This is a genomic window from Haloarchaeobius iranensis (assembly GCF_900103505.1).
GTDB classification, from domain to species: domain Archaea; phylum Halobacteriota; class Halobacteria; order Halobacteriales; family Natrialbaceae; genus Haloarchaeobius; species Haloarchaeobius iranensis.
On record NZ_FNIA01000023.1, the window covers coordinates 1 to 49,849 of the forward strand.

At 67.1% G+C, this 49,849-nt stretch carries 49 protein-coding genes and 2 pseudogenes; 24 read left to right on the forward strand and 27 right to left on the reverse strand.

The window, feature by feature from the left end; translation table 11 throughout:
• Together BLT27_RS15620 and BLT27_RS19305 are read right to left on the reverse strand one after the other, a co-directional pair.
• Positions 1-296: pseudogene (locus BLT27_RS15620) on the reverse strand (ISH3 family transposase); the annotation flags it as partial.
• 464 nt (positions 297-760) lie between these two features.
• Positions 761-1,426, reverse strand: a complete 666-nt coding sequence (locus tag BLT27_RS19305) for a hypothetical protein (protein WP_139172363.1) — start codon at positions 1,424-1,426, stop codon at positions 761-763.
• A 334-nt stretch (positions 1,427-1,760) separates the two neighbouring features.
• Here BLT27_RS19305 and BLT27_RS15625 point away from each other — a divergent pair, with 334 nt between their 5' ends.
• Both BLT27_RS15625 and BLT27_RS15630 read left to right on the forward strand, forming a co-directional pair.
• On the forward strand, positions 1,761-2,366 hold the full coding sequence (locus BLT27_RS15625; protein WP_089735561.1) for a site-specific integrase: 606 nt from the start codon (positions 1,761-1,763) through the stop codon (positions 2,364-2,366).
• Between the two features lie 130 nt (positions 2,367-2,496).
• Positions 2,497-3,510, forward strand: coding sequence for a DNA-methyltransferase (locus tag BLT27_RS15630; RefSeq protein ID WP_089735563.1), 1,014 nt, complete (start codon positions 2,497-2,499; stop codon positions 3,508-3,510).
• On the opposite strand, the gene BLT27_RS15635 is transcribed toward BLT27_RS15630, so the two are convergent.
• Positions 3,507-5,021, reverse strand: a complete 1,515-nt coding sequence (locus BLT27_RS15635; RefSeq protein ID WP_089735565.1) for a restriction endonuclease — start codon at positions 5,019-5,021, stop codon at positions 3,507-3,509. The two genes, BLT27_RS15630 and BLT27_RS15635, sit on opposite strands and share 4 nt — an antisense overlap.
• A gap of 366 nt (positions 5,022-5,387) precedes the next feature.
• Entirely contained in the window at positions 5,388-5,702 is a 315-nt protein-coding gene (locus BLT27_RS15645) for a winged helix-turn-helix domain-containing protein (RefSeq protein WP_089735569.1), read from the reverse strand.
• Positions 5,703-6,414: 712 nt separating this feature from the next.
• Here BLT27_RS15645 and BLT27_RS15650 point away from each other — a divergent pair.
• A complete protein-coding gene (locus BLT27_RS15650; protein WP_089735571.1) occupies positions 6,415-7,500 on the forward strand; it encodes a tyrosine-type recombinase/integrase in 1,086 nt (361 codons plus the stop codon).
• A gap of 172 nt (positions 7,501-7,672) precedes the next feature.
• Here the strand turns inward: BLT27_RS15650 and BLT27_RS15655 are convergent, their stop codons facing one another.
• A complete protein-coding gene (locus BLT27_RS15655; protein ID WP_089735573.1) occupies positions 7,673-8,776 on the reverse strand; it encodes a hypothetical protein in 1,104 nt (367 codons plus the stop codon).
• 213 nt (positions 8,777-8,989) lie between these two features.
• On the opposite strand from BLT27_RS15655, the gene BLT27_RS15660 reads away from it, so the two are divergent.
• The 3 genes from BLT27_RS15660 to BLT27_RS15670 all read left to right on the forward strand — a co-directional run bounded on the left by BLT27_RS15660 (position 8,990) and on the right by BLT27_RS15670 (position 11,979).
• A complete protein-coding gene (locus BLT27_RS15660; protein WP_089735575.1) occupies positions 8,990-9,385 on the forward strand; it encodes a type II toxin-antitoxin system VapC family toxin in 396 nt (131 codons plus the stop codon).
• Between the two features lie 57 nt (positions 9,386-9,442).
• On the forward strand, positions 9,443-11,293 hold the full coding sequence (locus BLT27_RS15665) for a DUF4013 domain-containing protein (protein ID WP_089735577.1): 1,851 nt from the start codon (positions 9,443-9,445) through the stop codon (positions 11,291-11,293).
• Between the two features lie 95 nt (positions 11,294-11,388).
• A complete protein-coding gene (locus BLT27_RS15670; RefSeq protein WP_089735580.1) occupies positions 11,389-11,979 on the forward strand; it encodes a P-loop nucleotide/nucleoside kinase family protein in 591 nt (196 codons plus the stop codon).
• Between the two features lies 1 nt (position 11,980).
• Here the strand turns inward: BLT27_RS15670 and BLT27_RS15675 are convergent, their stop codons facing one another.
• Positions 11,981-12,583 (reverse strand): alpha/beta hydrolase, encoded by a 603-nt coding sequence (locus BLT27_RS15675; RefSeq protein ID WP_089735582.1) that lies wholly within the window; start codon positions 12,581-12,583, stop codon positions 11,981-11,983.
• 54 nt (positions 12,584-12,637) lie between these two features.
• Here BLT27_RS15675 and BLT27_RS15680 point away from each other — a divergent pair, with 54 nt between their 5' ends.
• The 3 genes from BLT27_RS15680 to BLT27_RS15690 all read left to right on the forward strand — a co-directional run bounded on the left by BLT27_RS15680 (position 12,638) and on the right by BLT27_RS15690 (position 15,465).
• Positions 12,638-13,516 (forward strand): PspA/IM30 family protein, encoded by an 879-nt coding sequence (locus BLT27_RS15680; RefSeq protein ID WP_089735584.1) that lies wholly within the window; start codon positions 12,638-12,640, stop codon positions 13,514-13,516.
• A 123-nt stretch (positions 13,517-13,639) separates the two neighbouring features.
• Complete coding sequence (locus tag BLT27_RS15685) at positions 13,640-14,668, forward strand: DUF7972 family membrane protein (RefSeq protein WP_089735586.1); 1,029 nt, start codon at positions 13,640-13,642, stop codon at positions 14,666-14,668.
• Positions 14,669-14,748: 80 nt separating this feature from the next.
• Positions 14,749-15,465, forward strand: coding sequence for a transcriptional regulator TbsP domain-containing protein (locus BLT27_RS15690; RefSeq protein ID WP_089735588.1), 717 nt, complete (start codon positions 14,749-14,751; stop codon positions 15,463-15,465).
• A gap of 60 nt (positions 15,466-15,525) precedes the next feature.
• Here the strand turns inward: BLT27_RS15690 and katG are convergent, their stop codons facing one another.
• The 4 genes from katG to BLT27_RS15710 form a co-directional block, all read right to left on the reverse strand.
• Positions 15,526-17,670 (reverse strand): catalase/peroxidase HPI, encoded by a 2,145-nt coding sequence (gene katG, locus BLT27_RS15695; RefSeq protein ID WP_089735590.1) that lies wholly within the window; start codon positions 17,668-17,670, stop codon positions 15,526-15,528.
• A gap of 155 nt (positions 17,671-17,825) precedes the next feature.
• Positions 17,826-18,416: a DUF7411 family protein gene (locus BLT27_RS15700; protein WP_089735592.1), complete on the reverse strand. Its 591-nt coding sequence runs from the start codon at positions 18,414-18,416 to the stop codon at positions 17,826-17,828.
• Positions 18,416-18,766, reverse strand: coding sequence for a DNA-binding protein (locus tag BLT27_RS15705; protein WP_089735594.1), 351 nt, complete (start codon positions 18,764-18,766; stop codon positions 18,416-18,418). Before BLT27_RS15705 ends, BLT27_RS15700 begins: the two co-directional genes overlap by 1 nt.
• A gap of 51 nt (positions 18,767-18,817) precedes the next feature.
• The gene (locus BLT27_RS15710; RefSeq protein ID WP_089735596.1) at positions 18,818-19,273 is read right to left on the reverse strand and encodes a 30S ribosomal protein S19e; all 456 of its coding nucleotides are present in this window, start codon (positions 19,271-19,273) and stop codon (positions 18,818-18,820) included.
• A 192-nt stretch (positions 19,274-19,465) separates the two neighbouring features.
• Here BLT27_RS15710 and BLT27_RS15715 point away from each other — a divergent pair, with 192 nt between their 5' ends.
• The 3 genes from BLT27_RS15715 to BLT27_RS15725 all read left to right on the forward strand — a co-directional run bounded on the left by BLT27_RS15715 (position 19,466) and on the right by BLT27_RS15725 (position 22,152).
• Positions 19,466-20,782 carry a tRNA pseudouridine(54/55) synthase Pus10 gene (locus BLT27_RS15715; RefSeq protein WP_089735598.1) on the forward strand — a complete coding sequence of 439 codons (1,317 nt, stop codon included), beginning with the start codon at positions 19,466-19,468 and terminating at the stop codon, positions 20,780-20,782.
• A 266-nt stretch (positions 20,783-21,048) separates the two neighbouring features.
• Positions 21,049-21,690 (forward strand): ribonuclease HII, encoded by a 642-nt coding sequence (rnhB, locus tag BLT27_RS15720; RefSeq protein WP_089735600.1) that lies wholly within the window; start codon positions 21,049-21,051, stop codon positions 21,688-21,690.
• A gap of 36 nt (positions 21,691-21,726) precedes the next feature.
• Positions 21,727-22,152 (forward strand): universal stress protein, encoded by a 426-nt coding sequence (locus BLT27_RS15725; protein WP_089735602.1) that lies wholly within the window; start codon positions 21,727-21,729, stop codon positions 22,150-22,152.
• Between the two features lie 12 nt (positions 22,153-22,164).
• Here the strand turns inward: BLT27_RS15725 and BLT27_RS15730 are convergent, their stop codons facing one another.
• Positions 22,165-23,730 (reverse strand): preprotein translocase subunit SecD, encoded by a 1,566-nt coding sequence (locus BLT27_RS15730; RefSeq protein WP_089735604.1) that lies wholly within the window; start codon positions 23,728-23,730, stop codon positions 22,165-22,167.
• Positions 23,727-24,632, reverse strand: coding sequence for a protein translocase subunit SecF (gene secF, locus BLT27_RS15735; protein WP_089735606.1), 906 nt, complete (start codon positions 24,630-24,632; stop codon positions 23,727-23,729). The genes BLT27_RS15730 and secF overlap by 4 nt, the downstream gene beginning before the upstream one ends.
• Before the next feature lie 171 nt (positions 24,633-24,803).
• On the opposite strand from secF, the gene BLT27_RS15740 reads away from it, so the two are divergent.
• The gene (locus BLT27_RS15740) at positions 24,804-25,121 is read left to right on the forward strand and encodes a DUF7968 family protein (RefSeq protein WP_089735608.1); all 318 of its coding nucleotides are present in this window, start codon (positions 24,804-24,806) and stop codon (positions 25,119-25,121) included.
• Positions 25,122-25,142: 21 nt separating this feature from the next.
• On the opposite strand, the gene BLT27_RS15745 is transcribed toward BLT27_RS15740, so the two are convergent.
• The 3 genes from BLT27_RS15745 to BLT27_RS15755 all read right to left on the reverse strand — a co-directional run bounded on the left by BLT27_RS15745 (position 25,143) and on the right by BLT27_RS15755 (position 27,161).
• Positions 25,143-25,616, reverse strand: a complete 474-nt coding sequence (locus BLT27_RS15745; RefSeq protein WP_089735610.1) for a DUF5812 family protein — start codon at positions 25,614-25,616, stop codon at positions 25,143-25,145.
• Between the two features lie 45 nt (positions 25,617-25,661).
• Positions 25,662-26,180: a DUF8056 family protein gene (locus BLT27_RS15750; RefSeq protein ID WP_089735611.1), complete on the reverse strand. Its 519-nt coding sequence runs from the start codon at positions 26,178-26,180 to the stop codon at positions 25,662-25,664.
• A gap of 723 nt (positions 26,181-26,903) precedes the next feature.
• On the reverse strand, positions 26,904-27,161 hold the full coding sequence (locus tag BLT27_RS15755; protein WP_175526487.1) for a hypothetical protein: 258 nt from the start codon (positions 27,159-27,161) through the stop codon (positions 26,904-26,906).
• A 103-nt stretch (positions 27,162-27,264) separates the two neighbouring features.
• Here BLT27_RS15755 and BLT27_RS15760 point away from each other — a divergent pair, with 103 nt between their 5' ends.
• A complete protein-coding gene (locus tag BLT27_RS15760) occupies positions 27,265-28,515 on the forward strand; it encodes a DNA double-strand break repair nuclease NurA (protein ID WP_089735615.1) in 1,251 nt (416 codons plus the stop codon).
• Positions 28,516-28,533: 18 nt separating this feature from the next.
• On the opposite strand, the gene BLT27_RS15765 is transcribed toward BLT27_RS15760, so the two are convergent.
• Positions 28,534-28,869, reverse strand: coding sequence for a DUF7113 family protein (locus BLT27_RS15765; protein ID WP_089735617.1), 336 nt, complete (start codon positions 28,867-28,869; stop codon positions 28,534-28,536).
• 58 nt (positions 28,870-28,927) lie between these two features.
• Positions 28,928-29,131, reverse strand: a complete 204-nt coding sequence (locus BLT27_RS15770; protein WP_089735618.1) for a hypothetical protein — start codon at positions 29,129-29,131, stop codon at positions 28,928-28,930.
• Positions 29,132-29,247: 116 nt separating this feature from the next.
• Here BLT27_RS15770 and BLT27_RS15775 point away from each other — a divergent pair, with 116 nt between their 5' ends.
• Both BLT27_RS15775 and BLT27_RS15780 read left to right on the forward strand, forming a co-directional pair.
• Positions 29,248-31,080 (forward strand): ATP-binding protein, encoded by a 1,833-nt coding sequence (locus BLT27_RS15775; RefSeq protein ID WP_089735620.1) that lies wholly within the window; start codon positions 29,248-29,250, stop codon positions 31,078-31,080.
• 42 nt (positions 31,081-31,122) lie between these two features.
• Positions 31,123-31,551, forward strand: a complete 429-nt coding sequence (locus tag BLT27_RS15780; RefSeq protein ID WP_089735623.1) for a universal stress protein — start codon at positions 31,123-31,125, stop codon at positions 31,549-31,551.
• A 1-nt stretch (position 31,552) separates the two neighbouring features.
• Here BLT27_RS15780 and BLT27_RS15785 read toward each other — a convergent pair whose 3' ends face one another.
• The gene (locus tag BLT27_RS15785; protein ID WP_089735625.1) at positions 31,553-32,854 is read right to left on the reverse strand and encodes a KaiC domain-containing protein; all 1,302 of its coding nucleotides are present in this window, start codon (positions 32,852-32,854) and stop codon (positions 31,553-31,555) included.
• Positions 32,855-33,072: 218 nt separating this feature from the next.
• On the opposite strand from BLT27_RS15785, the gene BLT27_RS15790 reads away from it, so the two are divergent.
• Together BLT27_RS15790 and mptA are read left to right on the forward strand one after the other, a co-directional pair.
• Positions 33,073-33,897, forward strand: coding sequence for an NAD(+)/NADH kinase (locus tag BLT27_RS15790; protein ID WP_089735627.1), 825 nt, complete (start codon positions 33,073-33,075; stop codon positions 33,895-33,897).
• 67 nt (positions 33,898-33,964) lie between these two features.
• Positions 33,965-34,897 carry a GTP cyclohydrolase MptA gene (gene mptA, locus BLT27_RS15795; RefSeq protein ID WP_089735629.1) on the forward strand — a complete coding sequence of 311 codons (933 nt, stop codon included), beginning with the start codon at positions 33,965-33,967 and terminating at the stop codon, positions 34,895-34,897.
• Positions 34,898-34,903: 6 nt separating this feature from the next.
• Here the strand turns inward: mptA and BLT27_RS15800 are convergent, their stop codons facing one another.
• From BLT27_RS15800 to BLT27_RS15810, 3 genes are read right to left on the reverse strand one after another with little or no spacing between them, the layout of a single operon-like run.
• Entirely contained in the window at positions 34,904-35,638 is a 735-nt protein-coding gene (locus BLT27_RS15800; protein WP_089735630.1) for an ABC transporter permease, read from the reverse strand.
• Positions 35,635-36,369 (reverse strand): hypothetical protein, encoded by a 735-nt coding sequence (locus BLT27_RS15805; protein WP_089735633.1) that lies wholly within the window; start codon positions 36,367-36,369, stop codon positions 35,635-35,637. The genes BLT27_RS15800 and BLT27_RS15805 overlap by 4 nt, the downstream gene beginning before the upstream one ends.
• Positions 36,366-37,088 carry an ABC transporter ATP-binding protein gene (locus BLT27_RS15810; protein ID WP_089735635.1) on the reverse strand — a complete coding sequence of 241 codons (723 nt, stop codon included), beginning with the start codon at positions 37,086-37,088 and terminating at the stop codon, positions 36,366-36,368. Before BLT27_RS15810 ends, BLT27_RS15805 begins: the two co-directional genes overlap by 4 nt.
• A gap of 55 nt (positions 37,089-37,143) precedes the next feature.
• On the opposite strand from BLT27_RS15810, the gene BLT27_RS15815 reads away from it, so the two are divergent.
• The 3 genes from BLT27_RS15815 to hmgA all read left to right on the forward strand — a co-directional run bounded on the left by BLT27_RS15815 (position 37,144) and on the right by hmgA (position 41,920).
• Positions 37,144-37,662, forward strand: coding sequence for a GbsR/MarR family transcriptional regulator (locus tag BLT27_RS15815; RefSeq protein ID WP_089735637.1), 519 nt, complete (start codon positions 37,144-37,146; stop codon positions 37,660-37,662).
• A gap of 139 nt (positions 37,663-37,801) precedes the next feature.
• Positions 37,802-40,669, forward strand: coding sequence for a vWA domain-containing protein (locus tag BLT27_RS15820; protein ID WP_089735639.1), 2,868 nt, complete (start codon positions 37,802-37,804; stop codon positions 40,667-40,669).
• Between the two features lie 39 nt (positions 40,670-40,708).
• Entirely contained in the window at positions 40,709-41,920 is a 1,212-nt protein-coding gene (gene hmgA / locus BLT27_RS15825; protein ID WP_089735641.1) for a hydroxymethylglutaryl-CoA reductase (NADPH), read from the forward strand.
• A 133-nt stretch (positions 41,921-42,053) separates the two neighbouring features.
• Here the strand turns inward: hmgA and BLT27_RS15830 are convergent, their stop codons facing one another.
• Positions 42,054-42,398 (reverse strand): hypothetical protein, encoded by a 345-nt coding sequence (locus BLT27_RS15830; protein WP_089735643.1) that lies wholly within the window; start codon positions 42,396-42,398, stop codon positions 42,054-42,056.
• Positions 42,395-42,916 (reverse strand): DUF5817 family protein, encoded by a 522-nt coding sequence (locus BLT27_RS15835; protein WP_089735645.1) that lies wholly within the window; start codon positions 42,914-42,916, stop codon positions 42,395-42,397. Before BLT27_RS15835 ends, BLT27_RS15830 begins: the two co-directional genes overlap by 4 nt.
• 81 nt (positions 42,917-42,997) lie before the next feature.
• Here BLT27_RS15835 and BLT27_RS15840 point away from each other — a divergent pair, with 81 nt between their 5' ends.
• Positions 42,998-44,413, forward strand: a complete 1,416-nt coding sequence (locus BLT27_RS15840; RefSeq protein WP_089735647.1) for a receiver/sensor box histidine kinase — start codon at positions 42,998-43,000, stop codon at positions 44,411-44,413.
• Positions 44,414-44,422: 9 nt separating this feature from the next.
• On the opposite strand, the gene BLT27_RS15845 is transcribed toward BLT27_RS15840, so the two are convergent.
• The 3 genes from BLT27_RS15845 to BLT27_RS15855 form a co-directional block, all read right to left on the reverse strand.
• Complete coding sequence (locus BLT27_RS15845; protein ID WP_139172365.1) at positions 44,423-44,794, reverse strand: hypothetical protein; 372 nt, start codon at positions 44,792-44,794, stop codon at positions 44,423-44,425.
• 269 nt (positions 44,795-45,063) lie between these two features.
• The gene (gene icd, locus BLT27_RS15850) at positions 45,064-46,338 is read right to left on the reverse strand and encodes an isocitrate dehydrogenase (NADP(+)) (RefSeq protein ID WP_089735651.1); all 1,275 of its coding nucleotides are present in this window, start codon (positions 46,336-46,338) and stop codon (positions 45,064-45,066) included.
• Positions 46,339-46,431: 93 nt separating this feature from the next.
• On the reverse strand, positions 46,432-47,130 hold the full coding sequence (locus BLT27_RS15855; protein ID WP_089735653.1) for a hypothetical protein: 699 nt from the start codon (positions 47,128-47,130) through the stop codon (positions 46,432-46,434).
• A gap of 189 nt (positions 47,131-47,319) precedes the next feature.
• Between BLT27_RS15855 and BLT27_RS15860 the strand changes: the two genes are divergently transcribed.
• The gene (locus tag BLT27_RS15860; RefSeq protein ID WP_089735655.1) at positions 47,320-48,225 is read left to right on the forward strand and encodes an isoaspartyl peptidase/L-asparaginase; all 906 of its coding nucleotides are present in this window, start codon (positions 47,320-47,322) and stop codon (positions 48,223-48,225) included.
• Here BLT27_RS15860 and BLT27_RS15865 read toward each other — a convergent pair whose 3' ends face one another.
• Positions 48,226-49,461, reverse strand: coding sequence for an outer membrane protein assembly factor BamB family protein (locus BLT27_RS15865; protein WP_089735657.1), 1,236 nt, complete (start codon positions 49,459-49,461; stop codon positions 48,226-48,228).
• A gap of 91 nt (positions 49,462-49,552) precedes the next feature.
• On the opposite strand from BLT27_RS15865, the pseudogene BLT27_RS15870 reads away from it, so the two are divergent.
• Positions 49,553-49,849, forward strand: a pseudogene (locus BLT27_RS15870) (IS5/IS1182 family transposase); the annotation flags it as partial.

Here is a 49,849-nt window from a genome sequence, read left to right on the forward strand (position 1 = left end):
ATGTCTCGGCGAAGAAGCGTGTTAGCGACTTGTTCGAGCCGTTCGGGCTCGAACTTCGTCCGGAGGTGGTAGAGAACCGTGTTTGCCGATGGCGAGTCTTCGCTGGAGTTGCACAGCGTCGAGATTGAGGTCCCGTCGGCGGTTGCGCCGACGAGGACCTCGTAAATGTCCTTAGCATCGGTTTCAGCGTTGTTGGCAAGGTTCAGAGAGACTTCCTCGTCAAGTCGATTGACGAGGAAGTTAAGGAGCTGGTCTTCGTGGATTTCACTGTCTGCTTGCTGCTGTTTGCTAGGCACATTCGCAGCAAGCAGACGTTCTAACTAACCGGCTTTGTGAGGTACTGAGATTTGATATGAGTTCATCATGCGGGCATGTACTGGTGAGAGCCAAAGGCCGAGTCGACGAGTAATGGAGTATCTGTTTCCAACCATCAACGAGGCCCCGATAAGATCAATCCCTAACCCAATAGCACCGGGATTCTCAAGAATCCAACTACAGATGCACATGTCATGCTAGTCTGAAGACATCTACACAGTAGCTTCGGTTTCTCTGGTTTATTCCGTGCCGCACCCACACATCGACTGACCAGGCAGCTCACGACGGCAATCTCCTGAATCAAAGGTCGCCTCTCTCGCTTCATGCTTATTCAATTCCATGCGACAGTCCTGATCTTCGCCCTCAGTAACGTCGAACCGCTATGTAATCTTCTGTGGCTGTCACTCCAAATCTATCTCACACGGCGAGAAAGAAGTTTTAGTAACTACAGACCGAGAGCATCCCGGAATTCAATCGGGTCAGCTATATCAGGGGCCTCATCTTCGAATGAATAATCAACGATATCACCCATTCTCTGTTCAGCGTCATCGAATGCCTCCCGATTTCCGTTTCTGCGGGCCTCGATCGCATCAAGACCATTCCGCGCCCAAGGAATCCAAATCTCTTCCACGTAATTCGATGCCTCAACTCCTATGCTTTGGGCCTCGCTATGTTGCGACCGCTCTGCTAGTCGGGCAGCTTCTTCGAAGTAATCTATAGCATCTTGTGATTCTTCGATAACATTGTCGAGGCGTCTTTCCGCATCGGCCCACTCCTGTTCGTTCAAAGCTCTAGTTGCTGAGTCACCGATAGAATCAATTTCTTGTTCAGTATCGTACCCAGCTCTGTATTCCCTTACTGCATCATCTTCGAGTTCTGTGTTTTCGGTCGTTGGTTCCTCAGTCGTTGTCGGTTCCTCTGTCGATGTTTGTTCCTCAGTCGGACTCTGGTCCTCAGTCGTTGGCGGTTCCTCTGTCGGTGTCTGTTCCCCTACCTCCGACGTCGGGCTCGCTTCCGGTGTACTATTTTCGTCTCCGGTACTGCTACAACCGGCTAACAAAGCGATTCCGGATGCTGAAAAACAAGTAACGAGAAGCCCCCTTCTCTTCATACCTCGAATGGTTAGGTCATCATCATATAGTTACTGGCTGACGTAGGACTGGTTCACCCACTAAGGTCAAAACCAATAACTCAGTGCTCTCTTTTTACGAATTGCTTGTAATGAGGTTCATAGATGTATTCAATCGGTATAGATCTCAACCGGGCTAACCGGTCTGATTCGGAGCTCAAAGATAGAGAGTTCGAATACCAGCTTTCATGCTTTTGTAGAAGGGTGCAACGCTATCCTTCGGGTGGGGCTGATTCGACCGAAATCCGGCTTCTCACAAGAACCCCCGGTCAACAGGGGAACACTCTAGGTGCATGAAATTCTAGAGAGGTGTGCAATGCGGAGTGAGAGAAACAAGGATGGGTCGTTCACTGTGTGGATGACCCGCGACGAGTATCACGAGTTGCCCCGCGCTGCAGATACCTTCCAGCGAGAGATCGCCATTCGACTGATGGGCGACTGTGGCCTTCGAGTCGCAGAGGTGCTCGATGTGAAGCCCGAGCACATCTCGCGGAAGTCCGACGGCACCCACTATGACCTCGAAATCGTCTCCGGCAAGGACACCACAGGCGAGTACGATGGCGGGAAGCACCGCGAGACATGGCTTCCGCGCGAGCTGGAGGCACTGGTGAACCGGTACTGCCAGCAGCACGACGTCGACGATGACCAAGTGCTCATCGACCGAGGCAAGCGCACGCTACAGTACTGGGTCGAGCAGGCCGCCGAGGGCGCGGTCAAGGAGACCGGCGACGAGGATTACCGGCGCGTGTCGACGCACGATCTTCGACGTTGCTGGGCGAATAACCTGCTCGTTGAGGAGAACGTGAGTCCACGCATCGTCATGGCCCTCGGTGGGTGGAGCAGCTACGACGCGATAGAACCGTATCTGGCCGCTCCGACCGAGGAAAACGTGATTCAAACTATGAGCAAAATCCAGTTATGAGTAGCGAAGACCCTGAAGTTCAAACGGCAGAGCGGGGCCACAGTAGCCTGAGGCACGAACAATGGACCCCAACCTACGAAGTACAAGTCTTAAGTCAGTGTTGGACCCTGAATACACCAGCCAACGACGCATGAAGGAGGAACCCAAAGTCGCGGGGCTGATGGATTCAGAGCCCTACTACACGACATCTGATGGTGCTGCGTACCACGGCGACAGCCGTGAGTTACTCGAAGAACTCCCTGACGAGAGTGTCGATCTCGTCGTTACCTCTCCCCCCTTCGCTCTGAAAAGGAAGAAGGAATACGGAAACAAGGACATCGACAGCTACAATGACTGGTTCGTCGAGGGCTTCGCCGAGCGAGTCAAACGTGTTCTCAAGCCCCACGGCAGTTTCGTTATCGACATCGGTGGTGGCTGGGAGAAGGGGAAGCCTGTTCGTTCAACGTACCACTTCGAGCTTCTGACGGAGCTCGCAGGCTCGGACGGACCGTTCAATCTCGCACAGGACTTCTACTGGTACAACCCTGCGAAGCTCCCGACCCCCGCTCAGTGGGTCACTATTGAGCGGATTCGCGTGACTGACGCGGTCAACCACGTCTGGTGGCTCTCGAAGACGGAGCGACCTGAGGCAGACAATACCCGTGTTCTCCGTGAGTATAGCGACTCTCAAAAGAAGCTCATGGAGGACGGTTACAAGGACAAAGAACGTCCATCGGGCCACGATATCAGCGACAAGTTCGATGACCCGAAGGAGAACGGATCGATTCCCCCGAACCTCATTGAAGCTGCGAATACGGCCTCAAACACGCACTATCTGAAAGCCTGCAGAAAGCTCGACATCGACCCCCACCCGGCTCGCTTCCCGCGAGACATCCCTGAATTCTTCATCCAGTTCCTCACTCCGAATCCGCCCTACGACGAAGATGAAGAGGAGCCGGTCGTTCTCGACATCTTCGGCGGCTCGAACATGACCGGTGAAATTGCGGAGCGATTCGGTCGTAACTGGCTAGCATTCGAGCAGCAAGAAAAGTATATCCAGACATCCGAACTCCGCTTCCTCTCGATGGAGGAGATCGACAAGGCGCTCGATGAAGACCAGAGTGGCCTCGAAGATTTTGCGGAGATTGAGCCGACCGACGACTAACCGTCGGTATCGAACTCAGTTAGCGTCGTGTCTGTGGGTTCACTTCTCGCTTCTTCGATCTCGTCACTGAACTTTTCCAACGCTTCATCTTCTCGCTCTTGGAGCGTCGTTTCCTCATCTTCCTCGACACCCTCCCGGCCCCCGAGACGCTTGATACGCCTGATTCGGGCCGATTCGCTTTCCAGGGCGTCAATCAAGTGACTCGGGTCTTGGTCCAGTCGCTCAATATCTTTCCCTTCAATAAACACGATTGCCAGATTCTCATGCTGCATGACCCGGTTAGCAAACTGCCGGGCATCATTGCTGAGGCCCTCACGGGCGATCATAAGAATCGTGTTCGTCTGGAGCATCCGCGAGATTCCGACTTCCCTGGCGACGTGTTTCGAACTCAGTTGCTTTTGTACGTTCTTACACTGAATCTGAACCCGGTTGTAGAGCGGACCGAGATCGTCGAAAATCACGTCTACCTCAGAACCGCCCGTTTTTCTCCCACGGACGCGCCAGCCGACGAACTCCAGCCCAAGCGTCCGCCCGAGTTTCACGGCCAGCGTTTCGAGCGCAACACCCTTGTCGTAGGTGTTGTCGCTATCCATCTCGTCGAGTAGTTCTGTGTAGGACTTCCTGAGAACACTCCGAGGCGCACCGGTCCGTTCTGCAAGGTCATCCAAGATGGGTTTCAGAACTTCAGCCTCGAACTTGTCGGTCGGTTCAATCAGGTTCGGTTTCCCGGAGACGTGTTCCCACTCGATATAGCCCGCTTCTTCGAGTGGTTCGAGCATACTGTTCTTGATGCCGCTTTGAGTAATTTCGACCCCGTAGGCTTCCTCAGCGATTTCCCGTATGTAGACGTTCTTGATCGGCTTGTTCGGGTCTACGATGGCAAGGGCACGAAGGAATGCCTGTTGTTCGTCTTCTAGGTCATCGAGTTCAAGAATAGTCTCTGAATCGGCCCCGGTAAGCTCGTTGATTCGACCGTGGTCAATCTCGTAGTGGTGGGTTCCTGTGTTGACAACACCGGCTTTCGACAACCAGCCCCGCATCTGCGACCAGTGGTTCGACGTTCGGTCAATGTGGAACCCGTACTGGTCACGAAACTCTTGCTTGAGATTCTTGTTCACCGGACTCTTACCCTGCGCACGGAGATCTTCGACGATCTCGATTCCCTTCTGCCCGTGAAGGTTTCGAAGGATGTGGCGTGCAAATCGGTCATAGAGCTTCTGAGGCTCATCTCGAAGTTTGTAGAGTTCCTCGCCGAGATCTGTGAACTTGAAATCCTCGTCGGTGATACCGTAGCCACTAGGCTTTACACCGAGACGTACGTTTTTCGCTCGTGTTCCATCATCGTCCGGAAAGAACGTTTCAATAATCGCCTCGTCGAACCCGTCTTCATCACCCTCGTATTTCTCAATCAGTTCGAGAACGACAGCAAGTTCCTCCCTCTCGTCACCTGTCTCGAGCTGGTTCGGTCCGAAGGCATCTCCGAAGGGTAGGTCAGTATCTTCCCGTGCCATCTAGCGCGCTAGCGCTCTAGTCTGGCAGTATAAATATGTCTAGCAGAGAAATATTTGGCCGGCTCAGGCACTTACTACGTTATCCTTTCAGGGCGCTATCCGGAGTTGGAGATGGCTGGTGTGCAGCATCAATCTCGCCCTCAAGATACAGCTGACCCCAAGTTGTGACTTCGTAGAGATCCTTGTGAGTCGGTGCGATGAATCCGGCATACGTCAGCAACTTACAGCGTTCTCTGATTCGATTTTCGCTGGCATCGAAATTCATCTCCTTTTCCATCAAGCTGGGATTCGCTAGTCGCTCAGCGTCGAGGTATTCGATAATCCGTTCATCCAGAGGGACCATCCAGTGGGCGGGGAGGCGTTGACTCATCCGTTAGTTTTCTCTTGACCGCTAGCCGTCGGACCATTCTGCTCACCTGCGTTCATATACGCTCCTGCTTCTGCATCGTACTCTTCATCGAGGTACGCTATTCCTTCGTCAGTGATGACGTAGACCCCGTTTCCGAGGGGAGTCAGAAGCCCATGTTCTGCGAGCTTCTGGCATCGTCGGGAAACCGTCGGCTGGGAAACACGGACCCCCTCGGAGTCGCTGATTTCCCCAACCGCTGCTCCTTCCTTCTCACGAATGTACTCCAATATTCGGTCGTCCCACACGGTCATCCAGGTCCCCGAGTGACGCATTAATAGGCTATACACTCTTGCATAAGTAATGGGTTCGTGTATATTCATTTGTTCATCTTTGAGTTGTTAGAGAATCAGCGATACATTTTTGAATAGCGCATACATTGTTCGAGTCGCGGGACCATCGCAGGACGTTGATGACTCTATTGGACGTGTGAAGACCGGGCCGCGTTGCAGCGCGGCCCGAAGATGGTTCCAGAGCGACCATGCAAGCTGGAACCCTTACGGGGCCTAGACCCCGCACGAGCGACGATGTACCGGCCGCCGAAAACAGTACCGACAACCGACTAGCTGACGCTCTCGTCGGGGGTGACGAGCAAACCGGCGAGTCGTGTTACTTCTGCGGCGCACCGGCTGAAGGCCACGCCGCGCTCTACAGCCCCAATGCGGTCCGCAGGTACATCGACAATGCTGGTCACCCACCAGCCCAGAGCGAACCAGTCTGTCGTGACTGTGGTGAGCGACTAAACGCGCACCGACGAGGTGAAGGTATTCTATCCACCATCCAGTCCGGCAATGGTTGGAGAAATACAGAGGTTGCTCCGGCGGAAGTCCACGCTGACCCGGACGCTCAGAGAGGGCCGACGTTCATCTGCACGGGCTGTGACGAACTCCAACCGATTACAACGGCGACGTTCCAACGGGTGAACGCACACGGAGCCTGTCTCCCGTTCTGTCCCGACTGCGTGTCGACAGGCGAAGGTGAGGAAAAGTGAGTCGGAGAGACCGACCCGACCCGTCGGAACTCCCAGCGCGGGAAGCCGCCGAGCGGTACCTTCGTCGTCGACGCCCCGACTCGACGGACAAGAGCATCAAGGGCTGGCGGTACCGCCTGAAGCTCTTCGTCGAGTGGTGCGAGAGCGTCGGCATCACCGAAGTCGGTCAACTCAGGGGGTACGACATCGACGAGTACTACGAGCTACGCAGCTCGGAGATCGCCCCGGCCACCCTGGAAGGCGAGATGCACACGCTTCGGAAGTTCGTCGAGTTCCTCGAGAACATCGAGGCGGTCGATGAGGACCTTCACGAGAAGGTCCGTGTGCCGAACCTCGACCCCGAGGACCGCACGAACGATACGAAGCTGGCGACCGACGACGCGCTCGCGCTGCTGGAGTACTACCGGAACAGCGAGAAGGACTACGGCACCCGCGCCCACGCCTACCTAGAACTCGCCTGGACCACGGGCGCGCGACAGGGCGGACTCCGCGCGCTCGACATCCGCGACGTGTACCTCGACGATGACCCGTGGATTCACTTCCTCCACCGACCCGAGTCGGGGACCCCGCTGAAGAACAAGCGCGCGGGCCAGCGTCCGGTCGTCATCCCGCGCGAGACGGCCGAGGTGCTCCAGACGTACATCGACGACTACCGGTACGACGTACACGACGAGAGCGGCCGCCAGCCCCTCCTGGCGAGCGCGGCGGGCCGTCCGACGACGAACACCATCCGGGTCTGGAGCTACATGGCGACCCAACCGTGCCTACACACGGTTTGCCCGCACGGAAAGGAGCGGCCCACCTGCGGATGGGTGGAGCGCAACCACGCGAGCAAGTGCCCGTCGAGCCGGTCACCGCACCAGATACGGACGGGAGCCATCACGCACATGCTGAACCTCGGTTGGCCGCCCGAGGACGTGGCCGAGCGGGTCAACGCGGCGGTGAAGACGATAGAACAGCACTACGACCATGCCGACCCCCGAGAGCGACAGCGGCGACTCCGTGACCGCATGGAGAAGCGTCGTCGCCCGCTCGTCGAGGACCTCAACCCCACCGATGAAATCGAAGAGAGAGACTACTGAGATGATTCGCCCGATAGACACCCACGAGACCCCGCAAATCCGGCGAGAATCCACGTCGCGCCGGCCCACTTTTCCCGCATTCTCCGCCACAGAGCGACGCGTTTCGCGCTGGTGCCACGGCAGTGAGAGCGAGCGCACGCCAAACAACGACCGATGGACGTGACGGCGTGCCTCAGCAGTCAAGCCCGTCACAGCGAGTCTCGTACACCATCTCGAACGGCCCGACGGCGTTCACCCGTTCGTAACGGTACAGGAAGCTCGGCACTGCTTCGCCACGGAGAACGGGGAATGAGTCCGCGTTGTCCGGCGGTGTGGCCGCGAGCGTCACGCTGTCGTCGGTGTCGGCATAGAGGTACGCGGTCTGTCCGGGATCGAGCCGCTCCATCGACTGCCAGTCGACCTGGAAGCCCCACGCTGGCGGGTTCTCCAACCCCAGCTCCATCGCGTTCAGGATGCCGTACGGCCGCTCCCCGTCGACCGGAGAGCCGCCGGTGTTCGTCACCGCGAGCACCCGGTCGTCGTTTCGCCAGTCCACGTCGAACGTGGGGTACTCCTGGACGACGGCCGGGCGGCCGGACCGCTCCGGCGGGGGTTCAGTCCCCCGTTCGAGGCTGAACTCGTAGACCCTGTGGACGCTACCACCATCGTGGTAGTCGGCGTCGATCCGTCTGATGACGCCGTCGGTGTCGATGGCGAGTTCGAGGTGGCCGACGCTGGAGACGTTCGGGGCCAGTCGCTCCCCGACGTCCTCCAGCCGGAAGACCGCCACCTCCGGCCCCCGGTCGGTCTGTACCTCGACGTTCGCCTCACCCCACGGCAGGTCGAGTACCTCGTAGAACGGGATTCCCACGGTGTCGCCGAGGTGGTCCGTGACCAGACTTTCCCGGCCGCCGACGGCCAGTCGAGACTGTTCATCTGTCCCCTCGTCCGTGCCAGCGAAGAACAGGTCGTCCTCCATGTAGAACGTCGAGTACAGCGTTTGCGGCAGGTCGAGTTCCCACCGCTGGAACTGGTCGGTGCCGCCACCGTACATCACGCCCTCGTTGATGCCGATCTGTTCGCGGAACTCCGACGTATAGGTGGTCCCCGCCAGTGCGACGACGTGCCCTTCGAACACGTCATTCGGTGCGGTGACGCCGTCGGCGTCGATGCCGTCCGGGAACTCGAAGTTCACTGATGCCTGCGCCCCGTTCAGTCCCGCCTGAATCGTCGCACAGCCGGCGGTCGCACCGAGCGGGGTGAGCCCAAGGGTGGCGAGGTAGGTCCGTCGATTCACGGTCGATAACGTTGACGTGGGTGATTCAACCTTGTGCCCAGCGTGCGTCGATACCTGGAGCCGAACGTTTTACTCCCTCCGCCCGCCCACGGCGTGCATGGACGATTCAGCCGACGACGACGCCACGCCAGCCGAGCGACTCGGGGACAGCCTGTTCGGCCGTTTCAGTGACGCCGACATCGACGCGGTCGAGGCGGTCGGGGAGGAGCGACGATGACAGTCGTCGTCGACACGGACGTGTTCCTCGCCGCGCTCGTCGCCGACGGCGAACACGGTGAGGTGGCCCGCGAGTTCCTGAACCGGGACGAGGAGTTCGCCACGTCGACGCTGACGATGCTGGAACTGCAGGCCATCCTCGTCGACGAGGCGGGAATGGACGCGGCGGCCGTGCGTGACGCCTGCGAGGACATCGTGGACGGCGCGGACGTGTACGAGGCAGACATGGACGACTTCGGGCTGGCGAAGGCGATGCGGGACGGCACGGACCGTGGCGAGGAGCTGTCGAACAACGACTGGACGCTGCTCGCGATGGCGGCGGACCTCGGGGCAGACCTGGTGACGTTCGACGAGCGGAAGCAGGCCCAGGGTGCGGTCGCGCCCCATGCCTGAGGACCGAACGGCCAGTACGCCCAAGTGACCGCTTCGCGCAGTGGCAATCAGTTGCGAATGTCACCGAGCGAGAACAACGGGGAGCGTCGGACGGACGGGGGGCGTCGCGAATGTACGAACTGTGGTGCGAGTCTCGACCCGTCCACGGACGTCTGTCCCCGCTGTGGGGTCGAACAGGCGGCCGGCGGGCGCGGACGGACGAGCGACAGACCGTCGGGGACGACCGGCCGCGAGCGTGGCGGCGACGGGCGGGACGGGACGACACGGTCGACCCGTCGGCAGGCGGGCGACGGGCGCTCGCAGGACGCCGGCGGAGGCCAGCGCGACTGCCGCAACTGCGGCGTGAGCCTCGACCCGTCGACGGACATCTGTCCACGCTGTGGGGTCGACCAGACCGGGAAGACGTCGCCGGACTCGAAACGCAGCCGGCGAGAACGGGATGACGGTCGGTCGTCGGCCGCCACGGACCGGCGGCGGGCAGGTCGGGACGGGTCGTCGCGGCGGCGCGGCACCGACGACGGGTCGGACCAGTCGGAGCGACGGTCACGGAGTCGACCCGCTGACGGTCGGGACGGGCCGGGGAACGAGCGGTCGGACTCTCGCGGCCGCGGGGCCGACGCACGGTCCGAGCGAGGCGGGACGGCTGACCGGGGCCGCCGCGGCGACGACCGGGGACGACAGCCCGACGGGCGACCCGAGGGCGAGCGGCGCGACGACCGGTACGCTCCCCACGACGGCGGTTCCCCTGACGACGGCCCCAGTGGTCGGCAGCGGGGAGACGACCGCAGTCGTGACGACCGCCGCCGCGACGACGACCGTCGAGGGCGAGACCGCGGTGCCGACGGCCACCCGCGCGAGGACGACGCCCGGTCGGGCCGCCGCGACCCGGAGCCGGCCCCGAGCCAGGGTGAGCGGGACCCACGCGACGAGCCGCCTCGCCGCGACGAGCGGCGTGACCAGCGCTCCGACAGGCGGCCGGCATCGACCGGTGGTGGCCACCCGGAGACCGACCGCCGAGGCCAACGCGGGCCACCACCCGGTGAGGAGACGAGCGCTGGCGGGACGACGACGCGAGCGGAGCCCGCGGTCGACGACCGGGGGCCAGCGCGCGAACACGGTACCGCGACGGGCGCGGGACCGCGTAACGGCGACCCGTCACGTCCGGACCGCGGCGGCGGGTCGAACGTCCGGGCGGCGACCGGCGGTGTGGAGGACTCGGGGGGCCACCACCCAGACACGCGGGGGCCGGACAGCCTCGGCACCGACATGAAGTATCCGATGAACGAGGAGGGGTGGTGGAAGACCATCGCGGTCGGGACGGTGCTGGAGTACCTGACGTTCCTCGTCGTCCCGGGCTGGCTGCTGACGGGGTACTACGTCCGCGTGATGCGGCAACGACTCGAGGGCGACCCCGAGCCTCCGTCGTTCGCGGACCCCGGCGACCTCCTGGTCGACGGCATCAAGGGCTCCGTCATCGGCACCGTCTACGGCATCATCCCCATCATCGCCTTCGTCGTGTTCGTGCTGGGCAGCATCTCAGCGATCCTGAACGGGAACTTCCAGGAGGGGCTCGGGAGCCTGCTCACCGGGCTCGTCATCTGGTTCGCGCTGACCGCGCTGTTCGGCTACGCGGGCTCGGCGGGGCTGGCGCGATTCGCCGAGACCGGGTCGATGCTGTCCGGGTTCTCCCCGAAGCTGGCGCGCGTGCTCGTCAGTGGCACGTGGTTCGTCGCCTGGGTGAAGGTGACCATCGTCGGGGGAATCGCCTTCGCCATCTCGGTGGTCATCGCGCTCATCCCGGTCGTCCAGCTCATCACCGTCGTCGTCACGCCGGTGAAGATCAAGTACCTCGGCACGGTGTTCTCGAAGCAGTTCGCGGACGCCTACGCCAGTATCTACAGCGCCTGAACGCCCCCTCCCGCGACGGATTCCACAGTTTCATGTGCGCTCGGTGTCGTCTGTCTCCCAATGACGGCCGGGCACGGGGCGACCGCCGGACACGGATGGGCCGACCGACGAACCGACGTACGCTCGCGGGCGACCACCGCGGCCACACGACGGAACGGTGGCCGATGTTGTTAGTCGTCTGTGGCCTGCCCGGTGCGGGCAAGACGACCATCGCCGAGGCGGTGGCCGACCGCGTCGATGGCCGGCTCGTCCGGACCGACGTGGTGCGCAAGGACCTCTTCCCCGACCCCGACTACACCGAAGCCGAGAAGCTCGCGGTGTACGGCGAACTGCTCGGCCGCGGCCGCGAGGTCGTCGAAGCCGGCGGGACAGCGGTGCTCGACGGGACGTTCAAGGAGGCACGCTTCCGCGGGGACGTCGTCGACCTCGCGGCGGAGCTCGGCGTCGACTTCCGGCTCGTGAAGGTCGAGTGCGACGAGGCCGTCGCCCGCCGGCGCATCCGCGAGCGCACCGACGACGAGAGCGACGCCGACCCGGACCTGCACTCGCGGTTCCGCGAGCTGTTCGACCCCATCGAGTGCGAGCACGCCGTGGTCGACAACTCGGGCGACCTCGACGCGACCCTCGCACGTGTCGACGAGCTGTTCCCCGTCGCGGACCCGTCGAGCGTCCCGGCGGGCGAGTGACTCAGACCGTCCGCAGCAGGAACGCCGACACCGCGTCGCCGACCTTCTCGTGCTGCCCGACGAAGAAGTGGTCCGCGCCGAAACGGACCGTCTCGACGCCCAGTTCCTCGGCACGCTCGACGATTCGCTCCCAGTTCACGACGTCGTCCCGCTCGCCGTAACAGATCTGGGCAGGGGAGTCGAGGTCCTCCAGGGCTGCGACCGCGTCGAGGTCGTCGGCGAGCCGGTCGGCGGGTGCGAGCGCGCTGACCGCGGTGACGGGCGCGTCGACGCTCGCGGCGGCGAGGATGGCGAGACAGCCGCCGAAGCTGAAGCCGAAGAGGCCGACGCGGTCGTATCGCTCGGCCGCCCAGCGCACCGCGTTGCGCACGTCCTCGCGCTCGCCGTAGCCCTCGTCCCAGTCGCCGTAGTCGATGCGCAGGCAGTCGACGCCGCCCGCTGTCAGTGCGTCGGCGACGGTGACGAGGCGCTTGTCGCCGCGGTGGCCGCGATGCTGTGGGTGTGGCGGACACGCGACGACGCAGGCGTCGGCGTCCCGTTGCGATTCGTCGAGACTCGCGCGGACGTCCCTGACCCCCGGTACGAGAACTGTATCGGCTGTCACACGTACACCTTCGGAGAGTGACGTTTTTAAGTTCACGGAGTGAAATAATGCAACATGGGAATACTATCGCGGACGTCGTACGTCCTCAAGTCGAAGATCAACTCGTTGTTGAACCGGGCCGAGGACCCGACGGAGACGCTCGATTACTCCTACGAGCAGATGCGCGACCAGCTCCAGAAGGTCAAGCGCGGCATCGCCGACCTGACGACACAGAAGAAGCGTCTGGAGATGCAGAAGCGCCGGCTCGAGGAGGACGTCGAGAAGCACAACCGGCAGGCCCGCGAGGCCGTCCGGCAGGACCGCGAGGACCTCGCGCGCCGTGCGCTCGAGAAGAAGAAGACGAAGATGCGCCAGATGGAGGAGCTCGACGCACAGATCGAGCGCCTCCAGGGCACCCAGGACCAGCTGGTCGACAAGAAGGAGACCCTCCAGCAGCGCATCGAGGAGTTCCGCACGAAGAAGGAGTCGATGAAGGCACGCTACGAGGCCGCCGAGGCGAGCAACCGCGTCTCCGAGGCCATGACCGGCGTCGGCGACGAGATGGACGACGTCGGGATGGCCATCGAGCGCGCCGAGGAGCGCACGCAGGACATGGAGGCCCGCGCGGCCGCCATGGACGAGCTCTACGACGATGGCGCGTTCGACGACGTGCTCTCGGACAAGGACTCCATCGACCGAGAGCTCGAGGAGCTCGGCGCGTCCAGCGGCGTCGAAGCCGAACTCGACACCCTCAAGACCGACATGGGCAAGGGCGGCGGCTCCGCCGAGGCCGAGTCCGCCGAGGAGACGAGCAGTAACGAGGAGGTGTCCGCGGACTTAGAGGAGCTCGAGGCCGAGATGGACGCCGCCGAGGCCGGCGGCTCCGGCGACGAGGCCGTCGAGGCCGACCTGGAGGAGCTCGAGGAGGAAGAGGGGAAGAACTCGGACGCGTAACGGCCCACCGACAGTTCCCATTCTGCGGCCGCGTTCCCGGACCCACAGCCCTGCCAGCCCGGGACAGGGCAGCCTACGGGGTTCGGCCACACGTTTTTCACCGTCTTCACCGTCGCTCGCGGTATGGACGAAGCCGACGGCGCGAGCGACGACACCATGCGCAGCCGCGCCCAGGAGTCGAGCTGGAAGCTGCGACTCCTGCTCGACGCGAACCGGTGGCTCGTCGCGGCGGGCATCCTGACGTTCGTGTTCCTGGGCACGCTCGCCGCCGGCCTCGCCGTCGACGGGGTGGCACGCCTCACCGCGGGTGACCCCGTCGAGACGCTGTTCCAGGCGCACGTCACCGCCATCGTCACCGGCGTCACGCTCGTGCTGACGCTCAACCAGCTCGTGCTCTCACAGGAGCTGGGCCCGGCGGGCGACCAGCGCGAGCGCATGGCGGGCGCGACGACGTTCCGGGAGGACGTCGCCGACGTGGTCGGCGTCCCCGTCGCACCGGCGGACCCCGCCGCGTTCCTGAAGGCGATGCTCGACGCCGCCGACGAGCGTGCGGCCGACCTCGCCGAGAGCGCAGCGGCGGACGGCGAGGCGGTTGGTCACATCGAGTCACTGACGGACGCGGTGCAGACGAACGCCGCCGTGAGCGACGAGCTGTCGGGCACCGAGTTCGGTGACTTCGACGTCGTCGCTGCCGCGCTCGACTTCAACTACTCCTGGAAGCTCTACGCGGCGAAGCGCCTCCGTGCGGAGCACGGTGAGGAGCTGTCGGACGACGCGGCGGCGACACTCGACGAGCTCGTCGACCTCCTCTCGCTGTTCGGCCCCGCCCGGGAGCACGTCAAGACGCTGTACTTCCAGTGGGAGCTCGTCGACCTCTCGCGGGCCATCAGCTACACCGCGGTGCCAGCCCTGCTCGTCGCCATCGCGATGCTCTCCTTCTTCGACCCCACCTCGCCCGCGTTCGCCGGGTCGACCTTCGGCGTCGCCCACGTCCTGCTCGTCTACGCCCTCGCCAGCACCCTCTCCGTCGCGCCCTTCGCCATCCTGCTCGCCTACGTGCTGCGCGTCGCGACCGTCGCGAAGCGCACCCTCTCCATCGGCCCGTTCATCCTCCGCGACACCGACCGCTCGTTCGACTACGACGACGACTGACCCGGCGACGGGACGGCCGGGCATCACCGGTGGCCACGGCCACAAGCGTATAGTCCCAGTAGCGCGACCGGATAGCCGTGATGTGGGTGCCGGTCGTCGCTGCGGGACTGTGTGGCCTGCTCGCCGTCGGCCTCGTCCAGCTCTGGCGCGGCCGACTCACCGCGACGGGCGGCCACGACCAGCTGGTCACCGACGCTCGGTTCCGGACCCCGGGCGGGCCGCTCGACCGTGACACCGCCGCCAACCTCGCCATCGTCGCGCTCGAACTCCTCGCGCTCGTGCTGGCCGCGGTGCTGACCGGCTACCTCGTCGTCGAGACCGCGCTCGCCCCCTCCCTGAAGGCCCTCTTCGCCGGCACCTACGGCGTCGCCGCGGTGCTCATCGCCCGCGCCGCCTACGTCCGCCTCGGGCTGCCGGTCCCCGGACGCACCGCCGTCGACGACCCGGAGACGCTGGCCGACCTGACCGACTCGCTCGTGGCGTGCCTCGGCGAGCCGACCGCCGCGGAGTTCGAATCCCTCTACGACGCGATGACGACCGTCCGCGGCGACGGCCCCGGCCCCGACGTGGTCACGGTCGCGCTCGTCGCCGCCGCCCGCGCCGACATGGACGTCGCCACCGTCGAGTACTGGGCGGCGACCAACGGCATCGCCAGCCCCGCGACGGTCGCGAACCGCCGCGACGAACTCGCCGCCGCCGGCGTGCTGAAGGCCGACTGCTTCGAGCTCGCCCGGCCCGAGTTCGCCGACGCGCCCGCGCCCGACGTGGCGTCGATGACGACGACGCTGCTGAGCTGAGCACGCTCGCGGCTGTCGTCGGTCGAGAAGAAGGAACCGGGTCTGAGAGCTACCGACCGATCACTCGAGGTCGAAGCGGTCGAGCCGCATGACCTTGCTCCACGCGTCGACGAAGTCCTCGACGAACTGCTCCTCGCCGTCGTCGGCACCGTAGAACTCCGAGAGCGCGCGGAGCCGGGCGTTCGAGCCGAAGACGAGGTCGACGCGGCTCGCCGTCCACTCCAGCTCGCCGGTCTCGCGGTCGTAGCCCTCGAACGCCAGCCGTTCATCGGAGACGGGCTCCCAGTCGACGTCCTCGCCCAGCAGGGTGGCGAAGAAGTCGTTGGTCAGCGTCTCCGTCTGGTCGGTGAACACGCCGTGGTCGGTGTCCTGGTAGGTCGCCCCGAGCGTGCGCAGGCCGCCGACGAGCACCGTCATCTCGGGCGCCGTCAGGTTCAGCAGGTCCGCCCTGTCGACCAGGATGTCCTCCGGGTCGCGCTCGGCCTCGTCGCCGTAGTAGTTGCGGAACCCGTCGGCCTTCGGCTTGAGCGCCTGGAACGACTCGACGTCGGTCTGCTCGGGCCGGGCGTCCGTCCGGCCGGGGTCGAACGGGACCTCGACGTCGTAGCCGGCGTCGGCCGCGGCCTGCTCGACCGCCGCGTTGCCGCCGAGCACGATGAGGTCGGCCAGGGAGACACGCGTACCGTCCGAGCGCGAGTCGTTGAACTCGGCCTGTATCCCCTCGAGGGTCTCCAGCACGGTCTCGAGCGCCTCGGGCTCGTTGACCGCCCAGCTCCTCTGGGGTTCGAGGCGGATGCGCGCGCCGTTCGCGCCGCCGCGCTTGTCGCTGTCGCGGTACGTCGACGCCGACGCCCACGCGGTCTTGACCAGCTGCGAGACGGAGAGGTCGGAGTCGAGTAGCTCCGTCTTGAGCTGGGCGGCCTCCTCGTCGCCGATCGGCTCGTGGTCGGCCTCGGGGAGGGGGTCCTGCCAGAGCATCTCCTCGTCCGGCACCTCCGGGCCGAGCAGTCGCTGCGGCGGGCCCATGTCGCGGTGGATGAGCTTGTACCAGGCCTTCGCGAAGGCCTCCTGGAACTCCTGGGGGTTCTCGTGGAACCGCTCGATTATCTCCAGGTAGTCCGGGTCCCGCTTGAGGGCGACGTCCGTCGTCAGCATCATCGGCGTGTCCGTCTCGGACGGGTCGTGGGCGGCCGGGACGGTGTCCTCGAGCTCCTCGTCGACCGGCTTCCACTGCCAGGCACCGCCGGGGCCCTTGTGGGGCTCCCACTCGTAGTTCAGCAGGTTGTCGAGGTAGCCCATGTCCCAGGAGATTGGGTTCTGCGTCCAGGGACCCTCGATACCGCTGGTGATCATCTCGCTCCCCTTGACGGGGCCGTCGGCACCCTCGACCTGCCAGCCGAGCCCCTGCTGCTCGATGGGCGCGTCGGCGGGCGGCGAGCCGTGCTCGTCCTCGGGGTCGTCGGCCCCGTGGACCTTCCCGAAGGTGTGGCCGCCGGCGATGAGGGCGGCGGTCTCCTCGTCGTTCATCGCCATCCGGCTGAACGTCTGGCGGATGCGGTCGGCGGACCACTCGGGGTCGGGCTCACCCTCGGGGCCCTCGGGGTTGACGTAGATGAGGCCCATGACCGAGGCACCGAGTGGCTCCTGCAGGAAGTCGTCCTCGTCGAAGCGGTCCCAGGTCTCCATCTCCTCCTCGGGCCCCCAGTCGATGGCCTCGTCCGCCTTCCAGGCGTCCTCGCGGCCGCCGCCGAAGCCGAACGTCTCGAAGCCCATCGACTCCAGGGAGACGTTGCCCGCCAGCACGAGCAGGTCAGCCCACGAGAGCTTCCGGCCGTACTTCTGCTTCACCGGCCAGAGCAGCCTGCGGGCCTTGTCGAGGTTCGCGTTGTCCGGCCAACTGTCCAGCGGTGGGAACCGCTGTCGGCCGCCGGCCGCGCCGCCGCGGCCGTCGACGGTTCGGTACGTGCCGGCGCTGTGCCAGGCCATCCGGATCATCAGCGGCCCGTAGTGTCCGTAGTCGGCGGGCCACCAGTCCTTGGAGTCCGTCAGTACGGCCTCGATGTCGGCTTTCACCTCGTCGAAGTCCAGCGATTCGAACGCCTCCGCGTAGTCGAACTCCTCGGCGGGCCCGAGCTCACGGGCGTTGTCGTCGAGGATGTCCACGTCGAGCAGGGTCGGCCACCAGTCCTGGTTTGTCTTACTCATCGATGAGAAATTGTTGCTTTTGCCAGTTAAGGGTACCTAATTCGGAAACGAAGCCTTTGCAGTCACAAAATTATCTACAGGAATGCTGAACTCTGACAGGACGCCACGGACCGCGTTCGCACCGGCCGACGGGCGTCGCCGCACCACGAACTGGTTCAGTCCGTCCCGGTGACGTACGTCTGGTCGTGGTCGGGGAACACCTCGCCGACGGCGTCCGGCCCGGCGACGTCGGCGAGCAACGGCCGCAGTTCGGCCTCGTAGTCGGCGCGGCGGATCTCTTCGCTCGGCCCCACCGTCACGGCGAGCTTGGACTCGACGATCCTGTCGACGGCGGTGCGGCCGAAGCCCGAGAGTGGCGCGACGTAGTCCACGTCGTGGCGGTCCTCCAGGCTCTGGGCCTGCGCGCGGGAGATGGTCGGGACGCGGTCGTCACGGCGGGTGCCGTCGGCGATGGCGTCGAAGCCCTGGGCTGCGAGGCGCTCGAGCGCGTGCTCGTGGACCTGCTGGATGCCGTTGCGGGGGAAGCCGTCGGCGCGCATCCGGGTGACGGCGTCTTCCGCGGCCGCGCGGTCGAGCTCGAGCCGCTCGAAGGGAAAGCCAACCGCCTCGGCGGCGTCGCGGGCGTGTTTCCAGTCGTCGGTCACGCCGAAGTGGCCGGTCACGAGGGTGACGTCGTAGAACTCGTCACAGAGCAGCGCGGCGAGCGTGGAGTCCTTGCCACCGCTGTAGAGCAGCCCCAGTTGCATCAGCGCCGACGGATATCGAAGCTCTGGGAGTCCGGCTTGAGTTCGCGGAGCAGGTCCTTCATCTTCTCCTCGTCGATCTGACCCTGGATACGGCCCGACCGTGCGAGGGCGACGACCTGCTGTTCGACCTGCTCGGCGAAGTCGGGTTTGGACATCCGGACGGAGTTGAGTCGCTTGCGGGCGCCGTCGGTGAGGTACTGCCGGAGGAGGGCCTGCTTCTGTGCCTCGGCCTGCTCCCGTCTGGCGTCCTGGGCTTCGGCGTCGGCACCGCCGCCCTGCTGTTCGCGCAGCTGCTCCATCTTCTTCTCTCGAAGCTTCTCGAGTTCGTCGTCGTCGGGACTGCCGCTCATACTACCCGTTTGTCGATTGCGGAGGAAAATCGTTTCGACTGTTCGCAGTCGTTACGCGTAGCGCTCGAGCTCCGGCCGGTCGAGCTCTTCCATCACGTCGGCGGCGATGTTGTCGAGGAGGCTGCGCCCCTCGGCGGTGATGCGGCGACCCTCACCGTCGGCGGTCTCGACGAGGTCCTCCTCCTCGAGCTGCTGGAGGGCGACGCGGATGACCTTCTTCGAGCCGTTGGTGCGGTGGGCGGTGGCGACGCGGTAGCGGTTCGAACCGTTCTTCGATCCACCGTACTCGGTGGAGAGGCGGTCGACGCCGACGGGGCCGGTGTCGGCGACCTTGCGGAGGAGCGAGGCCGAGCGGACGGCCCAGAAGTCCTCCTGCTCCGGCGGGAGCTCGCGGTTGACGCCTGTCTTGCTGAATTCGAGCCACTCGGGCTCGTCGAGTCGATCCTCGAGTTCGGCGGCGACGGCCTCGATGAGGTCGTCGGCCGGAACGTCGTACATCGTCGTCATTGCATCTTGGTTCCCTCGCGCAGGTTAAAAGGGCATCGTCTTCCTGCCGGGGCGTCGCAGCCGGAGACGGGCGTCGTCGAGGGCTCTCAACCCCGCTGGGCGGTGCCGAGCACGGCCGTCGCGCCACCGCCGACGATGTCCGGAACGCGAGAGATAGCAAGGCACTAACGCACCGCGCCGCTTTCGTGGGGCATGGACGACTTCGACGACGCGGTCAGGGCCATCCTGGCGACCGGCCCGGTCTGTGACGCCTGTCTCGGGCGACCGTTCGCGGACCGCAGCTTCGGGCTGACGAACGACGAACGGGGCAAGGGACTGCGGGTCTCGCTCGCGCTGGCCGAGGACGAGCCCTACGAGCGCGTCGAGCCGGACGAGTGCTGGGTGTGCGAGGGGCTCTGTGGTCGCTTCGACGAGTACGCCGAACTCGTCGCCGACGGGCTCGCGGACATCGAGTTCGAGACGTACCAGGTCGGCACCCGCGCCCCGCCGCTGGTCGAGGAGAACGACCGGCTCCTGCGCGAGGACGCCGGCCTCGAGCCCGACGCCGGCGAGCTGTTCAAGAGCGAGTTCAACCGCGAGGTCGGCAAGCGCGTCGGCCGCCTTACCGACACCGAGGTCGACTTCGAGCGCCCCGACGTGCTCGCGCTGGTGAACCTCGACGCGGCCGCCGAGGAGCCCTCCAGCCACGCGGTCGAGGTGCAGGTCAATCCCGCGTTCGTCTACGGCCGCTACCGGAAGCTCGAGCGCGACATCCCCCAGACGGAGTGGCCCTGTCGCGAGTGCGGCGGCTCCGGCGTCCAGCTCGGCGACGACGGCGAGGAGCCCTGTGACCACTGCGGCGGCTCCGGCTACCTCTACGACATGAGCGTCGAGGAGCACGTCACGCCGCACGTCCGCGACGCCATGGACGGCGACGAGGCGCTGTTCCACGGCGCGGGCCGCGAGGACGTCGACGCGCTCATGCTCGGCACCGGGCGGCCGTTCGTCGCCGAGGTGAAACGGCCCCGGAGCCGGGACCCCGACGTCGAGGCGCTCCAGGGACGCATCAACGCGGACGCCGCTGGCGCGGTCGAGGTCGAGGGGCTCCGGCTGGCAACCCACGAGATGGTCGAGCGCGTGAAGGAGCTCGACGCCTCGAAGACCTACCGCGCCGAGGTCGAGTTCGACGACGCCGTCGACGGCGACGCGCTCGACGACGCCGTCGCCACGCTCTCGGGGACGACCGTCCGCCAGCACACCCCGCATCGGGTGGACCACCGACGGGCCAAGCTCGACCGCGAGCGTACCGTCTACGAGATATCGGCCGACCGGACGGACGACCGCCACGCCACCGTCGACGTCCACGGCGAGGGCGGCCTCTACATCAAGGAGCTCATCAGCGGCGACGAGGGCCGGACCGAACCGTCGCTGGCCGGCCTGCTCGGCGTCGAGGCGACGGTCACCGCGCTCGACGTGCTGGCGGTCGAGGGCGAGGACGAGCCGTTCGACGACCCCGACTACCTGCGGTAGCGGGGGAACTGTTTTTGTCGTGTGCCACGTTGGCATTGGACGAGGGGTAACCCAATGTGCCACCATGATATCGAGATAGAACACACCGCAATCGAGGACGACAGCACCGACGAGTCCGCAGACGACGAGTTCGCGGAGATGCCCACCGCTGCCGACGACTGAGTACATCTGTCCTTCTTTCGAGCCGCGACTCCCGGGAGCGACGGCCAACAGCCACGACCACCAACGGAAACGACCAAGACGCCCCGCACGGAACGCCAGTCCAGATGCGATTCGGTGTCGACGAGGCCGGCAAGGGACCGGTGTTCGGCTCGATGTGGGCGGCCGCCGTGGTCGTCCCGCGAGCGAGCGTGCTCCCCGACGGCGTGGACGACTCGAAGCGACTCAGTCCGGCGTGCCGCGAGACCCTCGCGAGCACCATCCACGACGACGGCCGCGTCCGGGTCGGTGTCGCCGAGATACCCCCTGCAAGAATCGACGACCCCGAGACGGACATGAACTCGCTGACGGTCGCGGCACAGGCCGAGGCGCTGGACGACGCGGGAGTCGACGGGGCGCGAGGCGTCGTCGACGCGGGCGACACGGACGCCGCGCGGTTCGGACGGCGGGTCGGGGACGCGGCCGATGGCGAGGTGACGGTCATCCCGGCGCACCGAGCGGACGAATCCGACGCCGTCGTCGCGGCGGCGAGCATCGTGGCGAAGGTCGCCCGCGACGCCCAGATGGCCGCGCTCGCAGACGAGTACGGCCCCGTGGGGTCGGGATACCCGAGCGACGGCACCACCCGCGAGTTCCTCGCCGACTACGTCGAGCGGACCGGTGAGCTTCCGCCCTTCGCCCGCGAGTCGTGGTCGACGTGTGCGGACGCGCTGGCCGCCGCCGAGCAGCGCGGCCTCGACGAGTTCTGAGCAACCCCTTTCACCCTGGCCGGCGAACCGCCCGGTATGTACGACGACATCCTCTTCCCGACCGACGGCAGCGAGCCGAGCGTGGCGGCGTTCGAGTACGCCGTCGACCTCGCCGGAACCTACGGCGCGACGCTGCACGTGCTGTACGTCGCCGACACGAACCGCGACAGCGTCACGACCATCGGCGGCGAGGTGGTCGACGCGCTCGAATCGGAGGGAGACCGTGTCGTCGCCGACGTCGAAGACCGCGCCAGAGAGCACGGCGTCGAGATGGTCACCGAGGTGCTCCAGGGCGACCCCTCGGCGACGATCCTCGACTACGCCGACGAGTTCGGCGTCGACTGTATCGTCATGGCCACCCGCGGACGGTCGGGCGTCACCGACCTGCTGCTCGGCAGCACCACCGAACGGGTCGTCCGCCAGTCGTCGATGCCGGTGCTGGCGGTCAGCGACGAGGAGTAGGAGACGGGCCGGTCAGTCGTCGACCGAGAGCGAGCGCAGGATGTCACCGTAGGCGGGCCGGGTGACGAGCACCCCGATGAGCACGCCGAGGATGGTGACGATGGCGAACCCGCGCAGGTCGCCGAGGCTCAGCACCGCCAGCGGCGACATCGCGATGATGGTCGTCGCCGCCGCCGCGCCGATGACCCAGAACGCCTTGCGGAAGCGCGACTGGAACACCCGCGCCGAGTTCACGTCGCCCTCCGCCAGCACCTCGTCGGCGATGATGATGAGGTCGTCCACCCCCGTCCCGATGACGGCGATGAACCCGGCGATGTGCGAGAGGTCGAGCGGCAGTCTGACCACGGCGACGAACGCGAGCAGGAGGACGACCTCCGCCAGCGCCGTCAACACCATCGGCACCGCGACGCGCGGCTCGCCGTAGCGCAGGTAGACGACGCCGCTGACCGCGAGCACGGCGACGATACCCGTGATGAGCGAGTTCGTCTTGAAGCGGTCGGCGAGCGCGGGCTCGAGCGTGTACACCTGGCGACCGTCGGTGTCGAGCGGGGCGCGCAGCGAACCGGCGCGGAGGCTGACCGCGATGGTCTCGGCCTCGCTACGGCTCTGTGCACCCATCACGAAGCGGGGGTCGTCCGAGAACTCGTTCGCCCGGATGATGTCGGCGAAGCTCGGGGCGAGCGAGTGCGAGGACGCGACCTCGCCGTCGACCTTGGTGAGCAGACAGTAGCCACGGTCGTTCTTCTCCGCACCGCCACAGGCCGTCGAGCCGGCACCCGACGTGGTGAAGTCGTTCTCGTTCAGCACGCGGGTGAACCGCTCGGCACCCTCCTGGTTCAGCACGACGGGGACCTGATAGGGGCTGCTGTCGCCCGTCTCCGGACTCCCGATGCTGTCGATTCCCTCGCGGGTGACCAGCGTCGTCTCGGCCATCGTGCCGTTGTCGCCCGGATACCGCGCGACAAGCTCGACCGAGCCGCGCTGGGAGACCAGCCGCTCCAGCTCCTCGGCGCCCTGGTTCGGCGCCTCGACGACGATGTAGTTCTGTCCCTGTGCCGTCGTCGCGACGCGTGCCGACCCGGCGGTGAGGCCGGACTCGGCCAGCTTCTGGTCGAGCGTATCGACGATCTGCTGGCGGGTGGCGGCCGTCACGCCGTCACGGATGTCGTCCTCGCTGAACTGCCCACCGTCGCTGGTCCGGAAGCCGACCTGGTTCAACGCGGTCGCGACCTCGGACTGCTCGACGGACTTGTTGAACACCTCGACGGTGCCGACGCCCGTCTCCCGGTCCACCTGGAAGTAGATGTCACGGGTCGGGACGCTCAGGTTGTCGGCCATCGCCTGTCTGGCCTGGCCCTGCTCCTGGCCCGCGAAGTCGACGTCCTCCGCGGTCATTCCGACGACCGGGGCGCGCAGTCGCGTCCCGCCGTCGAGCTGGATGCCGTACTGGAGGTTCGACATCTGGTTGCCGCCGCCGTCGGAGCCGCCGCCGACGACGCCCGGCACGAAGAGGACGATGCCACTGGAGACGAGCATGATGGCGAGCAGTATCACCCGCCAGTTCTCGCGGGCGTTCATTCCGGCGTCACCTCTCCGAGCTCGTACCAGCGAAGCAGACTCAGGTTCAACATGTACGTGTTCATCAGGTCGGTCGCCAGCCCGAGCACCAGCACCAGCCCGATGGAGGCCATCAGCTCGATGCCGAACAGCGTCGCGGTCACGGCCATCACGGCCATCGCGGACATCGACGTGACCGTCATCGTCACACCGGTGTCCATCGCGCGCTTCGTGCTCTCGTAGAACCCCCCGGAGCGCCGGAGGATGTGGTTGTTCAGGAGGATGTCGGAGTCGACGGAGTAGCCGACGAGCATCAGGAGTGCGGCGACGGTCCCCAGCGAGAGCTCGATGCCGACGAGGTTCATGACGGCGAGGGGGACGACGATGTCGGAGAACGCCGAGATGACGATCGCCGCCGAGGGGACGAACGTCCGGAACAGCCCGAACGCGAGCAGGCTCATGCCGGCGAAGGCGACGAAGAGACCGAGAATCGCCGTGTCCTGGGCACCGGACGCGAACGCCGGCGACACGGTCTGTCTGGAGAGCACTATCTCGCAGTCCTCCGGGTTCGAGCACGCCGGCTCCAGGTTGTTATTGGCCTGCTGGTTGAGCGTGGAGCCGTTCGTCTCCGGCCCGAAGGTGACGACGTAGGTCGGGTTGTTCGAGGTCGGGTCGCGGACCTGCTGTGTCGACAGCACTTCGGCCTCGAACGCCTGGTCGATCTCGCCTCTCGGCGTATCCGTCTGTACCGTGAGTTCGGTCCCGCCGGTAAAGTCGGTCCCCAGCGACACCGGTGTTCCGAACATGACGTACCATCCGGCGAGAACCACCAGCGCGACGGCGAGGACGGCGAGGGGCACCGCCGCAAGCTGGCGGTTCGAGTACCGGGTGTAGTCGACTTCCGGTACCTCGAACTTGCTCATGCAGGCGGCTCTGGCATCAGCCCACCTAAGCCTTCTTATCTTTGGCCGCTCCGCCGGTCGAAAAGACCGCGTTACGCCGCCCGTAACCGCCGTCGTTCGGCGACTGTCGGACTGGCGCGCGCCGCACCGACCCGGGTCACGCTTTTGACCCGCTGGCACCTGTGCTCAGGTATGAGCACACACGCTACTCGGGTCGTCCTCTCGTACCCGACGAACCTCTCCGACTGGAGCCGTCGACAGGTCGACACCGACCACTACCACGCCTGGCTGCGCCGGACCCACGACGCGGTCGAGGTCGGCGACGTGTGGAAGGAGTTCGTCGACGTCGGCTGCTGTGGCAGCACCTACGACGTCCCCCTGCGCGTCGAGGCGGTCGAGGGCGGCTCCACCATGGGACCGGACACGGAGATCGAGTACACGGTCCGCGAGTCCTGCGAGCTCGGCGGCGGCTGGGAGGTCCAGAGCGCCGCCGGCCCCGCCGGCGAGTAGACCGAATCCGGCAGTAGCGCGTCAGTCAGGCAGGTACCGCACGTTCAGCACGCCCGCGTCGGGGTCGCTCCGCACCTCGACTCGCACCGCGCCCACTCGGGCGGCGCGAGCGACCGTCTCCTGGTCCTCGAGCACGTCGTCGACCGCGTCGTCCACCTGCTCGGGCGGCACCGAGAGCACGTGTATCTCGCCAGTCCCGGCGCGCTCGACCCGCTCGACCTCGCCGACGGACTGCGATTCGGCTATCTCCATGGCCTGCTGCGTGGGCGAGAGGTCGCTGTCGACCAGCTCGACGGTCCGGCGGGAGGACTCCTCGACGACCGTCCAGACGACCTCCATCGGCGGCTCCGCCGCGATGGTCGCGCCGACGACATCCCACTGCTCGTAGCCGTCGTGCTCGGACAGCGTGTGAATCTGGCCCGTCTCCACGTCCTGCAGGACGGCCGACTCCGCGTCGGCCTCCGTCACGAGGAACGTCCCCGTCTTCTCGGTCATGCCCACCGGTAGTCGGTCGAGCCATTTCCGGATTTCGTCACGGGCTCACCGCGCCAGCCGCTCCACCGCCACGATGACGACCACGCCCACAACCGGCGGGGCGAACGCGTAGACCGGGTCCAGCGCGTAGCAGAACTCGACGAACGCGCCCAGCAGCGGCACGTCCGGCGCGGGGTCGCGGTACTCCGCCGGCGCCGATACCAGCAGGGTCACGTACAGCGACGCGAGGAACGCGAACCCGGAGAGCGCGAGCAGGAAATCCGTCCGGCGGCTGCTGGTGCCCCGCCCGGCGCGCCGCGCAGCGTAGAACGGCGGCGCGAGGAGCGGGGCGACCAGGAGCATCCCCAGCCACGGCAGCATCGCTCGCGAGAACGTGTTCAGCTCCCCCTGTCCCAGCGTCCACTTCACCCACTGCGGGATGGCGAGGACCAGGAGGAGCGCGATGAACGCCGACGCGAGCACCCCGATGACGGTGTAGGCCCGCAGGAGGTACGATTCGCTCCGCACGCCCTTCGCGACAGAGCGCCTGATGACGCTGTACCTGCCGGCCGACTGCTCGCTCATTACCGGAGTTTTGGACCGTGGTGAGATAAGCCCCGCGACACTTACCGGGAGCTGTGCGCTGTCTTGTCGTCGTTCGGAGTGCTGGCGCGGTGGTGTGAGATAGTAACGGACTTGAAACTCGGGCGACCTGGGAATCGTTTGAACCGACATCAGCCAGAAAGCCCCTGCTCGCTCGACGGCTACAACTCGCTGCGTCCCCGGAAATCTCCGATTTCCGGTGTCTCGGAAACCGGAGGTTTCCGACGAGTCCGCAGAAGCTTCGCTTCTGCGAGATGCTCACGAGACGCTCCGCGTCTCGTGACCGCTCCTCGTGCCTGCGGTGCTTGCTTCGCCTCGAACGTCGAGCAGTCGACCCCTTTCGGTCCCACCCCACACAGCTCCGCACCTCGACCCTCCCCAGCCGACTGCGCTCCTCACTGCGTTGCGGTGCTCGCCCCTCGCGCGCTGAGAGGCTCGCGGCCTCCGGCACGCTCGCCAGCCGCGCGCCGTGCCGGCTGGGTCGACGACGACGCCACCAACCACACGGCCGAGACACCCCGCGCCGGCAGGCGCGTGGGTGTCGAGGGGGAGGGCTGGCGCGGTGCGGTTGCGGTGCGGTGGTGGGCGGACTGAAAGGGGCGAGGTTCTCGGGGCTTTCTGGCTGTTCGTGTCGCCAGTCGGACCCCCACTCACGTAACAGTCGCACTCACGTCACGAAGGACGGGGAAACAGAACGAAAACGAGTTACTCGGACACGAACTCGGCACCGCAGTCGCCACAGCGCGAGCCGTTCCCGGGGCGGGTCCGCTGGGCGAACACGGCGCCGCAGTCGTCACAGACCATGAACAGGCGGTGTTCGGGGTCGACGCCGGCCTCGAACGACATCTCGACCCAGGCGTCGGGGTTGTCGGGGTCGAAGATGCGGACGCCATCGTCGGTCCGGCACCAGTCGTAGTCGGCGTCGCCCTCGGTCTGGACGGGGTCTGCGCCCTGATTTGCCATCACGGCTAGCTCCGGCACCGCGAAACATAAGGCCGTTGATAAATTTGAACACGGAACCGAGTTAACCGTCGGTTTTTACCGGTTGGGGGCGAACCCCGCTGGTATGACGCTCGACCCGGTGCACTTCGACGGCATCGCGGAGCTGGCCCGCCGCATCCGGTACGACGTCGACGAGTCGGACCACCGGGCGTTCGCCGAGACCGTCTGGCACGAGTTCCTCGACCCGCTGGTCCACGACGGCCGGACGGTGCTCGAACCGCTCGACGGGGTGGCGAGACACTCGGCCCCGGTCGAGGACGTGGCGCTGACGGAGACGGCGTTCGACACCGTCCACGGGCTGGACTCGGGCACCATCAACCCGACCACGTTCACGAACGGGCTGGTGCTGGACATCGCCCAGGCCGCCATGTCCGCGACGCCGTCGGACCTCGACCTGCACCGGGCGCGCACCCTCGTGATGACCGTCCACACGAACGACGCGACCGTCGACGTGGACGAGTCCGCCTGGTCGATGGGCGACGAGGGGTTCATCCGGTCGCAGATCCGCCACGCCCCGCACGTCAACCGGTTCGAGGAGGGCGTCGTCCACGCGCTGGCGCTCTACCTCGCCGAGTCGAGCCACGCGCTCACCCAGGCCGAGGTCGTCGACGACCTCCTCGTGCTCGACGGGCCGCTCTACCCGAAGGGGCTGCTGAAGTGGGCCGACCGCCACCCGGAGCTGGCGACGCTGCTCGCCGAGGAGGAGCAGCCACGAGAGGTCGTCGCGAACTACGTCGAACTCGTCGAGAGATTCGTCCAGCGCGACGTGCCGCTCGTCGGCTTCGTCAAGAACCCCGCCTCGAAGGTCGTCACGCAGGTCGTCCGGAAGTCCGGCGGGCAGGCCCCCTGGGTCGGCGACTCGGCGTTCTTCTCACGGGTGCTCGAACGACGCGACCCCGGCGAGTACGAGCGCGACACGGACCGGCTCACCTGCACGAACTGGTTCCGGTCGCGGGGTGGCGTCGACCGCCCGCTCTCGACCGACGGCGACGCCCTCGGCGTGGCGCGCGGACTCGACGCCAGCGAGTACGAGGTCACGTTCTGCATGGTGTACGACCCCCGGGAGGACATCGTCTACCGGCTCGAAGCCCCCCACGCGTTCACGAAGGACGCCGACCTGCGCGACGACCTGCGACTGTTCGCGATGCAGGAGGTCGCCGCCGAGTCCGGCCCGCCGCGGGCCGTCTCGAAGGCCGACGAGCTGGCGCGCATCAGCCGCGACGAGAAACGCGCGCTCCGCGAGACGCTGGAGGAGAGCTTCGACGCCCGGCGCGCGCGGAACTACGACGACCTTCGCTGGGGCGACAGCGGGTAGGTCCCGGGTCGGCCGTCGTCAGGCGGGCTCGGCCTTCGTCGTCGTCACCTCGACGTCGGCCGGGTCGACGCCGATGCGGGCGAACTGCGTGCGGACGTGCTCCTCGGCCGCCGCGACGGCCTGGTCCTTCGTCTCGAAGCCGCGCGGCATCGGCGACTCGAAGGCGACGTTGACCGTCTCGCCGCCGACCTCCTGTGCGGTGCCGCCGCTCTCGACCGCGTAGAACTCGTCGCAGACCCAGACGTAGGGTGCGTCCTCGTCGGGCGCACCCTGGAACTGCGGGGCGTCCTCGCCGCGTTCGTAGATGGTCCCCGTCAGGTCGGTGCCGGCCGCGCTTCCGCGTACGAGCAACATGACCCGCCGGTATGTTCCGGGGCCGGATAAGAGCGCGGGCTACAGTTCTCCCCGTCGGTCACGACTCCTCGGCCTCGTAGACGAACTGGTACTTCTCGGGACGGTGCAGCTTGCGGGCCGCCAGAAACGCGCCGGTGAGTGCGACACCCAGATTGAGACCGACGAGGAAGGTAATTGCGTTCGCGTCGTTGGCGAGGAACCAGCCGAGCACGACGAGTACGTAGCCAGCGTACAGGAGGAGCTGTAACAGGGCCTTTCGCATCTTCGTGTCACGCTCGGCGTCGTAGGCGGAAAAAGGTAGGCCACCGGCGAACGGCCGCTGCAGACGACGCCACTGGATGGGAAACGGGTTTGACCCCTGACCACCTTGCCCCGGACATGACCGACCTCGGCGATTTCGGCGACTTCGACGGCGGCGACGACGGGGACGGGTCGTCGGCCGGCGCGAGCGGTGGCTCCGAAGCGGCAGCGGACGACGCTGGAGGCGACGAATCGGCCGCCCGCGAGGACGAGTTCGAACCGCTCGACGTCTCCCCACGGGGGAGCGACCGCGGCATCGGTACCATCGCGGTCTCCGAGGGCCTGCAGATCTGCGAGCGCGAGGAGGACACCCAGCTCCGGGCGTACGTGACGACGGGTAACCGGCCGAGCGTCCGCATCGGCTCGTACCTGCTCGTCCCGTACCCCGACGGCGAACGCCTGTTCTGTCGCATCACCGGACTGGAGTACGCGCAGGCGTTCCACGCCGACGACGCGACCGAGATCCACGCCCGGCGGGCGATGCGCCGCGACGGTATCGACGAGGCCGACTACAAGTTCATGGCGACGCTGGAGCCGATGGCAGTGCTGTTCGAGCAGGACGGCGAGCTCACCCGGCGGATGGTCGACCGCGTCCCGAAGCCCGAGACCGTGGTCCGCGAGGCCGCCGACACCTCCGAGATCAAGACCGGGTTGAAGATGCCCGAGGACGGCGTCTTCATCGGCCATCTCTCCGTCGGCGGCGAGACGGTGACGACGAACGCGGAGCCGCCGACCATCGACTACCGGCTGAAGGACGACTACGACTCGGGCGACCCGCTCGTCTTCCGGCACACGCTCGTCGCCGGCGGGACCGGCTCGGGGAAGACCCACGGGGCGAAGAACATCCTCCGGCAGTACGTCGCCGACGAGCGCACGTACCCCATGGAGGACGGGCGCTCCGTGACGCCGGCGCTCGTGATGTTCGACCCGCAGGACGAGTACGCCCAGATGCACGACGACAACTCCGAGATGTCCGAGGCGTTCGCCCGCCGGCTCGAACGCGAGGGCATCGCCCACGGCGGTGTCCCGGACACGACGGCGTTCGTCCCGAAGGTCGGACAGGCGACCTACGCGGCGGACCACCACCGCGCCGAGCAGGTCGAGTTCACCGTGCCCTTCTCGATGGTGCGCTCGCGCCCCTGGCTCGTCGCCAGCGCGGGGCTGAACGACAACCAGTACCCGGCGCTGAAGTACCTCCTCAAGCGCTTCTTCGACCAGCACGGCGACGAGGGGACGTACGAGGGGTTCCGCCGGTTCCTCGACGACCCCGCGCTGAAGGAGGAGCTCGACGAATCCGGGCGGGTCCACGAGGCGACCTTCGACGCCGTCAAGCGACGGACCTACGGCTTCGGCGACGTGTTCGACCGGGCCGCCCGGCCCATCACCGACCTCGTCCACGAGTTCGTCCGCCCCGGCGGCGTCTCGGTCGTCCCGACGTACCACGTCAACGACAGCCGGGCGACGACGACGGTCGTGCTCGCGCTCGCCAGCCTGCTCGTCGACGAGAAGCTCTCGAACGACCCGACCCACGACCGCATCAAGGAGACGCCGCTCGTCCTGGGCATGGACGAGGCGCACAACTTCCTCACCGACGCCGACAACGTGCAGGCCCGGAAGGTCATCTCGAAGTTCACCGACGCCGCCAAGCAGGGCCGAAAGGAGCGGCTGGGGCTGTTCCTCATCACGCAGGACCCCCAGGACATCGCCGACCCGGTGTTCAAGCAGGTGAACACGAAGGTCGTGCTCAACCTCGGCGACGAGGACGCCATCAAGTCCGTCAACATCCCGCCGAACCTGGAGAGCAAGGTGCCGTACATGGAGAAGGGCCAGATGGTCGTCTACTCGCCGGACAACTCCGAGCCGGTGGAGTGTATCGGGCTGTCGACGTGTGTGACCGAACACGGGCGGTAGCTCGGTGGAAGCTTTACGTCGCGTGCCGTGGTATTCTCCCGCATGTTGGAACGCGTCCTCGTTGCCTACGACGACTCCGAGCAGTCGACCGGGGCGCTCGAGTTCGCCCTGCGCGAGTTCGACGACGCGACCCTGCTGGTGCTGACCATCGTCGACCCCGGCGAGGCCAACACGAAGCGGCTGTTCTCGATGCCGACGTTCGCGAGCGAGTGGTACGAGGACGCCCGCGAGGAGGCCCGGGACCGACTCGCGGAGGCGACCGAACTGGCGACCGCGGCGGGCGTCGACGTGGAGACGGACGTGGTCGTCGGCCGGCCCGCGAAGACGATCGTCGACTACGCGAACGAGCAGGACTGCGACCACATCGTCACCGGCAGCCACGGACGCTCGGGTGTCTCACGCATCGTGCTCGGGAGCGTCGCGGAGACGGTCGTCCGGCGGTCGCCGGTGCCCGTGACGGTCGTGCGGTAGCTCAGAAGATGTTCGCCTGCCGGTGGACCGAGATGCCATTGTCCGTTATCTCGTAGGGCTTCGTCTCGCGGGAGTGGTTGGCGTCGCGGATCTTCTGGATCTCCACGGCGAGGCGGGTCTCCCTGAAATCGGACGGACGGACGTACTGGAGGATGAACACGGCGTCGGTGAGGTACTCGACGATGCCGTGGCGGGAGACGAACGGCGAGTCCTCGCTGGCCTCGCTCGTCAGCATCGTCGTGATGCCGGAGTCCTTCAGGCTCTGGGTGAAGTCGTACACCTCGGTGCGGCGCTTGGCGCGCGAGTCGTACATCATCTCCAGCAGCGAGACGGAGTCGAGCACGAGCCGGGTCGCCCCGAACTGCTCGATGAGGCGGGGCAGGTCAGACCGGATGGAGGCGAGGCTGTTCGCCATCTCGATGGGGTCGATGTCGACGACCGCGAGCCGGTCGTCCTCGACGTACTCGTCGAACGGCATCCCCTTCTCGACCGCGGAGTTGACGACGCGCTCGCTGCTCTCCTCGAGCGTGATGAAGATGGCCCGCTCGCCGTTCTCCAGGGCCTCGTTCAGGAACTGCAGCCCGAAGGTCGTCTTCCCGGTCCCGGCCGAGCCGATGGTGACCATCAGCGAGCGCTCGGGCACGCCGCCCTGTATCATCTCGTCGAGGCCCTTGATGCCGAGGTCGATGCGCGGCATGTCCGACTCGAACTCGTCGTCGTCGAAGCTGGTGCCGCCCAGGCCGCCCCCACCGCCCATACCGAACTGGCCGCCGCCGTCCCCCATGTCGAACTCGCCGGGGTCGAAGTCGCCGACGTTGCCGTCCATCTCACCGATGTCCGCGTCCATTCCGCCGCCCATCCCGCTGCCGCCCATCCCGCTGCCGCCCATCCCGTCATCGGGGTCGCCCGCGCTGTCGGGCAGCTGGATGTCGCCCATCGCCGCGCCGAAGTCGTCGTCGAACAGCCCACCGCCGTCGGTGCCGTCGTCGCCATCGTCGCTGCGGGTCGGGTCGTCCGGTTCGGGGTCGTCGTCGCTGTCGTCGCTGTCGTTGCCGGTCGCGTCGTCCGGTTCGGGGTCGGCGACCTCGGCGGTTTCGAGGGCCTCCCAGGCGTCTGTCGCCGTGGGGTCGTCGGGCGTGTCCGCCGGGGCCGAGCCATCCTCGGCCGTCGCCGCTTCCTGCTCGTCGGTGTCCCCGTTGTCGGGCTCGTCGGCGTGCGCGTCGTCGGTGTCGTCGCTGGGCTGCTGCCCGCGGCGCTCCTGGACGGCCCGCTCGAACCAGTCCAGTTCGTCGTCGTCACTCATGCCACGCCAGCTCCGTTTTGACAGTCGGTCCGGCACGCCGTCGTGGGGTCCGGGGCGATGCCGGCGACCTGGTCGTCGAGGGGGAACATCTGGGTGTGACCCCGGCCGGTCGGCACGCTGCCGCCGGACGGTTCGTACAGCCGATGTAAAGCCCTACATATAAATTAACCTTGTTGCCATCCGGAGGGTTTTATCCCTCGACCGCGCTACCGTCGAGTATGAAGGTCGGCCTGGTCGCACAGAAGGAGAACGCTCGTGCCGCCAGCCTGGCGGGGCGCCTCCGCGAGATGCTCCACGGGCAGGACGTGACGGTCGTCGTCGACACCGCCACCGCGACGGCGCTCGACGTCCCCGGCGTGGACCCGTCGGCGATGGACGACGCCGACCTGGCGGTGAGCATCGGCGGCGACGGGACGTTCCTCTTCACCGCTCGCGGCGTCGGCACGGTCCCCATCGTCGGCGTCAACCTCGGCGAGGTCGGGTTCCTGAACGCCGTCTCCCCCGAGGACGCCGTCGACGTGGTCCGCGAGGAGGTCGACCGATTCGAGTCGACCGGCGCGGTCCGAACCCGCGAGATGAGCCGGCTCCGTGCTCGCGGGGACGGCTGGGACCTCGACCCGGCGGTCAACGAGATCGTCGTGCAGGGCCCCCAGCGCGGCCACGGCAACGGCGGCGAGTTCGAGGTGCGCGTCGACGGCGAGCTGTACAGCGGCTCCGCGGCCGACGGCGTGCTCGTCGCCACGCCCGCCGGCAGCACCGCCTACAACATGAGCGAGGGCGGGCCGCTCGTCCGCCCGGAGGTCGACGCCGTCGTCGTCACGGAGATGTGTGCGGGCGAGCCGATGCCGTCGCTCGTCTCCGCCGCCGACAGCACCGTCACCGTGCGTATCGACGACGCCGAGATGGGCTACGTCATCAGCGACGGCCGCGCCCAGCAGGAGCTCGAGCCACCGACGACGGTCACCGTCGAACGCGCCAGCGAGCCGGTCCGGCTGGCCGGGCCGCCAAGCGAGTTCTTCAAAGCGCTCAACAAGCTCGACTGAGCCGGAGTACGGGCAAACCCCCCGACTTTCGAAAGCACTAATCAACTCACGACCCTACCCGGGGGCAATGAGTGAACAACTCCCCGACGTGCAGGCGTCGAGCCCCGACGTGACCGTCGGGCTGAGTCAGGTCGGCGTGACGGGCGTCGAGAAGCTCGTCAAGCTGGCCCGCCCGGACAAGCGCCCCATCGTGCTGACCGCCGAGTTCGAGGTGTTCGTGGACCTCCCGTCGTGGCGCAAGGGCGCGGATATGTCCCGGAACATGGAGGTCATCGACGAGACGCTGGAGGCCGCCACCCGCGAGGAGGCCTACCGCGTCGAGGACGTCTGTGGCGACGCCGCCGAGCGCCTGCTCGCCAAGCACGACTACACGACCAAGGCCGAGGTCCGGATGGAGGCCGAGCTGATGACCCGGGAGAAGACCCCGGAGTCGGACAAGGAGACCCAGTCGACTATCGACGTCATCGCCTCCGCGACCGCGACCGAGGAGGGAACCCGCGAGGAGATCGGCGCCCGCGTCGTCGGGATGACCGTCTGTCCCTGCTCGCAAGGGATGTCCGCGGCGCGCGCGCGGCGCGTGCTCGACGACCTCGGCGTCGACGACGACACCGCCGAGGCGTTCCTCGACGAGGTGCCCCAGCCGGGCCACTCCCAGCGCGGCCACGCCACGCTGACCGTCGAGAGCGAGGACGCCCCCGAGGTCGACCTGATGAACCTCGTCGACGTCGCCCGCGACTCGATGTCCGCCCGCATCTACAACCTCGCGAAGCGCCCCGACGAGGACCACATGACCTACCACTCCCACGCCAACGCGAAGTTCGTCGAGGACTGCGTGCGCTCGATGGCCGAGGACGTGGTGACGGAGTTCCCCGACCTCCCCGACACCGCCGTGGTGACGATGAAGCAGTCGAACGACGAGTCCATCCACCAGCACAACGCCCACGCCGAGCGCATCGTCGACATGGCGACGCTGCGCGACGAAGTGGACGGGACGCACTGAGGTCCGTCACGCGGGGCTCGCGCTTCTGGCGAACGCCCATCCTGCCACGACGCCGACCCCGAGCAGGTACACCAGCCCCCAGCCGATGCTCTCGACGGGCAGGTCGCCCGCGAACGCCGCCGCGACGACCAGCTCGCCGGCGTAGTGGCCGGGGAGCAGGGCGGGGAGCTCGCCGGCCGAATCCGTCATGGGATTCTGGAAGAGGAACACGTCGAGCGTCGGCCCGAACAGCATGACGTACACGCCCGCGAGCCTGTCGAGGACGACACCGACGGCGACGCCGACCGCGCCGTAGGTCGCGCCGGCGAGCAGGACGCCGAGGGCGAAGCCGACGAGGTGGCCGGGCGAGACGAACACCAGCGCGACCGCCACCGTGACGACGGTCTCGACGATGGCGACAACGGCGAGCACGCCGAAGCGGGCGAGGACGACCGAGCGAACGTCGTAGCCGGCGATGACGAGCCGCGAGTCGGCGTCGGCGGTCGCCCGGAGGACGAACAGCCCGGTGATGCCGACGACGAGCGCGGTGACGATGGGGGCGACGAGCACGACGACGGCGTCGGCGGTGGCGTGGGTCGCGGTGCCGCCGCCGGGCAGGTGCACCGGGACGGGCGTCGACGGTGCGACGCCGGCGAACACGGCGACGAAGTACACCGGGAGGAACGCAAAGAGCGCCAGCAGGACCGGGGTCCGGGCGTACTCGCGGAGGCCGAGGCGCAGCGCGGTCGCGGTGTGGCTCACGCGGCACCACCTCGCGTGAGGCGAGCGTAGGCGAGCGTCGCGGCGGCCGCCAGCACGAGTGCGTAGCCGACCGCACCGGCCGCGTCGGCGAGCGCAACGTCGCCGCCGAGCACCGCAGTCTCGACGAGCGTGTGGACGTGCGAGAGCGGGAACACCCACGCGATGCCGTCGAGCTCGCCGACGATACCGGTCGCCATGGCGGCGTCGATGTCGGCGACGAACACGAGCACGAGCGAGCCCTCGAGCTCGCGGGGGAGCAGGGCACCGACGAGGACGCCCAGCGCGCCGTAGGTCAGCCCCGCGAGCGCGAGTGCGGCGAGTGCGAGGGCCGGCCGTTCGGGCGCGGTGTCGTACCAGACCGAGGCCAGCGAGACGCTCGCGCCGACGAGCGCGACCAGTGCGACCGTGGCGAACCGGCCGGCGAGCAGGTGCGTACGGGGGAAGCCGGCGAGCCCGAGCCGCCCGTCGGCCCGGCGCGCGCTGATGACCTGGAACAGCCCGACGAGGCCGGCGAGGAACGCGGCGGCGAACGTCGCGCCGCTGATGCGACCGAGCGCACGCGGCGGCGCGGAGAGCCCCGGGAGCTGCGGGAAGGCGGCCATGGCCTCCCCGTAGCCGACGACGACCGCGGGGGGGAGCACGAGGAGGACGGCGAGGTGGAACGGGTCGCGCGCGAACGCCCGGGTGCTCGCCAGCACGGCCGTTCGGAGCCGGCTCGCAGTCGCGCTCACGCCGTCTCGCCTCCGTCGCGGGGCGCCAGTTCGAGTTCGCCGTCGCGTAGCTCGTAGAGCCGGTCGAACCGCTCGTGCTCGTTGACGAGGTGGGAGATGATGCCGATGCTCGTCCCGTCGGCGGTCAGCTCCTCGGTCAGCGACCAGAACGTCTGGTAGGTGTCCCAGTCGAAGCCGGTGTAGGGCTCGTCGAGCAGCAGGACGTCGGGGTCGTGCAGCAGGGAGACGCCGAGGTTCACCTTCTGACGGTTGCCCCCGGAGAGGTGGTCGACGCGGTAGTCCAGGAAGCGCTCGAAGTCCAGGCGCTCGGCCAGCTCGTCCCGAGCGTCGACGACCGCGTCCGCGTCCATCCCGTACGCCTCGCCGAACAGCTCGAACGTCTCGCGCACGGTCAGCCGGTCGTACAGCAGCGTCTCCTGTGGACACCAGCCGACGCTCCCGCCGCGGGTTATCTCGCCCGCGTCGGGGTCGAGCGCGCCGACCAGGAGCTTCAGTAGCGTCGACTTCCCGCTGCCGTTCTCGCCGACGATACCGACGATCTCGCCGCGGCGGAGTTCCAGGCTGGCGCCGGTCAGCACCTCGACCGAGCGCGTGAACGGGAGCCGCGAGCCGTACGTCTTCTCGAGGCCGTCGCCCCGGAGGACGACGTCCCTCGCCAGGTCGAGGGACCCCGTCGAGTTCCCGGGGTCGGATGCACGCTGTTCGAGTATATTTGGCATATGCCGAATATTCTGAACCAAGTGATTTATAGATTGTCCCTCCCAACCGTCGGGCATGACCACTGACGCGGAGCGTGGCCGGGAACGCGTCATCGACGCACTGGCCCGGTCGGCGGACATCTACGGACTGAAGCAGAGCTACGGACGACTGTACGGGACCCTCTACTTCGCGGAGGAGCCGCTGTCGCTGGACGAGCTGGCCGAGCGGTCGGGCTACGCGAAGTCCACGGTCAGTACGGCGATGAGCACCCTCCGGCGGTTCCACCTGGTCCGTCGCCTGTCGATGCCCGGCGAGGGGAAGCGTGCCTTCTTCGAGGCCGAGCGCGACCTCTGGCGGGTCAGCCGTGAGTTCCTCGCCCAAGAAGTGTCACGAGAGGTGAACGTGATGGTCGACGCACTCGACGAGGCAGAGACCATCCTCGACGGAGCGGAGGGGGAGCGTGCCGAGCAGGACCTCGAACGGGTCCGGCAGCTCAAGCGCACGTACGAGCACGCGGACCGGCTCGTGTCGGCACTCAGCCGTGCCCCGCTGGACCGTCTCACCGATGCCATCGACCGTTTCACTCCCGAGTAGCGGTCGTATTTTCCGCGTCGACTCTGCGATAGACTAGCTGTATCGACGAGCTAGTTTCTGGCCGCCTGGCGTATTTTTTACACCCTAGACAATAGATTTAATATGTCTTCGGGAGTAGTATCTCGGAACGAGGTCACACATGAGGGGTCAAGGCACGTCGACGGCTCGGGCGCGTGGTGTATCTGAAATTACAGGATTGGTGCTGTTGATCGGCATCGTCATCGCTGGGGCAGCGATCCTGTTCGTCTCCGGGTCGGCCGTGACGGAGACCATCCAGGACAACAACGAGGTCGAATCGGCGGAGGTCGCCATGTCGAACGTCGACAGCGAGCTCGGTTCGCTCTCGATGGCCGACTCGGGCACCGGACAGCAGCTCGACCTCGGGAGCATGTCGGCCAACGACGCCATGATCAACCGGACGGGCGAGATCCGGGTCAGCGTGAACGACAGGAGCGCCTGTGCGGCGACGGTTCCGTTGACGGCGCTCGAATACCACCACGAGAGCGGCACGACCATCGTCTACGAGTCCGGCGCGGTCTGGCGTGCCGACGAGAACGGCGGTGTCTCCCAGCTCAGCGAGCCGGGCGTGCGCTTTCAGGACCAGACCCTCCAGCTGAACCTGGTCAACCTCTCCGGGACCGTCGACGACTCGACCGTCGAGGTCCAGAAGAACAGTTCGCGCTCCGCGGCGATGACCAGCTCGGTCCGGTCCCAGCTCTTCGACGGTGCCTGTGGCGACCCCGACACCTTCCGGAACCTCACGCTCTCGGTGACCAGCACGTACCACGAGGCGTGGCAGCGCCACCTCGAAGCCGAGTTCGGCGCGAGCCAGGTCAGTCGGGTCGGTTCCGAGACGGTCGAGGTCGAGATCCCCCGCTCGATGCTCCCGCCGGAGTACGACAACCGGCGCAACACCGTCGTCAACTTCGACGACCGGCTCCTCACCGGGAAGGTCGTCTCCGAAGGGACGCTCGCTCTGGCCGCGGCCGGTGCCGGTAGCGGCGACGACGATGTGTTCGCCATCGACAAAGGCGAGGGCAACACCTACGAGAGCTCGCTCACCCTGCTCGGCGCAGCCAACGCGAACGCGACCACACAGGAGGTCGAGCAGAACAGCCCCGGAGACCCCATCGTGGGCTGGAACAACTCCACGGTGACGCTCACCGACGGGTCGACCGTCGAGCTCACCCACGAGGAACCCGTCTACGAGCAGCAGCAGCGGTGGAACAACTGGACCGAGGAGGTCCCCACGAACGAGACGCTCGAGATAGTCTTCGTGATGGACGAGTCCGGCTCGATGGGGGAGGACTCGAAGATGGAGAACGCGCAGGACGCGGCCAACGAGTTCATCGACGTGGTCGAGACGACCACCAACGGGACGGAGCCGCGGTACAGCGTCGTCGGATACACCGCGGAGGCGAACTGCCAGTGGCCGGAGGACTGGTACGAGGACTACCACCGGGGCGAGAATCGCTGGGTCTGCGAGTCCGAAGACCCCGCGGACGTCGTCCAGCACCATCCGCTGAACACCGACGAACAGGGTGCACACGACGCCATCGCCGGGCTCGAACCGCAGGCCAGCACGCCAATCAGCCAGTCCATCGAGGAGGCCTCGGAGATCCTCCAGAACCAGGGCAACAGCTCGAACGAGCAGTTCATCGTGCTGCTGACCGACGGCAAGCACAACATCGACGACGACCCGAACGGCGACGTCCGCTGGCCCGACGAGGCGGCCGCCCAGGATGTCCCGGACGGGGTGACCCTGCACAGCGTCGGCTTCGGTAACCCGGACGACACGATACTCGAGGCGACAGCCGACGCGACCACCGACGGCGAGTACTATCCGGTCTCCGACTCGGACGACCTCAGCGAGACGTTCGAGGAGATCGCGGAGAACGTCAGCACGCGGACCGTGTACCACAACGAGAGCTACAACGAGACGGTCCTCGTGGGCGTCGAGGAGACGACCGAGACGGTCTCGGTCAGCGAGAGCGGCGAGTTCGACGTGAACCTCTCGACGACGCGCTCGCTCACCGAGGCGGAAGCGGAGAACCACTCAGTCGGCGACACGGTCTGGGTCAACGGCACCGAATCGCTCGTGATCGACGAGAACGAGACCGTCTCGATGGACTTCACCGTCCAGCGGTTCAGCAACGCGTCGAACTCGACGTACACGACGACGGTGTCCCGGTCCGTCGAGTTCTCCTATCAGTCCAACGTCACAGGTGACGTGAACGACACGGTTGTCCTCGAGGACCGCCACCTCGACACCGACACGGCGTACCAGCGGTACCTGCTGCACCCGCAGGCGACGCTCACCGTCGAAACGGGTGGTGACGCCGCCACGCTCTGGGACGGACGGAACCTGAACAACTGGACCGCCGACGGCGTCACGCTCGACGCCTTCGAGAGCGAGGACTTCTCGCTCGCGGACGGCGAGGAGACCAGCTTCGAGCCGACGTTCCGCGAGTGCATCGCGAACGAGACGACCGGCGGCACGGTCACCATCGGCGGGGCGGACTACCAGCAGACGTACTGTACGGCTGCCGGGAGCACGATGCTGGGCGACTCGGAGACGGAGGTCCACATCTACGCCAACAACACGCAGATCCTCGCCAACAGCAGCCTCGCGTGGCAGGAGTCGCTCAGGGAGATGCTCGATACGCCGGACGGGCAGTACTACCGCGAGACGCCGACCGGCGAGCTGTACGCTGACCTCCCCTGTGAGAACCAGGCGCTCGTCGTGGTGGAGGCGACGGACAACGAGAGCCAGACCGACGCGAACAACATGGTGTTCCTCGCCGACGTGGGCCAGTGCTCGGAGAACGTCGAGATGAGCTACCTGGTCGGCGTGGACGTGAGCGTGGTATCGACCACGGAGAACAGCACGCGGGTACTCGCGGGGCCGCCGGTGCCCAGCGTGGACGCGAGTGCGCTGCTGTCGGCCGACGCGTCCGTCTCGGCGACGGCGTCGGTGCACGCGCCGGCCCGCGAACGCGCGGCCTGAACCGACAACCGTTAAGCGGTATCGGGTGCGAGTGCCGGTATGACAGACCCGGCGACGCTCGCCGACCGCGTCCGAGCGGGCGAACTGCGGTTCCACGAACTCGAAGCGCACGCCGACCACGACACCGCCGCGGAGGCACGCCGTCTCGTTCTCGAAGCCGAGACCGACGCCGACCTCTCGACGACCGGTAGCTACGCCTTCGACGCCGAGGTCGCGGATTCGGCCATCGAGAACATGACCGGTGCGACCCAGGTCCCCTTCGGCGTCGCGGGGCCGGTGACGGTCGACGGCGGGGCGGCCGACGGCGAGTACTACCTGCCGCTGGCGACTGCCGAGGGCGCGCTCGTCGCCTCGGTGAACCGCGGCCTGTCGGTCGTCGAGTCGGCCGGTGGCGCGAACGCCAGGGTGACGAAGTCGGGTATGACGCGCGCACCGGTGTTCCGGACGGCTGGTGTCGTCGAGTCCGCCGAGGTCGTCGAGTGGGTGCGCGAGCACGAGGCCGACCTCGCCGAGGCGGCGGAGGCGACGACGAGCCACGGCGAACTGCTGGACGTGACGCCGTACGTCGTTGGCGACGGGGTGTACCTCCGGTTCCGCTACGACACGAAGGACGCGATGGGGATGAATATGGCGACCATCGCGACGGAGGCGGCCTGCGAGGTCGTCGAGGCGGAGACGCCGGCGTCGCTCGTCGCGCTCTCGGGCAACCTCTGTACCGACAAGAAGCCGGCCGCCATCAACGCCGTCGAGGGTCGCGGCCGGTCGGTCACCGCTGACGTCGTCATCCCGGACGAGGTTGTCGAGGAGCGCCTGCACACGACGGCGGCGGCTATCGCCGAGGCGAACACGCGCAAGAACCTCGTCGGCAGCGCGAAGGCGGGTTCGCTCGGGTTCAACGCGCAGGCGGCGAACATCGTCGCGGCGGCGTTCATCGCGACCGGGCAGGACCCGGCGCAGGTCGTCGAAGGGTCGAACGCGATCACGACGGCCGAGGAGCGCGCGGACGGGCTCTACCTCTCGGTGTCGCTCGCCTCGCTGGAGGTCGGTACCGTCGGTGGCGGCACGAAGCTGCCGACGCAGTCCGAGGCGCTCGACGTCCTCGGGCTCGGTGGCGGCGGCGAGCCGGCGGGCGCGAACGCAGACGCCCTGGCGGAGGTCGTCGCGACCGGCGCGCTCGCGGGGGAGCTATCGCTGCTGGCGGCGCTGGCGTCGGACCACCTCGCGTCGGCCCACGAGGAGCTCGGGCGGTAGTCGCCCCCGCCCGAGCGTCCGGCGGGTGTCGACCCGACCGACGAGGACCGCCGCGCCGGCGAGGCCGACCGTCCGGTCGTTCATGGCCGCACGCCGTCGGCTGTCGGCAAGACGCTGCTGGCAGGGGATGGCATCAGCGCTGCCGACGCAGCCCGTCGGCCAGTGCGAGGCACGCGCCGAGGACGACGGCGACGCCGAACAGGAGCCCGGTCTCGCTCCCGAGCGCGGTCGCGCCGAAGACGACCGCGAAGCCGACCCCGGGGACGGCGTGGGCGGCCCCGACGAACCACCGCCCACGGGAGAGGAACAGGACGCCCCCGAGTGAGAGCCCCAGCGCGAGGACGCCGACCGACAGCGCGACGGGCCGGACGGCGACGGAGCCGAGGGCGATGGGGCCGACCAGCGGCTCGGCGAACAGCAGGACGCCGGCCAGTCCGACGAGCGTCCCGACGGCGTACCGTGGGAGGTCGTGACTCACAGCAGCCGGTACTGCCCGCGGCTCTCGCTGACCTCGCCCCGTCGGACCAGCTTGGCCAGCGCGCGCTCGACGTAGCCGGCGGGGACGCCGCGTTCGTCGGCGTAGGCGACGACCTCCTCCTCGGTCGGTGCGTCGAGGTCGCGGAGGGCGTTCTCGACCGTCTCCTTCCGGCTGGTCGAGCCGCGTGTCTCGGTGGCGCGGTCGCCGGCCTCGTTGACCCGGTCGACGTCGAGTCCCGACGCCTCGAGGAACGCGTCGTCGTCGAGGACGCCGTCGGCGACGTCCGCCTCGAGCTCGGCGAAGGAGTCCATCGCGGCGAACGCCTCGCCCTCGCCCTGACGGTTCGCGAGCATCGAGGCGCGGACCTCGCGGGCGTGGTCGAGCTCGTCCGTCTCGACGAAGGATTTGACCTTCGAGAACTGCTTTCGAGTGCCACACGTGCCACAGCGTGTGGTCTCGGGCCGTCCCTCGACGATGCGCAACGCGCCGCAGTCGCTACACCCGACCACGTGGTACATACCCGGGACTGAGGCCTCGTCCGATTTGTACCTTCGTCTCGGGGGCAGAGCGCTCAAGGTCTCCCCGGTTCTGTTTCCAGTATGCACAGGCCGTCGTTCTCGACCCGCGATCCATCGTGGACACCGAAGCCGGACGCGACGGACGCGTCTCTGGTGCTGGTGGTCGCCGCCGACGGTGACGAGGACGTGGCGGCCGTCACGGAAACCGACGGGGTCGACGTCCGCCACGCCCGGGATGTCGAGGCGGTGTCGAAGACGCTTGCGGACCGCCTCGTGGACTGTGTGGTCCACGCGCCGGGTTCGGGGGTGCCCGACGTACTCGAGACGCTCCGGGCGACCAGGGACGTGAGCGCCACTCCGTACGTGCTCTACGCTCGCGACCCCGGGCTGGCGACGGTCGACGAGGTCCTGATGCAGTCGGGCACCGCGTACGTCCCGCGTCGAGGGGACGACGCGGTCGAACGGCTGCTCTCGCAGATCCGACGGCTGACGTCCGAGCGGGGGCTGCGGCAGGCGCTCGAACTGCGCGAGCGGGCGCTTGACCAGGCGACCGTCGGCATCACCGTGGCTGACGCCGACGAGGACCTGGTGTTCGTCAACGACGGGTTCGAGCGAATAACCGGCTACGATGCCGACGAGGCGCTCGGCGACAACTGCCGGTTCCTCCAGGGTGGAGGGACGGACGAGGAGACGGTCGCGGAGATACGGGCGGCCATCGAATCCGAGGAGCCCATCTCGACGGTCATCAGGAACTACCGGAGGGACGGGACCCCGTTCTGGAACCAGCTGGAGATAACGCCGGTCGAGGACGGTTCTGGAACGGTTACGCACTACTTCGGGTTCCAGAAGGACGTGACCGAGCGGACCGAGCTCGAGGGGCGCCTGCGCGACCGCAACGAGCGGCTGGACGAGTTCGCCGAGGTCGTCAGCCACGACCTCCGCGGGCCGCTGTCGGTGGCGCAGGGCTACCTGGAGGACGTCGAAGGCGAACAGGTCGACGCGGCCGTGCACGCACTCGACCGGATGGAGCGGCTCATCGAGGACGTGCTGACGCTCGCACGCGAGGGGCGCTCGCGGGCGAAGACGGAGTCAGTTGCGCTCGAGACGGCCGTAACGCGCGCCTGGCGGACCGCGAAGACGGGCGACCTCGAGGTTGACCTCGGCGACGACCCCGGGACGGTGCAGGCGGACCCGGAGCGGCTCCAGACGCTGTTCGAGAACCTGTTCCGGAACGTGGCCGACCACGCGGAGGGCGCGACGACGGTCCGGGTCGAGGCAACCGGCACCGGCTTCGCGGTGGTCGACGACGGTCCGGGCATCGACCCGACCGTCGCGGACTCGCTGTTCGACCAGGGCATCACGACGCACGAGGACGGGACCGGCTTCGGGCTGGCAATCGTCGCGACGGTCGCGGAAGCACACGGCTGGTCGGTGTCGGTCGGCGAGAGCGAGAACGGCGGGGCACGGTTCGAGGTGGACTGCACCGGCGGTGCCTGACGCCGGCAGTCACCCGAACATCGGCCCGGTCCCGAACGACGGGCCGCCGTCGCTGTCGTCGTCCGTCGACTGCTCCGACTCGGTCGCCTGGGGCTCGCCGCCGTCGGCGGCCGTCTCCGCGTCCGCCCGACGCGCCTCGGCGCGCGCTTCGGCGCGTTGCTCCTTGTGTGCGGCGAGGTCGCGAGCGTAGGACGCGATGGCACGTTTCGTCTCCGAGCTCTGCATCACGAACACTTCGGTGATGTACTTCGGAACCGCCGTCGAGCGGGCGCGCTGTGCCTCGTACGCCACGATGTCGTGCAACGTTTCCGCGTCGTGCTCCTCGAAGTGCTCGACGACGAAGTCGGGCACCTGGGTCGGTGGAGAGGGGGGAGATACCATACCACGCGAATGTGGTAGCTAGTAGAAATAAGTTCTAGTTATTTACTAGAACTCGGACAAGATGTTGGCGTGGGCGGAGGGACCCCGTCACTGCGCTGGGAGGGTCCTGAAACGGTCTGTCGATGGGTTCTCCGGTGACGTCCGGGGCTGCTGTCGTGTTGCACTGCCAACAATTGTCGGATGTCGGAGCATCGTCTAGCGGTTTCGGTGCAGGTCGCCACCGCGGCGATAAAAGTAAGTCCGGGATACCGAGTGCCGCGACCGGCGCTCTACGAGAGCTTCTCGATGTTCGCGATGATCTCGTCGGCGTACTCCGTGGTCGAGAGCTTCTCGCCGCCCTCGATCTGGCGTTCGAGGTCGTAGGTGACCTTGCCGTCGGAGATGGTCTGCTCGACGGCGTCACGGATGAGCTGTCCGGTCTCCTCCCAGCCCATGTACTCGAACATCAGGCGACCGGAGAGGATGAGCGCGGTCGGGTTGGCCTTGTTCTGGCCGGCGCGCTTCGGTGCGCTCCCGTGGACTGGCTCCGCGAGACAGCGCCCCTCGCCGAAGTTCGCGCCGGGCGCGATGCCGAGGCCGCCGATCTGGGCGCCCGCGGCGTCGGAGAGGTAGTCCCCGTTGAGGTTCGGCATCGCGAGCACGTCGAACTCGTCGGTGCGGAGCTGCATCCACTGGAGCATCGCGTCGGCGAGGCGCTCCTCGACCATGACGGCGTCCTCCGGGATGTCGACCTCGTCCTGCTCCTCCCAGAGCGAGTCGGGTGCGGCGAAGACCTCGTCGTCGGGGTACTCCTCGTCGGCGACCTCCATGCCCCAGGTGCCGAACTGCCCCTCGGTGAACTTCATGATGTTCCCCTTGTGGACGAGGGTGACCTTGTCGCGGTCGTTCTCGATGGCGTAGTCGATGGCCTCGCGGACGAGGCGCTTGCTGCCCTTCTCGGAGATAGGCTTGAGGCCGAGGCCGATGGGGCCGTCGTGCATGATGTCGTCCATGCCCATCTCGTCCTCGACGAACTCCTTGACCTGCTGGACCTCCTCGGTACCCTGCTCCCACTCGATGCCGGCGTAGACGTCCTCGGTGTTCTCCCGGAACGTCACCATGTCCATCTCCTCGGGCGCCTTCATCGGGGACGGGACGCCGTCGAGGTAGTACGTCGGACGGACGTTCGCGTAGAGGTCGAGCGTCTGGCGGAGCGCGACGTTCAGGCTGCGGAAGCCGGCACCGACAGGCGTCGTGAGCGGGCCCTTGATGGCGACGCGGTGCTCGCGGATGGCGTCGACGGTCTCGTCGGGGAGGTTGACGTCCTCGCCGTAGATCTCTCGTGCGGACTCGCCGGCGTACACCTCCATCCAGTGGACCTTGCGTCCGGTCGCTGCAGCGGCGGCGTCGAGTACCTTCTGTGCGGCTGGGCCGACGTCCTTCCCGATGCCGTCACCGTGGAGAATCGGGATGACGGGCTCGTCCGGAACGGACAGCTCGTCGCCGTCGGCCGTGATCTTCTCGCCGCTGTCGGGTACCTCGATATGCTCGTAGTCGGAGCTCATTGTCACCTGAAGCGACGAACAGTGCGGGTAAAAGGCCTGCCATTTGCCGCTACGCGGCAAGTATCGCGGCCCGACCGACGGTCGGGTCCCCCGTCACCGGAACGCGCCCAGCATCGCGCGCAGTTCACCGGGGAGGTTCGTCACCAGCGCCCGCGGGAACCGACGCCGCGCGCCCGACAGCGAGTCCGCGAGCCTGGTCCCGGCGTCCTCGAACACACCCTCGCCGTGCCCGAACAGGATGCGCTCGGGAGTCATCCCGTCGAACACCGATTTCGGTGGGGAGAGGCGGGTGAACGTCGGAAACCCCAGTCGCTCGTCGCCCACGGTGAACTTCGCGTGCGAGGAGCAGTAGTCCGGCACGTACAGCGTCCCGTCGCGCTCGCGGTACGCGACGGTCTCGTTCCAGGCGTGCAGCGGCCGGACGTGGGTGAACTCGAAGCCGGCGACGGCGGCGTCGACGGACGCGACTGGTGCCGTGGTGCGCTCGGCGACCCTGTCTAGACAGTCCGGGACGTGGACGGCAACCTCGTGCCGGTCGGCCAGCGCGTCGGCGTCCCGGGCGTGGTAGTCCGAGCAGACCACGACGCCGGCCACCGCGCCCAGCTCCGCGAGCAGGTCGTCCACGCCCGGAGCGTCCAGCGGGTCGAACACCCAGACATCGCCCGCGTCGTCGCGGACGGCGTGGCTCGCACGCTGGCCCCCCTCGTCCGGGTACGCGACCCAGCCGACGCCCCCGTCCCACTGGTCGACGACCCGGAGGTCGGTCGCCGTCTCACGGCTGTACATCGCCATGGTTCGACTGGCGGAGGGGGTTCGTATCGGCGTTTCGGTTCCCGAACGAGTGCCGGGGTCCGGCGTCGCTTGCCGACGAGGCGGTGGGACCGATTCGCCTGCTGGCCCGTCCACCGGGACACCGCGAGAGAGCCAGACGCCGCTGCCGAAGCACACGCACTTTTGGGGCACCCCGCGGAACGGCCGTCCATGCAGGTCATCGTACACGGCGGTGCGGGCGGGGTGCCCGACGACCCGGACCCGCGACAGGCGGTGCTCGACGAGGCGGCAGGACGCGGCGCGTCGGCGGCGACGCCGCTCGACGCGGTCGAGAGCGCGGTGCGCGTGCTGGAGTCGTCGCCCCGGTTCAACGCGGGCGTCGGCTCCTGTGCACAGTCCGACGGTATCCTCCGGACGGACGCGGGCGTGATGACCGACGACCGGTCGGTCGGCGCGGCCAGTTCGATGCCGGGCGTCGAGGCGGCGGTCAGCGTCGCGCGCTCGGTGCTCGAGGAGACGCCGCACATCCTGCTGTCGGGCGTCCACGCGGTCGACTTCGCCGCGGCGCAGGACATCGACTGCGAGGTCGACCTCTGGACCGACAGCACGCGGGAGCGGTTCGCCGATGCGGACGTGCCCGAGGGGGACATGGCGGCGCAGGCCCGCTGGGTGCAGGAGACGTTCGGTGGCGCGACGGCCGACCCCGACGCCGAGCAGGAGGACGCCGGCGCGCCCGCCGGGAAGGACCACGACACGGTGGGTGCGGTCGCCCGTGACGGCGAGAACTTCGCGGCCGCGACCTCGACGGGCGGGCGCTGGCTCGCGCTCGCCGGGCGGGTCGGCGACGTGCCACAGGTCGGCAGCGGCTTCTACTGCTCCCCGGCCGGCGGCGCGAGCGCGACCGGTGCCGGCGAGGACATCGCCCGGGTCACCCTCTCACGGCGCGCGGTGCGCTATCTCGAGGACGGGATGGACGCGCAAGCGGCCGCGGACCGCGCCATCGACGAGCTCGGCGAGCTGACGGGCTCCTCGGCCGGTATCATCGTCGCCGACAGCGACGGGACGGGCGCGGCGTTCAACAGCGATGGGATGCAGACGGCGGTCGTGCGGAACTGACTACTCGGTCGCGTCGTCGGTCGAGAGGCAGACGACCCCCTGGCGACCGAAGTGGAGGAGGCGGTCTTCGGTGACGATCGGCTTCGACGCAGCCGCCCCCTCGCGGTCCCATCGCCGTTCACCGTCGGCCGAGACCACGAGCAGTGCTCCACCCCTGGTACAGACGAACACACCCGCGTCGGTCGCGACGTGGCCCGGGTCCGGCTTCGAGAAGAGGTCGTTCGTCCACCGGCGCTCGCCCGTCGCGGTGTCGAGCGCGACGAGCTGCTGGTTCCTCGTCCCGACGTACAGCGTATCGTCGGTGACGGTGAGTGGTGACCCCGAAGGGAGGACGGTTTCGGGGACGGTCGCCCGCCACCGCCGTTCGGCGGTCTCGGGGTCGTGTGCGTAGACGAACGACCGGTCGGAGCTGGTGCCTTCCCGCTCGGTCGTGAAGACCGCGTCACCGTTGTACACGGGGCTGGCGCCGACGTCGCTCGTCCGCCACTCCACCGTCCCCGAGGCGGCGTCGACGCGCGCGAGTCTCGTGGTCGACGAGTCGAAGGAGACGAACAGCGATTCGGGGGTCCCGACCACGTCGTTGGTGACGGTGAGCGGCTCGGACAGTTCGGTTCGACCGGCTACCGTGCCGGTCCTCGTGTCGCCTCTGAGGACCTCGCGCTCGGTGACCGAGACGAGTTCGTCCCCATCGACGACTGGATGCCAGGCCCGGAACGCCTCCGTCGGATCGTTCTCGAGCCAGAGGCGCTCGCCGGTCTCGATATCGACCGCGAAGGCCGGGTCACCGTAGCCGACGATGGTCGACGCTGTCGCGATGATCTCGTCGGGGAGAGTCCCGTTCGGTTCGAACGACCACTCCTCCTCGCCCGAGACCATGTCGAACCGGTGGACGCCGTCGTGCTTCGCGAAGAGCGATCCGTCTTTGACCACCCGGCACCCGCTGCCGAGCGTGAGGTCCTGCTTGGCCCACGCCCTCGTTGGCGACGTGGTCGGTCCCGTAACGTCGGTGTTCGCGCTGGTCCGCCCCGAGTCGTGGCCGTACATGGGCCACTCACCGGTGACCGAGGAGCCGCTGTCGGACCCGTCCCCGGTGTTGGCCTCGGTACTGGTGGGTCCACTCGATTCGTTCGGGCCCGCCGCGGGTTCGTCAGCGGACTCATCCCCCAGACAGCCGGCAGAGAGGACCGTCGCCCCGACACTCGTGGCGAGGAACTCCCGCCGCCCAGTTCCATCCATATCGTCGTGTAACATTCCAAAAACAGTATTAATTTTGAGGGTGTCATAGAACGATTACCACACCAAGGAGCAGGGTGAACGCTGAGGTGGAATGAGTTCAGCGACCCTGCAAGATGCTCCTTCGGTAGAGACGTTCTTCAATGTCGCGGAGACCGAGACACTAGCGTTGTTTGAGCATCTCTCCTTCGAGTTTCTCGAAGAGTTCGACGTGTTCGCCCCGGCGGAGACGGGGCGAACACGAGATCACGAACCACCAGAGCTGATGCGTGGGTTCCTTCATTGCTACTACCACGATATCTACGGGATTCGCCCGGTTGAGCGGGAGCTTCGGAACACGGTTGTCTGGCTGAGCTGTGGCTTCGATCGACCGCCGTCGAGAGACGCGGTC

Bases quoted from the DNA above. Each gene is read 5' to 3' on its own strand.
- BLT27_RS15700 (WP_089735592.1), bottom strand. From the start codon at position 18,416: ATGCAACTGGGGCTGCTCTACAGCGGTGGCAAGGACTCCACGCTCGCC.
- BLT27_RS15785 (WP_089735625.1), bottom strand. From the start codon at position 32,854: ATGAGTGACGACGACGAACTGGACTGGTTCGAGCGGGCCGTCCAGGAG.
- BLT27_RS15820 (WP_089735639.1), top strand. From the start codon at position 37,802: ATGAGGGGTCAAGGCACGTCGACGGCTCGGGCGCGTGGTGTATCTGAA.
- BLT27_RS15705 (WP_089735594.1), bottom strand. From the start codon at position 18,766: ATGAGCGGCAGTCCCGACGACGACGAACTCGAGAAGCTTCGAGAGAAG.
- BLT27_RS15770 (WP_089735618.1), bottom strand. From the start codon at position 29,131: ATGCGAAAGGCCCTGTTACAGCTCCTCCTGTACGCTGGCTACGTACTC.
- BLT27_RS15755 (WP_175526487.1), bottom strand. From the start codon at position 27,161: ATGGCAAATCAGGGCGCAGACCCCGTCCAGACCGAGGGCGACGCCGAC.
- BLT27_RS15680 (WP_089735584.1), top strand. From the start codon at position 12,638: ATGGGAATACTATCGCGGACGTCGTACGTCCTCAAGTCGAAGATCAAC.
- BLT27_RS15665 (WP_089735577.1), top strand. From the start codon at position 9,443: ATGTCACCGAGCGAGAACAACGGGGAGCGTCGGACGGACGGGGGGCGT.
- BLT27_RS15845 (WP_139172365.1), bottom strand. From the start codon at position 44,794: ATGGTATCTCCCCCCTCTCCACCGACCCAGGTGCCCGACTTCGTCGTC.
- BLT27_RS15725 (WP_089735602.1), top strand. From the start codon at position 21,727: ATGTACGACGACATCCTCTTCCCGACCGACGGCAGCGAGCCGAGCGTG.
- BLT27_RS15855 (WP_089735653.1), bottom strand. From the start codon at position 47,130: ATGGCGATGTACAGCCGTGAGACGGCGACCGACCTCCGGGTCGTCGAC.
- BLT27_RS19305 (WP_139172363.1), bottom strand. From the start codon at position 1,426: ATGAAGAGAAGGGGGCTTCTCGTTACTTGTTTTTCAGCATCCGGAATC.
- BLT27_RS15840 (WP_089735647.1), top strand. From the start codon at position 42,998: ATGCACAGGCCGTCGTTCTCGACCCGCGATCCATCGTGGACACCGAAG.
- BLT27_RS15750 (WP_089735611.1), bottom strand. From the start codon at position 26,180: ATGAGCGAGCAGTCGGCCGGCAGGTACAGCGTCATCAGGCGCTCTGTC.
- BLT27_RS15760 (WP_089735615.1), top strand. From the start codon at position 27,265: ATGACGCTCGACCCGGTGCACTTCGACGGCATCGCGGAGCTGGCCCGC.
- BLT27_RS15645 (WP_089735569.1), bottom strand. From the start codon at position 5,702: ATGCGTCACTCGGGGACCTGGATGACCGTGTGGGACGACCGAATATTG.
- BLT27_RS15730 (WP_089735604.1), bottom strand. From the start codon at position 23,730: ATGAACGCCCGCGAGAACTGGCGGGTGATACTGCTCGCCATCATGCTC.
- BLT27_RS15810 (WP_089735635.1), bottom strand. From the start codon at position 37,088: ATGCCAAATATACTCGAACAGCGTGCATCCGACCCCGGGAACTCGACG.
- BLT27_RS15780 (WP_089735623.1), top strand. From the start codon at position 31,123: ATGTTGGAACGCGTCCTCGTTGCCTACGACGACTCCGAGCAGTCGACC.
- katG (WP_089735590.1), bottom strand. From the start codon at position 17,670: ATGAGTAAGACAAACCAGGACTGGTGGCCGACCCTGCTCGACGTGGAC.
- secF (WP_089735606.1), bottom strand. From the start codon at position 24,632: ATGAGCAAGTTCGAGGTACCGGAAGTCGACTACACCCGGTACTCGAAC.
- BLT27_RS15660 (WP_089735575.1), top strand. From the start codon at position 8,990: ATGACAGTCGTCGTCGACACGGACGTGTTCCTCGCCGCGCTCGTCGCC.
- BLT27_RS15685 (WP_089735586.1), top strand. From the start codon at position 13,640: ATGGACGAAGCCGACGGCGCGAGCGACGACACCATGCGCAGCCGCGCC.
- rnhB (WP_089735600.1), top strand. From the start codon at position 21,049: ATGCGATTCGGTGTCGACGAGGCCGGCAAGGGACCGGTGTTCGGCTCG.
- icd (WP_089735651.1), bottom strand. From the start codon at position 46,338: ATGAGCTCCGACTACGAGCATATCGAGGTACCCGACAGCGGCGAGAAG.
- BLT27_RS15690 (WP_089735588.1), top strand. From the start codon at position 14,749: ATGTGGGTGCCGGTCGTCGCTGCGGGACTGTGTGGCCTGCTCGCCGTC.
- BLT27_RS15710 (WP_089735596.1), bottom strand. From the start codon at position 19,273: ATGACGACGATGTACGACGTTCCGGCCGACGACCTCATCGAGGCCGTC.
- BLT27_RS15775 (WP_089735620.1), top strand. From the start codon at position 29,248: ATGACCGACCTCGGCGATTTCGGCGACTTCGACGGCGGCGACGACGGG.
- BLT27_RS15790 (WP_089735627.1), top strand. From the start codon at position 33,073: ATGAAGGTCGGCCTGGTCGCACAGAAGGAGAACGCTCGTGCCGCCAGC.
- mptA (WP_089735629.1), top strand. From the start codon at position 33,965: ATGAGTGAACAACTCCCCGACGTGCAGGCGTCGAGCCCCGACGTGACC.
- BLT27_RS15860 (WP_089735655.1), top strand. From the start codon at position 47,320: ATGCAGGTCATCGTACACGGCGGTGCGGGCGGGGTGCCCGACGACCCG.
- BLT27_RS15630 (WP_089735563.1), top strand. From the start codon at position 2,497: ATGAAGGAGGAACCCAAAGTCGCGGGGCTGATGGATTCAGAGCCCTAC.
- BLT27_RS15715 (WP_089735598.1), top strand. From the start codon at position 19,466: ATGGACGACTTCGACGACGCGGTCAGGGCCATCCTGGCGACCGGCCCG.
- BLT27_RS15815 (WP_089735637.1), top strand. From the start codon at position 37,144: ATGACCACTGACGCGGAGCGTGGCCGGGAACGCGTCATCGACGCACTG.
- BLT27_RS15740 (WP_089735608.1), top strand. From the start codon at position 24,804: ATGAGCACACACGCTACTCGGGTCGTCCTCTCGTACCCGACGAACCTC.
- BLT27_RS15745 (WP_089735610.1), bottom strand. From the start codon at position 25,616: ATGACCGAGAAGACGGGGACGTTCCTCGTGACGGAGGCCGACGCGGAG.
- hmgA (WP_089735641.1), top strand. From the start codon at position 40,709: ATGACAGACCCGGCGACGCTCGCCGACCGCGTCCGAGCGGGCGAACTG.
- BLT27_RS15635 (WP_089735565.1), bottom strand. From the start codon at position 5,021: ATGGCACGGGAAGATACTGACCTACCCTTCGGAGATGCCTTCGGACCG.
- BLT27_RS15670 (WP_089735580.1), top strand. From the start codon at position 11,389: ATGGGCCGACCGACGAACCGACGTACGCTCGCGGGCGACCACCGCGGC.
- BLT27_RS15865 (WP_089735657.1), bottom strand. From the start codon at position 49,461: ATGGATGGAACTGGGCGGCGGGAGTTCCTCGCCACGAGTGTCGGGGCG.
- BLT27_RS15625 (WP_089735561.1), top strand. From the start codon at position 1,761: ATGCGGAGTGAGAGAAACAAGGATGGGTCGTTCACTGTGTGGATGACC.
- BLT27_RS15835 (WP_089735645.1), bottom strand. From the start codon at position 42,916: ATGTACCACGTGGTCGGGTGTAGCGACTGCGGCGCGTTGCGCATCGTC.
- BLT27_RS15765 (WP_089735617.1), bottom strand. From the start codon at position 28,869: ATGTTGCTCGTACGCGGAAGCGCGGCCGGCACCGACCTGACGGGGACC.